Here is a 51,567-nt window from a genome sequence, read left to right as displayed (position 1 = left end):
CCGACTCTATCAGACTCTTTGGTGTCCGATTCCCGGTCGAAGCGGGTTCGCCTTCCAGGTCCCACGCTTTCGCGCTTTTCCCTTTCGGCGGTTCCGACTCTATCAGATCCTTTCGGGCCTGATTCCCAGTCAGCGGGATTCGTCTTCCCGGCCGTTGGGCCGTTCCGACACCGAAACTCTAGCGGACCTTCCCGGCGACTCATAATCGAGTCCTCGAAATTAATTTCGGCATGCCGAAATTTCCCCGAGTGGGAGATCGTGCTGAGTTTTGGTTGCCGCGTCCGCGGCGGGATCGGTTGTCACAGAACTGTTCTGGCCCCGTGACAACTCGAAGAACCTTACGGATCGGGGTGGGGCATGTCAACCCCACCAGGTCAAGCGGTTTCCGGGCGGGCGACCGCCCCGACGGCCGTCGGGGCGGTCAACATGTCGGCCGTCGGGCCGGCCGCCGGGTCAGTCCAGGTCGGTGAGGCGACCGCCGGCGTCCGGCTGGGTGTGCTCCACCCGGCGCAGGACGCGAATCAGCATGTCTCCGAGGGCCCCCCGCTCCTCCCCCGTGAAGTCCTGGAGCAGGTCCTCCTCGAAGGCGGTGGCCATGCGCATCGCCTCCAGCCATTTCGTACGGCCCTCGTCGGTCACCTCGACGATCACGCGCACCCGGTTGTTCTCGTCCCGGTCGCGGGTGACCAGGCCCTCGGCCGCCATGCGGTCGATCCGGTGGGTCATCGCGGCCGGGGTGAGGCCGAGGCGCTTCGCGAGCTCGCCCGGACCCAGACGGTAGGGGGAGCCGGCCAGCACCAGGGTCTTGAGGACCTCCCACTCGGCGTTGCTGATGCCGAGGGTGGCCAGCTGGCGTCCGTACGCCACGTTCATCCGGCGGTTCAGTCGGCCGAGGGCCGAGACGACCTGTTCGACCTGCGGGTCGAGGTCGCGAAACTCCCGCTGATACGCGGCGATCTGCTCGTCGAGGCTCGGCTCCTGCGGGCCGGGCTGCTCGGTGGTGTCAGACATGGCGGGCAGTATGGCACGCCCGCCAAGGCCATCGAAGTCCTTCGGCCTGAATTGTTGACCTTCTAACTTTAGTGCTAAAGTCTTCGGGTTCGAGTCGTTGATATGGCCCGGCATGTCGGCATGCCGGTTCGGGAGCTTGAGGCAGGTGAGTGTGACCAGGGAGATGGGGGCAGCGCTGCGGCGGGTCCAGCTGGGAAGCGCGTTGAGCGCGTTCGGGCTGGGGTTCACCGTTCCGTACCTGTACGTCTATGTGGCACAGGTGCGGGATCTGGGTGCGGGTACGGCGGGAGTCGTGCTGGCGGTCTTCGCCATGGCGGCGCTGGCCGTTCTGCCGTTCACAGGCCGTGCCATCGACCGGCGCGGGCCGTTGCCGGTACTGGTCGTCGCCTCGGCCGTCGCCTCCCTGGGCGCGGTGGCGCTCGGTCTGTCGTCCGGTGTGACCGCGTCCGTGCTGTCGGCCGCGGTCCTGGGCGCGGGTACGGCGGTCACACAGCCGGCGCTCGCCACGATGCTCGTGTGGTGCTCCAGCACCGCCTCCCGCACGCGTGCCTTCGCCATGCAGTTCTTCCTGCAAAACCTCGGGCTCGGCATCGGCGGGCTCGTCGGCGGGCAGATCGTGGACACGTCCCGGCCGGGCACCTTCACCCTGCTGTTCCTCATCGAGGCCGCGATGTTCGTGGTGCTGGGTGTCATGACCTCCACCATGCGGCTGTCCGGTACGCCGTCCTCCTCCGACGCCCGGCCCACCGACGGGTCCGGGGCGACGGGCGGGCTGCGGGCGCTGCTGTCGCACCGGGCCATGGTGCAGCTGTGCGTGCTGGGCTTCGTGCTGTTCTTCGCCTGCTACGGGCAGTTCGAGTCGGGTCTCGCGGCGTACGGCACCGAGGCCGCCGGGATCCAGCCCTCGACCCTCGGCATCGCACTGGCCGCCAACACCGCCGTCATCGTCGTGGCGCAGTTCGTCGTACTGCGGATGGTGGAACGTCACCGCCGCAGCCGGGTCATCGCGCTGGTCGGCCTGATCTGGGCGTTCGCCTGGGTCGTGGCGGGCTTCGCGGGCCTCGGGCACGGCAGCCAGACCATGGCGACGGCCGCGATGATCTCCACGTACGCCCTCTTCGGGCTCGGTGAGTCGATGCTGTCGCCGACTGTCGCGCCGCTGGTCGCCGACCTCGCGCCGGAGTCGATGGTCGGGCAGTACAACTCCGCGTTCGCCCTGTGCAAGCAGCTCGCGCTGGCGGTCGGTCCGGCCGTGGGCGGGCCGATGGGGGCCACGCTGCACGGTCCGTACATCGTGACGTTCGTACTGTTCTCACTGGGCATCACGGTGCTGGCACTGCGGCTGGGCCGACGGCTCACCCCGGCGCAGGACCAGCCGTCGGCCGAGGTCACGCCGTCCCGGGTGGTGGCCGTCTCGCGGCCGGAGGCCGAGCCCGCACCCGCGCCCAGCTGCCACTGATTCACCGGCCCGGCCCGAGCGGTAGCGGACCGGACGCGCCGGAACAAGGGGGCCCTGTGCACAACGGGGCCCCCTTGTCCGTGCTCACCGCTGCTGCACAGGTCTGTGCTCACCGCTCCTGCGGCAGGGCGAATTCGCACCAGACCGCCTTGCCTCCGCCCGGCCTGCGACGGCAACCCCAGGACGTGGCGATCGTCGCGACGATGGAGATGCCGCGCCCCGATTCGTCCGCCGGATCGGCGCGACGGCGGCGGGGCAGGTGGTCGTCGCCGTCGGTCACCTCGATGATCAGGCGACGGTCGGTGCGGCGCAGTCCCAGGCGCATCGGCGGCGTGCCGTGCTTGAGGGAGTTCGCGACGAGTTCGCCCGCGGCCAGGACGCCCAGGTCGCGGAGTTCGACCGGGAACCGCCACGACGTCAGGACGCCGGTCGCGAAGGCGCGGGCGCGCGGGGCGGCCTCGATGCCGCCGAGGAGATCGAGCGAGGCGTTGTGGAACAGCTCCGCGTCGGCCCCGGTCCGGGCGGGGTGCTGGACCACCAGCACCGCCACGTCGTCGTCGTGTTCCGCGGTGACGCCGAGGGAACGGATCAGCCGGTCGCAGACGACCTGGGGCGAGCCCTTGGCGCCCGAGAGGGCGCGCTCCAGCGCGGCGACACCCTCGTCGATGTCCTCGCTGCGGCGCTCGACCAGGCCGTCCGTGTAGAAGACCGCGGTGGAACCGGGCGGCAGCTCGATCGTGCCCGACGTGTGGATCCAGCCACCGGTGCCGAGTGGCGGTCCGGTCGGGTCCTCGGCGCGGTGGACCGTGCCGTCCTCGTGGCACACCAGGACCGGCAGGTGCCCGGCGGAGGCGTAGACGAGCCGGCCCTCGTTCGGATCGTGGACCGCGTAGGCGCAGGTGGCGATCTGGGTGGCGTCGATCTCGGCGGCGAGACCGTCGAGGAGCTGGAGCACCTCGTGCGGCGGGAGGTCGAGCCGGGCGTAGGCGCGTACGGCCGTTCGGAGCTGCCCCATGACGGCGGCGGCCCGCACCCCGCGGCCCATCACGTCGCCGATGACCAGGGCGGTGCGGCCGGCGCCGAGCGTGATGACGTCGTACCAGTCGCCGCCGACCGCCGCGTCCGTGCCGCCGGGCTGGTAGGTGGCGGCGATCCGCAGGTCGTCGGGCTGTTCCAGTTCCTGCGGGAGCAGCGAGCGCTGGAGGGTGACGGCCGTTTCGCGGTGGCGGCGCTCGCTGGCGCGGAGCCGTTCGGCCGCTTCGGCGTGGTCGGTGACGTCGGCGGCGTACACGAGCACTCCGCGCCCGGCATCGTCGCCCGCGCTCCCGTTCCCGTTCCTGCTTCCGGCCCTGCCGCGGTTCGTGCCCCTGTCCTTGTCCTTCCTCCGGTTCCTGCCCGGGGTCCTGCTCGCGTCGTCGGCCGTTCCGGCGTCGCCGTCCCGGTGCACGGGGGTGCAGGTCACGGTGTACGAATTGCCGTTGCGGACCTTGCGGGACTTGACCGTGCGGGGCGTGCCGCTGCGCAGGACCTGGTCCATGAGGGGCAGCAGGCTGAGTTCGGCGAGTTCGGGCATGGCCTCGGCGGCGGTGGCGCCGATCGGGCGCGGGCCGAAGGCGGCGACGTAGGCGTCGTTGACGTACTCGATCCGGTGGTCGGGGCCGTGCACCAGGGCCACGAGAGCGGGCAGCCTGCCCAGCAGGTCCCGCGCGGAGAGGTCCTCCAGGGCGGGGCCGCCGGTCCCGGCGGGACGGCCGTCGTGCGCGTCGTCCCGCGTCTCGTCGCTCACGCCGTCGCACGTCCCGTCCTGTCCGTCGTGGGGCAGGACGCCGGACAGGCCGTCGGGCGTGACCGTGCCCGGGTCGTCGTCCGGTGGGCGGGGTCCGGACTCGGGGCGCCCGTGCTCGGCGCGCGCCGGGGGTACGGAGCTGCGGTCGTCCCGAGCGGCGGCGCGGCGCTGCGTTCCGGGTAGGCGGGCGCTCCAACGCGTGAAGTTCACGGAATTTCTGGCCTCGTGTGTCGGTGTGGTCCGCTCGGGCGGGCTGATTCCTCTGCCGGTCCCGGTTCTCCCTGCCGGATCCGGCCGTCCCGGCCGGATCCGTCGGTTACGTGGGATCCGGTGGTTCTGGCGGATCCGGTGGTTCCGGCGGTTCTGTCGGGGGCCGGACCCGGGAGAGCGCAGCCGGGCCTCGTCGCGCTGATCGTGCCTTCGAGTCGTCAGAGGTGCCGGAGGCGTCAGAGGTGTCCGGTGCCCGTGACGCGCCCGGTTCCCCCGGCGCGTCACACGCGTGCGGTGCCTCTGGTGCTTCTGATACCTCTGACGTCTCTGATGCGTCTCGGACATCGGGGATGTCGCTGCTGTTCACTGTCTCGTCGCTGCCGGCCGGGGTCACTCTGCGCAGGTGTGGGCCCACCTATGGTCACACGTCCAGTGTGGCGGACCGTACTGACAGTTGTCGGTACGGCGATGCCGCGGTCGGGTGAGGCTGCGGGCCGAGGGCCGGTCAGCTTCCGTGCCCCGGTGGGCCGTCGGGTCCGGCGGGGCGGCGGGGGCCCGGTGGACCGCCCGGCCCCATGGGCCGACCGGGGCCCGGCGGGCCTCCGGTGGTCGGCCGGCCGCCCGGTCCGGGCCGTCCGCCTCCCGCGGCACGTTCGAATTCGGCCCGCGGATGTTCCAGTGAGCCGAGGGAGACGACCTCGCGCCTGAAGAGACCGGCGAGCGTCCACTCCGCCAGGACCCTGGCCTTCCGGTTGAGCGTCGGGACGCGGCTGAGGTGGTATGTGCGGTGCAGCAGCCAGGCCGGACACCCCTTGAGCGCGCGACCGCGGACCTGGGCCACGCCCTTGTGGAGGCCCAGCGAGGCGACGGAGCCCATGGAGGCGTGGCGGTACTCCTCGAGGGGGCCGCCGTCGAGCGACGCGAGGACGTTCCCGGCGAGGACCTTGGCCTGGCGCACGGCATGCTGGGCGTTGGGTGCGGTGCTGACGCCCTTCTCGGAGGCCGTCAGGTCGGGTACGGCCGCGGCGTCCCCGGCCGCCCAGGCGTGCTCGACGCCCTCGACGGCGAGTTCCGCCGTGCATCTGAGCCGGCCGCGCTCGTCGAGCGGCAGATCGGTGGCGGCGAGGACCGGTGCCGGTTTGACACCCGCGGTCCACACGAGGGTGCGGGTCGGGATGCGGGAACCGTCGCTCAGGACGGCGACGCGGTGCTCGCAGGACTCCAGCCGGGTGTCGAGGCGCACGTCGATGTTGCGGCCGCGCAGCTCGCGGATCACGTACAGCCCCAGCACCTCGCCGACCTCGGGAAGGATGCGGCCGGACGCCTCGACGAGGATCCACTTCATGTCCTCCGCCTTGATGTTGCGGTAGTACCGCGAGGCGTGGCGGGCCATGTCCTCCAGCTCGGCCAGCGCCTCGACGCCCGCGTAGCCGCCGCCGACGAAGACGAAGGTGAGGGCGGCGGCGCGAAGGGCCGGGTCGCGGGTCGTGGAGGCGATGTCCATCTGCTCGATGACGTGGTTGCGCAGCCCGATGGCCTCTTCGACGGTCCTGAAGCCGATGCCGTGGTCGGCGAGGCCGGGAACCGGGAGGGTGCGCGAGACGGAACCGGGCGCGAGGACGAGTTCGTCGTACGGGATCTCGACGGCGCCCGTGCCGTCCTCCGTGGTGGCGAGCGTAGCCACGGTGGCCGTGCGCCTGGAGTGGTCGATGTGCCGCGCCTCGCCGATCACGATCCGGCAGTGCGCCAGGGCCCGGCGCAGCGGCACGACGACATGGCGCGGCGAGACCGAGCCTGCGGCCGCCTCGGGCAGAAACGGCTGGTACGTCATATAGGGCTCGGGGGTGACGACGACGATCTCGGCCCGGCCTGCCCTGAGCCGCTGCTTCAGCTTCCGCTGGAGACGCAGCGACGTGTACATCCCGACGTAGCCGCCGCCGACGACGAGAATGCGTACGCACGCCGGGGGGCCGGGGGGTGTTCCCCCGGAATCTGAAGCCATCACCACCCCATGACGCAACGGGCTCAAGGGTTTGTCCACAGCCCCGGCAAATTGTGTGACCGGAGATCCCGGACGGGGCGGCGCCGTCGGCGGCCGCGGTGTCGCGTGAGCCGCGCAGGTCAGGGGCCGGGGTGGGGCGGCGGGCCGGGGTCGCCCGGCCGGCCGGCCGGTCCTCGCACCGATCGGAGACGCTCCGTGCGGAACTACCCTCTTCTGAATTGACGCAGGCTCAACTATGTTCGTATGTCGTCGGAGTGCCGGGTCGGGACCAAGATCCAATCTCTGGCTCAGACGGCGGGAAGTCTCCGGGGGGAGACGTCATTACCGGGGGAACATCATGCATATTCAGGATCCTCATTGGCAGACCGCTGCGGCGGTTTCGTCCCATTCGTCCGATGGAAACGGCCGAGGCGGCGCCGTCGGAACCGTGGGGACGGTCGACGAGGTGATGCCGGTCGGTACGACGGGGACGACCATGACGGCGACGACCACGACGGGCGCGGCGAACGGGGGGATCGGGGCGAGCGGGGTGAGCGGAACGAACGGCCGGTCGACCCCGCTCCGTGTGGACGCCCAGCGCAATCTGGAACACGTGCTGCGCGCCGCGCGCGAGGTGTTCGGCGAGCTGGGGTACGGGGCCCCGATGGAGGACGTGGCGCGTCGCGCCAGGGTCGGCGTCGGCACGGTGTACCGGCGGTTCCCGAGCAAGGACGTGCTGGTCCGGCGGATAGCCGAGGAGGAGACCGCCCGGCTGACGGACCAGGCGCGGACCGCTCTGGGGCAGGAGGAGGAGCCGTGGTCGGCGCTGTCGCGCTTCCTGCGCACGTCCGTCGCCTCGGGCGCGGGCCGGCTGCTGCCGCCGCAGGTGCTCCGGGTCGGCGTCGACGCGGACGCGGTCGTCGGCTCCGACGCCGGTTCGGGGGCCGAGTCCGCAGCTGCCGGGGCGGAGGCCGGGGCCGGGAACGCGGGCGCGGACGGCTCGGCGCCGATCGGGGACGCGGGGGCCATCGCGGCGATCCTGCCGGGCTCGGGCACCACGCTGGTGCCCCAGCAGCGGCAGGGCACGGGGCCGGGCGACCTCCGGCCGGCCGAGGCGCGTGCCGTTCGGGAGGCCGGGCACGGCGGCACGGACGACGCCGGGGCCGGTGAGCTGCTGGAGGTCGTCGGCCGGCTCGTGGACCGGGCGCGTGCGGCCGGTGAGCTGCGCCGTGACGTGACGGTGGCGGATGTGCTGCTGGTCATCGCGACGGCGGCGCCTTCGCTGCCCGACGCGGCTCAGCAGGCGGCGGCTTCGAGCCGACTGCTGGACATCCTGCTGGAGGGGCTGCGCTCCCGGCCTGCCGCCTGAGCCGGGGCCGCCCCCGGTCCGTCGGAGGGCGGGGGCGGCCCCGGAGTTCCGGGCAGCCGTCCGAGGTCGGCTCGCGCTTCGCAGATCGGGAGCGATGAGGCGCCGCCCTGCCGTTTCCAGTCCTGACGCAGCGGATCCACCGTCGGTCCGTGGCCCAACCGCGGCCGATCCACTACCGGTCCACTACGGATGCGCCACCTGTCCGCGGCCGTTCCACCGCCGTTCCACAGTGCTTCCGCAGCCGATCTGCGGTCGTCGCACGGCCGTTCCCGGCTCGTCGCGCGGCTTTTCCGAGTTCGTCGCACGGTCGGTCCACGGATGATGGCGGCTCGTCCGTGGCCGAATTCCGTTTGGTCCGCGACCATTTCACGGCCGAATCCCGACCGAATCCCGACCGAATCCCGGCCAAAACTCGCTTGAATCCCGATCGAATCCCGATCGAATGCCTGGCGTTCCCCGGTGGCCCCGCATCACCGGACGGGCCTGAACAGCCCTCGTCGACGGGGCCTTCGCCCGATGCCCGCCCTGCCCGCGTGAAAAGGCGCTCGGATACTCTTCCCCGAATGAGCGGCGCTCAGAGCTCATATTCGAGAGAACACCCCGGATGAGTGGTTGCCGGGGCTGAGGGTCCGGCGTGATTGCGCCATGTGGCACGCTTGCCCGATGTTCGGGTCCGACAGCGCATACGGGGGCTATCGCGATGAGCGGTGACGGGCAGCAGGAAGAGTCGTTCGACGACGTCGCCGCCGCGGGCGGTGTGGCGGAGGCCGATGGTCCGTTCTCCCGCCAGGTGCCGTATCAGGGCGGCCCGGGACGATCGGGGGGCGGCGCCGATGCCGGCACCGTCCTGCCGGGCCCGTGGCCGGGGGCACGTGACACCGGCGTCGACGCGGCTGCCGAGGCCGCGGTGCCGATGCAGCGGGAGGGCGGCAGCACCACCGACGGCGCCGGTTCCGACGCCGATCTGATCAGGCAGATGCGGAACGGCGACGACCACGCGTACGAGGAGCTGTTCCGGCGGCACTCGGACGCGGTGCGCCGCTACGCGCGCAGTTGCTGCCGGGACGCGCACACCGCCGACGACCTGACGGCCGAGGTCTTCGCGCGCACGCTGCAGGCAGTACGGAGGGGCAAGGGCCCCGAGGAAGCGGTGCGGGCCTACCTCATGACGGCCGTCCGGCATGTCGCGGCCGCCTGGGCCAAGACCGCGAAGCGGGAGCAACTGGTCGAGGACTTCGCCGTGTTCGCCACGCAGGCCGCCGGGTCCTCGCAGGTGTCGGACGTGGAGACGCTCGACCTCGGCGCGGATGTGCGCGCGATGCACGAGGCCGAGCGTTCGATGGCGATGCGGGCCTTCCGCAGCCTGCCGGAGCGCTGGCAGGCGGTGCTGTGGCACACCACCGTCGAGGAGGAGTCGCCCAGCGAGATCGCCCCGTTGTTCGGGCTGACCGCCAACGCCACCGCGGTCCTGGCCAGTCGGGCCCGCGAAGGGCTCAAGCAGGCGTACCTCCAGGCCCATGTGAGCCAGGCGCTCACCTCCGGCGGCGACTGCGCACGCTACGCCGACCGGCTCGGTGCGTATGCCCGGGGCGGGCTCCGGATGCGGGCCGAGCGCGGGCTGCGCGGACATCTCGACGAGTGCGCGAAGTGCAGGCTCGCGGCGGGCGAACTGGCCCATGTCAATGCCGGGATTCCGGCGCTGCTGCCCGTCGCGGTCATCGGCTGGATCGCTGCCGGGTACTCGCTCAAGGCCGCCGGGATCGCCGCTGGTGGCGCTGCCGGTGCGGCCGGCGCGGGAGCCGCCGCGGCGGCGACCGGCGGGGGCTCCTCCGGGGGCGCGGGCGGCGGTGGCGCGTTCTCGGAAGGGCTCGGCACGCCGGTGAAGGCCGGCATCGTGACGGCGGTCGTCGTGGCCGCGGCGGCCGGGCTGGCCTGGGCCGTGGTCGGCAGCGGCCAGCCGGGGCCCGACAGCGGGCACGCCACCCAGCCCGCCGCCGCGGCACCCGCGGTGCCGCCGCCCGCCCCGCCGAATCCGACAGCGTCCTCACGTTCCCAGCCGCCGGCGCCCCCCGCACCGGTGCCGCCCGCCGCCGCGTCGCCCGCCTCGGCCCCGTCGGCGGCGGCACCCTCGGCCCCGGCGCCGAATCCCCCACCGAAGACCACGTCCAAGCCCACGTCCAAGCCGACGTCCGAGCCGACCACGACGACGGCTCCGGACCCCACGCGTCCGCCGACCGCGCCGCCTCCCACGCCCGGACCGACGGCGACGACGACCGGGAAGCCCGAGCCGACCGACCCCGGGTCGCCCCCCGACCCGACCCCCACCCCTGCCCCGCCGCCCACCGTCTACCGGCTCAGCGAGCTGCGCTACTCGACGACCGGCGACCACACCGAACCCGAAGTGGTGGTGAACGAGAGCAACTGGCTCTGGCAGCGCTCCGGTCTCTGGATCGGCGGCAGGCAGTACGCCCACGGCGTGACCGTTCACAGCAAGTCCTCGGTCACGATCCGGTTGAACCGGCAGTGCTCGCGGTACGAGGCCGTGGTCGGGCTCGACGACATGTCGCTGGGGCTGGGCGCGGTGCGCTTCTCCGTCCTCGGCGGTGACGGGTCACTGCTGTGGCGGTCCCCGGTGCTGCACGGCGGCGACCCGGCCGTACCCGTCGATGTCGGCATCACCGGTCAGACCAGGATCCGGCTCGTCGTCGATCGGATGCAGCACGGCAGCGGCGCGGCACTCGCCGACTGGGCGGATTCGGGCCTCAACTGCCGCTGAGACGGTCGCCCCGGAGCTTCGTCGAGGTGTCCGGGAGTTCCGCGCAGATACGGGTCAGCAGGTCGATGACGTCGTCGACCGTCAGCGTCCGGCCGACGGCGCGCTCCGACTCGTATGCCTGAACCCCCAGTTCCGCGCGGGCCGACCGCTCGGCCTCGTCCGCCTCGGCCCGCTGCGTACCGGTCCGGGTATCGGCGGGCCGCCAGCCGTCGGCCGCCGCCCGTATCCGTACGGCTTCGCCGTGGCGGCCCAGCTTCGGCAGCACGGCCGCCACGCCGTCCACCAGGTGTCCGGTGACGAGTTCGGCGCACTGGGCGTCCCGCGCCCCGCGCAGTGCCTGCGTCAGGCCGCGTACCCCGGCCTCCGGACCGCGCCCCGGCCCGTCCTCGTGCACCGAGATCCGCGCGTCCAGTCCCTTGATCACCGCCGTGAAGTGCGACGGCGGGCTGCCCCGCCCGGCCGCCGCCTCCACCTCCGTGATCAGCCGTCGCGCCTCCGCGATCTCACCGCGGTCCAGGGCCAGGGTGGCGCGCAGGAAGCGGGCGTAGGCGCGGGCGTCGTGCACCTGAAGACGCTCCGCCCCGGTCTCGGCCTCGGCAAGCAGCCGTTCGAACCCGGCCATGTCACCGGTCCGGTGGGCGAGTTCGGCGAGTCGGGCGAGCAGGAACGGCACCTCGGCGTGCGCCCCGACCTCGCGGGCGAGCGTCAGGGCCTCCTCGTACGCCGCGGCCGCCTCCTCGTACCGACCGCGCATGACGCCCACCTCGGCGGTGGCGCTCGCGACCTGGGCGCGCAGCCAGCGGTCGCCGATCCGATGGGCCAGTTCGCGCAGTTCGGCGAGATCGTCGTCGACCCCGGGCATGCCGCCCGGCATGTCCACGATCATGTGGGTGCGGAACATCAGCATGACGCCGTACTCCCAGGCACCCCCATGGACCCGGGCGTTGGCGACCGCGGCTTCGACCCTGGCACGCGTTTCGGCGGTGGTACGGGTCACGAACGCGGTCATCGGCCAGAGCAGCCCCGGGAAGCGGGCGCTCTGCGGGCCGGAGGACCTGAAGGCGTCGGCCGCCCGCTCCATCAGCTCCCACCACCCGTCGGCATGGTCGAAGTCATCGGCCGGACCGTTCTCCACCGTGAGGAAGAACCTCAGCATCTGCAGCCGCATGCGCGGCCAGAAGCGGGAATCGCCGTCGTGCGGCGGCTCCGGCCCGAGCGTCATGGCCCGCTCGCACCAGCTCAGGCCCTCGGTGCGGTGGTTGCGCAGCCACCAGAACCAGCCCATGCCGAGGACCAGTCGCACCGCGTCCGCCTCCGACGGCTCGGTGACGACGGTGCGGGTCAGGGCGGCCCGGATGTTGTCCAGGTCGGTCTCCAGGCGTGCGATCCAGTGCAGTTGCTCGCCGGAACGCAGGCGGGGATCGGCCTCCTCGACGAGCGCGGCGAAGTAGACGGTGTGCGCGTTCGCCGCGGCGGCCCGCAGAGCGGGGGTCTCGGCCGCACGCTCGCCGGCGTACTCGTGGATGGTCTCCAGGAGGCGGTAGCGCATCCCACCGGTGGCGGTCGGCGCGGCGACGACGAGGGACTTGTCGACGAGCGAGCCGATCAACGAGGCGGTCGAACCGACCGCCGAACCGGTCGAACCGATCGGTTCGGCGGCGTCCTCCGCCCCGGCCGGGCTCCCGACGCCGCCCTCCGCCACGTCCGGACGCTCGACGACGCCCTCCGCCACGTCCGGACGCTCGACGACGGCTGCCGTCACGGCCGGGCTCTCGGCGACGGCTTCCGCCGCGGCCAGGTCCCAGCCGCCCGCGAAGACCGAGAACTGCCGCAGCAGGGTGCGTTCGTCCTCGTCGAGCAGGTCCCAGGACCAGTCGACGACGGCACGCAGCGTCTGCTGACGCGGCAGGGCTGTCCTGGCTCCGCCGGTGAGCAGACGGAACCGGTCGTCGAGCCGGTCCGCGATCTGGCGCGGGCCGAGCATCCTCAGCCGGGCGGCGGCGAGTTCGATGGCGAGCGGCTGGCCGTCGAGCCGCCGGCAGATCTCCGCCACCGCGTCGGGGTCGCGCGCGGACTCCTGTGCGAGGTCGAAGTCGGGGCGTACGGCGTGGGCGCGTTCGGCGAACAGCCGGTGCGCGGGTTGGGCCGGGAGCGGCCCGACCGGGCGTATCGATTCTCCGGGGACGCCGAGGGGTTCGCGGCTGGTGGCGAGGACACGTAGCCGCGGACAGCGGGTGAGCAGCGTTTCGGCGAGCGTGGCGGCCGCGTCCACGACGTGCTCGCAGTTGTCCAGGATCAGCAGGACGGGACCGACGCGGGAGCGGTGCGCCAGGTGGTCGACGAGGATCTCGACCGGGTCCCTGCGCGGTGGCTGCCCGTCGCGGGTGTTGTCCAGCAGAAGTGTCGTGCCGCGCAGCCCGAGGGCGGAGAGCACGGCTCCGGGGACATCGGCCGGGTCGTCCACGGGGGCCAGCTCGGCAATCCATGCCTCCAGGGGCGGGGGGCCCGGGAGCGGGAGGCCGGGGAGCCGCTGATCGGGCCCCGGCAGGCTCGACCGGATCGCGGCCTCCTCGGCGAGACGGGTCTTCCCGGAGCCTCCGGGCCCGGTCAGGGTCACCAGCCGGGACCGGTTCCACTCCTCGCGTATGGATCGCAGTTCCGGCTCACGGCCGACGAACGAGGTGAGCCGTGGGCGGATGTTGCCCGGGACCGGCGCGGAACCGGAAGCGGCGGGGGTTCGTACCGGGTCCGGTGAGATGTCCGGAGGCCGGAGCAATTCCTGGTGCAGGGCGCGGAGTTCCGGGCCGGGTTCGGCACCGAGCCCCTCGGCGAGAGCGCGGCGGGTCTCCTCGTACGCGGCCAGCGCGTCGGCCCGGCGGCCCTCGGCACGCAGGGCACGGATCAGCTGGCCCCGGAAGCGCTCGTCGTACGGGTGGGCGACGATCAGCTCCCTCAACTCCGGTACGAGAGCGCCCGGCCCCTGCCCCTGCCCCTGCCCGGATCCGGGACCCGGGCCGGGGTCCTGGCCCGGAGCTGGAGCTGGACCTGGAGCGAGCCCCTCGCCGAAAGCCGCGCCACCGTCCCCGGCCACGCCAACTGCCCCGGCCCCGGCCGCGCCACCTTCCCCGGTGGCGCACCGCAGGTCGGCCTCGATACGGCGTTCCAGCGCGGTCAGGCGGTGGGCCTCCGGGCGCAGTCCGTGCCCGTGGCCCCCGTCCGGCAGGTCGGCCAGGGCGGGGCCGCGCCACAGCGCGAGCGCGGTGCGCAGCGTCCGGGCGGCCGCGACGGGGTCCCCCGCGTCGAGCTCCTCGGCTCCCCGGCGGGACAGCCGCTCGAACCTGTGCAGATCGACCTCGTCGGACGTCGCCTCCAGGCGGTAGCCGCCCCAGGTACGGGTGATCGTGTCCCTGCCCAGCGCCCGGCGCAGCCGGCCCACGAGCGCCTGGAGCGCGGCGGGGGCGTCGTACGGGAGCTCACCGCCCCAGACGTCGTCGACGAGGACGTCCACGGGCACGGGCCGCCCGGCGCGCAGGGCGAGGGCGGCGAGGAGCGCGCGCAGCCGCGTACCGCCCACGGGCAGCACGTCGCCGTTCGTGTCTCGCGCTTCGGTGACGCCCAGGATCGAGTACCGCACCGGGCCATTCTGACCCCGGGCCGGCCGAGGACCGGTACAGAATGAGGCACCGGACACGCCGGACGACAGAAACCCCACCGCGCCCCGAGGCGAACCGGAATCCCGCCACCCCGGTCTTCGGGGCGGACCGGCCCCGGTCGCCCCGGGCTTCCCGGCGGACCGGAGCTCCCGCCGCCCCGCTACGGCTGCAGGCTCCGCCGTGCCGGGACGACACCGTGCGCGACCGCGCGACGGCGAGGCGCCTCCGTGCCCGTCCAGCAGGTGCCGCGCCGCGACACGAGGCGGCGCAGCCAGAGTTCCATGGACGCCAGGTGGGCCAGGCCGTCGAGCGGGAGCGGTTCGCCGTCGGCGGCGGCGCGCAGGGCCTTGCGCACGACGCGGGCCTCGACCAGACCGGCGTCGGCGAGCAGCGGGGCGTCGAAGAGGGCCATCAGTTCGGGGAGCGCGGCGCGCAGACCGGTGCGGGCGGTCGCCTGGGAGGTGGCGTGCGAGGGGGCGCCCCAGCCGGGCGGCAGGTCGTGGATGCCCGCGCCCGCGAGCACCCGGCGCAGGATCGCGCCACGGGCGCCCGGCTGCACCCGGAGCGATTCGGGGAGCGCGCGGGCGGCGCGTACGACCTGGTTGTCGAGGAAGGGCGCGTGCAGGCGCTGGCTGCGGTTCTCGGCGGCCTGCTCCAGGATCCGGTGGTCGGCGGCGTACCGGGCGAGCGCCGCCCGTGCCCGGGCCTCGCCCGGCCGCTGGACGGAGACCGGCCGGACCGCCGCCTCCTGGAGACGAACCGATACTTCGGCGAGCGCCTCCCCCGTCAGCCAGTGCGCGGCGGGGCCGGGCCGTGACCAGGCGAGGGCGGCGAGCGAGGCGTCGGCGGGGGTGTCGAGGTCGGGGGCGTGGCGGTTCGCGCCCGGCAGCCGGCCGGCCGCCGCTTCCAGTCCCGTGCGGTACGAGGTACGGGACAGGCGCCGGGCCGCGCGGTACACGGTGAACGGGACGAAGAAGGAGTGCGCGCTGGGGCCCTCGGCCTTGGCGAGTGCCGCGACCGGGCGCAGCAGGTGGCGCCTGCGCCGATCCATCAGCAGGTCGGCGAGGCGCGCGGGGTGGGCGTCGAGGACCTGCCGGGCCCCGCCGCCGACGAAGTGGTCGGCGCTGCCCGAGGCGAGGCGGCGGCGGTGGCGCTCGGCGGCGACGAGACAGGGCGCGGGTTCGTCGGTGAGCGGGCCGCCGCCGAGGTCGGCGTAGGGCAGGGCCTCCTCCCCTCCGGCCACGACGACGTGGTGCAGGCGCGGGTTGGCGGCGATGACGCGGGCGCGTTCGAGTTCGTCCTCGTGCCCGTGCGCGGTGAGGTCGTTGAAGGTGACGGCGAGCAGCCGTTCCCCCGCGCCCGCGCCGTGGCCGAGGATGCCTCCGGGCAGACCGGGCAGCCCCGGCAGTCCGGCGGCGAGCAGGGCGAGCGTTGCGGAGGCGCTGCCTCCGGAGAGGTCGGCGCCGATGCCGGGAACGGGCGCGCCCCGCGCGGCGCGTCGGTCGGCGGGCCCCATTCCGGGGACCGGCCCCGGATCGGACGGCAGGGTTCCGGGGGCGTGACGCGGTGCGGCGAGTCTGGCCCGCACGGCGTCGACCAGCGCGTCCCGCACCCCGTCGACGGCGCTCACCGGGTCGAGTTCGGGCGCGGCGACGGCCAGCGAGGCCACCGCCTCGTAGCCGGTGATCTCGCGCGAACCCTCGCGGAGGATGAGCGCGTGACCCGGCGGGATGCGCTTCACCCCCTCGTACGGGGTGCCGTCGCGCAGCGTCTCCGGAGTTTCGGGGCAGGCGAGCAGCGCGGCCAGGTGGCCGATGTCCAGCTGGGCCTCGACGAGGTCGGCGAGCGGGAGCGCGGCGGTGGCGTACGCGGTGCCGCCCACCCAGGGGGTGTGGAAGACCGGGCGGGCTCCCGCCAGGTCTCCGATGACACCGATCCTGCGTCCGACCTGGACGACGACCGTGTAACTGCCGGGCCAGGAGGTGAGATGGCGCAGGGCCCCGCCGCGCGCGGCGAGGAGGCCGACCCGCAGTTGTTCGTCCGTGGCGCCGCAGCAGCCTAGGACGGCGAGCCGCGCGGTGGGCGCGCCCTCGGCCGTCTCGGCCCTGCTGACGCGGATCTCGTCCGGGCGCCAGTCGCCGACGGCCCACAGAGGATCCGGGTCGCCCCACAGGAGTTGGGAGCCGACCGGCTGTACGGTGCGCCCCGCGTCGATGCCACCGACCGCACCGGCGGTACCGGCGGCACCGGAGCGCGCGGCGACACTGCTCCATCCCACCAACCAACGCATCGCCGCCTCCACGGACTGTGGACGAAACGGCGCAGCGGAAACACATCGGGAGAACTCCGCTGGTGCGCGCCGTCGTTGCGGACATGCTGCCACGGCGGACACGTGCCGGAGGGGCTGCGGAGGGCGCACGTCGTACGGGCATGCGCCCCGGCCGGGGGCCGGACCGGGGCGGGCGACGACCGGGTCCGGGTGGACATCCAGCGGCCGACGGCCCCGGACAGGGGGCTCGGCGGTACGGGCGACGCGCGGTCCGCGCGCGGCGTGCAGGGCGTCAACAGCCTTACGTGCCGGGCGTGTTGCCTACCACGTGCGAGCCGGGTCACGCGGCCGGTATCCGGCCACTTTCCGTGGCGTTCGCGGATCCGCGACGGGCGCTCACGGACGTGTCGGCGGGGATGTCCGCGAATCGATCGGGCCAACCTCGGCTGATCGATGATTTTCGGCCATTCTCAGGGCATGACGGAGCCTGGCAGCGGGGTACCCGCCGCCCTGGACGCCCTGTTTCACCCCGGTTCGCTCCCGGGCCCGCCCCGGGCTTCTCTCCCCGGCCTCTCTCCCGAAACACTCCTCCCGGCTTCTCCCGAAATCTCCCTTCGCGGCGGCATGCCGTCGGCACATGCCTCCGGAGAGGCCGCCGACGGCCCGACACCTGCTGGGGGCCCGTTTCCGGACCCGGCTCCACGCCCGTCGCCGGGCCCGTACCCACGCCCCGCGCCGCACGCGGCCGGCACCGGGCACGCACCGCCCCGGACCGCCGCCGCACCGCTCCCCGCACCGCTCCCGGCCGACGGCCGCGGACCGGCTTCCACGCACGGTCCGGGAGGCGTTTCCGACGCCTCCCGGACCGGTCCACCGCCTGCGGGGAATGAGGCGGCAGTGTCCCCCAGCCCACTGGTTCCACCGCAGCGGGCCGACCCACGCAGCACCCATGGAAGCCCGTCCGAAACAGCCGGACGAGAGCGCACGGCCGGGCGCACGGCCACACACCAGGAGCACGCGTGAAACCCGTCGGACACCGCCTCCACGCTGTGCGAACACCACGCCCACGCTGCGCGGACGCCGCTCGCGGGAGCGCACGGACGGGGCGTCGGCGGACACCGAACCGGCCTTCGCGCGGCGCCGCGCGAGCCCGGGAGCGCACATCCTCCACAGCCCACGTGCCCGCGTCGCGCGACGCTCTCGCACCGTCGCGCACGACGGCCCGGCATCCGTTCCGCGCGCCCCGGCCCGCCCTCCGCACCGGCTCCCGGGGCGCCCCCCGCGGGCACCCGCCGGGGCGGTCGGCGGCGCCTCCGTCCGCACGGACAACAATCCCGCCATACGGATGTCTGCCCCTTAACGGTAGGGATGCGGCGAACTACGCTGGGTTCACTGAGGTTCTCGGCAGGAGGCATATTCCTCGGGGCTCCGCCACATGCGTGTGCGGCCGGAGTGCCGGGGGTCGTCCCTGGGGAGGACACGGTACGAATGCCGCGCGCCGCAACGGTGACGCGGCGGCCGTCTGTGTGTCGAGGGGTGACGCATGTCCAGGGAGCAACGAGGACCGAACGAGAAGCTCGGAACCGTTCTCGCCCTCGCGGGAATCAGCAACGCCGGACTCGCCCGGCGGGTCAACGACCTGGGGGCGCAGCGCGGTCTGACACTCCGGTACGACAAGACCTCGGTGGCCCGGTGGGTCTCCAAGGGCATGGTGCCGCAGGGGGCCGCGCCCCATCTCATCGCGGCGGCGATCGGCGCCAAGCTCGGTCGTCCGGTCCCGCTGCACGAGATCGGACTCGCGGACGCCGATCCGGCGCCGGAGGTCGGGCTGGCCTTCCCTCGCGATGTGGCCGAAGCGGTCCGTTCCGCGACCGAGCTGTACCGGCTGGATCTGGCCGGGCGCCGGGCGGGCAGTGGCGGGATCTGGCAGTCGCTCGCCGGTTCGTTCTCGGTGAGCGCGTACGCGACCCCCGCGTCCCGCTGGCTGATATCCCCCGCCGACCCGTCGGTGGAGCGTGATGCGAACGCCGCCCGGGCAGCCGTTCTCGGCCCCCAGGGCGCAGAGGGCGCACACACCGGTGCGGGGGCGCACGGCGCTGCGGGCGCGGCGGCCGGGGGCACCGACGCGGAAGCGACCGCCGAGTCCGCCACCACGTCCGCCACCGGACCGGCCACCGACGCGGCTGGTCCGACCGATTCGGCGGGTTCGGCGGGTTCGGCAGGTTCGGCGGGGGCTTCCGGGGCGCGGGGGCGGCCGGGTGCACCGGCCGCGACCGGTACGCGTCCGGCAGCCGGGGCGCGGGCGGCGGGCCGCCCGGGTCTGGGAACCCTGGCTCCCGGAACCCCGCGCGCGACGTCCATCCCCGCCCAGCCCGGCCCGCAGAACGCGTCCGCGTCCAGGACCGCGCCCCCTGCCGCCTCCGCCAGGGCCGTCAGGAGCGACCGAGCGGCGAAGGGCGCTCCGGCGCCGTCGGCCGGGCCCCGGCACAACGGCGTCGGCACGAGCTCGACCACGGGCGCGACCCCGGTCGCGCCCCCCGTCACAGGTGACATATCCCCCCTGCGGGTCGGCCACAGCGATGTCGCCAAGCTGCGCGAGGCGGCCCAGGACGCCCGCCGGTGGGACTCCAAGTACGGGGGCGGGGACTGGCGTTCCTCCATGGTTCCCGAGTGCTTGCGGGTCGACGCGGCCCCCCTGCTCCTCGGTTCGTACAGCGACGAGGTGGGCCGGGCCCTCTTCGGCGCGGCGGCCGAGCTGACCCGGCTCGCCGGCTGGATGGCCTTCGACACCGGCCAGCAGGAGGCCGCGCAGCGGTACTACATCCAGGCGCTCAGACTCGCGCGGGCCGCGGCCGACGTCCCCCTCGGGGGATACGTCCTCGCGTCGATGTCGTTGCAGGCGACCTACCGTGGGTTCGCCGACGAGGGGGTCGATCTGGCCCAGGCGGCCGTCGAGCGCAACCGGGGGCTCGCCACGGCCCGCACCATGAGCTTCTTCCGCCTGGTGGAGGCCCGCGCCCACGCGAAGGCGAACGACGCGTCGGCCGCGGGGGCCGCGCTGAAGGCCGCCGAGGGCTGGCTGGAGCGCTCCCGGGACGGCGACGCGGACCCGTCGTGGCTGGGCTTCTACTCGTACGACAGGTTCGCGGCCGACGCCGCGGAGTGCCACCTCGACCTGAAGGCGCCCCGGCAGGTGCGGCGCTTCACCGAGCAGGCGCTGTCCCGGCCCACCGAGGAGTTCGTCCGCTCGCACGGGCTGCGGCTCGTGGTCTCGGCGGTGGCCGAGCTGGAGTCGGGGAACCTCGACGCGGCCTGCGCGGCCGGGACCCGCGCGGTGGAGGTGGCGGGCCGCATCTCCTCCGCCAGGACCACGGAGTACGTACGGGACCTGCTGCACCGGCTCGAACCGTACGGACACGAGCCACGCGTCGCCGAGCTGCGCGAACGGGCCCGGCCGCTGCTGGTGGCACCCGCCTGACCGGCCCGCCGTCCCGGCCGCCGCTCCGCCCGGCCCTCGCCCCGCGTGCTCCGCACGTTCCGCATGGCCGGGGCGGCGGCCGGACGCGCGTGAACGTCCGCGTATCGCGCCCCCGCGCCGATCTCCCGTATCCGGCGTTCCCGGCCGACGCTCCTGGTCGGCGTTGCCGGTCGGCACTGCCGGTCGGCTGCCCGAGCAGGTGCTCTACGAAAGAATGAGCGACGAAAGTACGCGCCACGCTGGTCCCACTGGTTTGAGTGCGGTGTCAGTGGGTCAGTGCACTATCGGGGTGGGAGGTGGCGTGGTGATGACGCACGCGGCGTACGACTGCGACGTGCTGGTGATCGGCGGCGGGATCGTCGGCCTGTCGACGGCGTACGCCCTCACGCGCACCGCTCCCGGCACCCGGGTGACGGTGCTGGAGAAGGAGTCCGGCCCCGCCCGTCACCAGACCGGGCGCAACAGCGGCGTGATCCACAGCGGCATCTACTACCCTCCCGGCTCGCTCAAGGCCCGCTACGCGGTGCGCGGTGCCGCCGAGATGGTCGAGTTCTGCGCCGAGCACGGCATCGCGCACGCGGTAACCGGCAAGCTGATCGTCGCGACCGAGCGGTCCGAGCTGCCCCGGCTGCACGCGCTGGTCCAGCGCGGACGGCAGCACGGGCTCCCGGTGCGCGAGCTGGGGCCGGCCCAGATCGCCGCGTACGAACCCGATGTGCGCGGGCTCGCCGCGATCCGCGTCGGGACGACCGGGGTGTGCGACTTCCCGGCGGTGGCGGCACGGTTCGCCACCGAGGTGGTCGCCGCGGGCGGCGTGATCCGTCACGGCTCGGAGGTCGTCTCGGTCGACCGGCGCTCCTGGGGCGTGGCGGCGCGCACGGCGGACGGCGCGGTGGTGCGGGCCCGGGTGCTGGTCAACTGCGCCGGGCTGCACTGCGACCGGGTGGCGCGGCTCGCGGGCGACGACCCGGGGATGCGGATCGTGCCGTTCCGGGGGGAGTACTACGAGCTGGCGCGGCCGGAGCTGGTGCGCGGTCTGGTCTACCCGGTGCCCGACCCGGCGTTCCCGTTCCTCGGCGTGCATCTGACCCGCGGCCACGACGGCGGTGTGCACGTCGGTCCGAACGCGGTGCCGGCGCTGGCCCGCGAGGGATACGCGTGGCCCGTCGTGCGCCCCCGCGAGCTGGCGGACACCCTGACCTGGCCGGGCACCTGGCGGATCGCGCGAGGACACTGGCGCTACGGGGCGGGCGAGGTGCGCCGCTCGTTGTCGAAGCGCGCGTTCACGGCGGCGGTGCGACGGCTGCTGCCCGATGTCACGGAGGCCGATCTGCGGCCCGCCCCGGCCGGGGTCAGGGCCCAGGCGGTGCTGCGCGACGGCACCCTGGTGGACGACTTCCTGATCCGCGAGGCCCCGCACACCGTCCACGTGCTGAACGCCCCGTCCCCCGCCGCGACGGCCTCCCTGCCCATCGGGCGGGAGGTGGCACGCAGGGCACTGCTCCGGGCACGGGAGACGGGGTGGAAGCCGCCCGCCGTAGAATCGGGTCATTGTGTCTGAGCCCTTGAACCCCTCCGCGAACCCTCCCGCAGACCTCACCGCGGGCCCCTCGGGGGCGCCCTCGTCCCCCGCAGCCGGGACCTCCGCGACCCGTGTTTCCAGGACGTCCGCCGGAACCTCCGCGGGGACCGTCCCGTCCGGGACCTCCTCCGGGACCGGCTCCGGGATTCCGGACGACCTGCGCGCCGCGTCCTTCGAGCGGCAGCGCAGGCTGCGCCAGGAGCCGCGCTTCCCCGGCGGGCCCGCCGTCGATCCGGCCGGATCGCACCACGAGCGCCGCATCCGCAGCTTCCAGCCGCGCCGGAGCCGGGTCACGCCCGGCCAGGAGGACGCCCTGATGCGGCTCTGGCCCACATGGGGCCTGGACATCGACGGGCAGCGGGTCCTCGATCTGCCCGAGCTGTTCGACGGGCTCCCGGTCGTGCTGGAGATCGGGTTCGGCATGGGCGAGGCCACCGCGCAGATGGCCGCGGACGACCCGGGGACGGGCATCCTCGCCGTCGACGTCCACACCCCCGGCCAGGGCAATCTGCTCGGCCTCGCGGAGCGGAACGGTCTGTCCAACATCCGTGTCGCCAACGGCGACGCGATCATCCTGCTGCGCGAGATGCTGAAACCGGACTCGCTGGACGGGCTGCGGGTGTACTTCCCCGACCCGTGGCCCAAGAAGCGTCATCACAAGCGTCGGCTGATCCAGCCGGAATTCCTCGACCTGGTGGCCCAGCGGCTGAAGCCGGGCGCCCTGGTCCACTGCGCGACCGACTGGGAGCCGTACGCGGAGCAGATGCTGGAGGTGCTGACCGCCCACCCCCTCTTCGAGAACACTCTGCCGGAGGGCGGCTACGCGCCACGGCCCGCGTTCCGGCCGCTGACCCGGTTCGAGGGCCAGGGAATCGACAAGGGCCACGTCGTGCACGACCTGCTCTTCACCCGCCGCTGATCCGTCGCCGGCCTCGCCCGGAGCCCGTCGCCGAGCCCGCCGCAGATGATGCCTCCCCGGCCACCGCCGACGTCCGGCGAAGGGCCACCACCGGCCATTCCCCGTGGCCGGTGTCGGTGCCGCTGGTTAGGGTCATGGGGTGGTATACGAAGGGTCTGTCCAGCAGCGGCAGCCGCATCCGGCCGTCCCGGTGCTCGAGGAGCAGCGGGTCGGCGAGATCCTGGCCGCCGTGCCGGAGCGACGGCACTGGAGGTACCGGCCGCGGCGCGTCGGCATGGTGTGGCGCAGCAGGACGTTCCGCGTCGCGGCCGTGTGCACGGTGCTCGCGGTGTGCGCTCTGGCGATCCTGGCCCTGGTCCGCGACCAGACGGGCACCGAGGGCTTCCTCGTAGGTCTCGGCCTCGCGGTGCTGCCCGTGCCGCTCCTGATGGCGGCGTTCCGCTGGCTGGACCGGGTCGACCCCGCGCCCTGGCGGAACCTGTTGTTCGCCCTGGCCTGGGGCGCTTTCGCGGCCGCCCTGATCGCGATCCTCGCGAACTCGTTCGCGACCCGTTGGATAGCCACGACCACCGCCGACCCGACGAACGCGGACAACCTCGGTGCGACGGTCATAGCACCGGTCGTCGAGGAGAGCGCCAAGGCCGCCGCGATCCTGCTGATCTTCCTGTTCCGAAGACGTGAGTTCAGCGGAATCGTCGACGGCGTCGTGATCGCCGGTTTCACCGCGAGCGGTTTCGCCTTCACCGAGAACATCCTCTATCTGGGCAACGCGTTCGGGGAGGACCAGCAGGCCGGGGCCTCGGGTGTCGCCTCGGTGACCGCCGCGACGTTCTTCGTGCGGGCGGTGATGTCCCCGTTCGCGCACCCGCTCTTCACGATCCTGACGGGAACGGGCTTCGGGCTCGCCGCCGCCAGTGCCCGCAACCGGCGGTTGCGCCGCGTCGCGCTGCCGCTGCTGGGGCTCGTCCTCGCCATGGGCATGCACGCGCTGTGGAACGGGTCGGCCTCCTTCTTCGGACCACTCGCCTTCTACGCCGTGTACGCGGTGTTCATGGTTCCGCTCTTCGGCGTGGTGACCTGGCTGGTGATCTGGGCACGCCGACGCGAGCTGCGCGCACTCGCCGCGGAGCTGCCCGGCTACGCGGCGGCCGGCTGGCTGACCCCCGTCGAACCGCTCGCCCTCGCCTCCATGCGGGCCCGCGGCCTGGCCCGCGACGCGGCCCGTCGGCACCACTCCTTCGACGCCGGGGCCGGCTGGGGCAACCCGTACGGTCCGGGCCACGCACCGGGCACCGGAGCGGTTCACGGTCCGGGCCACGGAGCGGTGGCCCCGGTCGGCGCGCCCGTCCAGGCGCCGGTCCAGGCCCCGCCCCCGGCGCAGGGCGGGGCGCCCCGCAAGGAGCGCCGCAAGGCGCAGGCGCAGGCCAAGGCCCGGGGCAAGGCCGCCGCCCGTACCGTCGCCGAGTACGAGTCGTTCGCGATGTCGCTGGCCTCGCTCCGCCGCCAGGCCCGCCTCGGGACGGTGGGCCCCGATTTCGCCGCACGTGAACTGGAGCTGTTGCACCACCTCTGGCAGCGCAGGGACGTGGCCGCTCCTGCCCTCGCCTACGCCGCGCAGGCGGCGGGCCTCCTGCGCCCCTACCCGTTCCCGCCCGCCCCGGCCGCGTACTGGCCGGCGCCGGCCCCGGCCGCGTTCCCGCCGCCGCACCAGGCGTACGGCGGCTACAACCCGTACCAGCTGCCGCCCCGGTAGCCCCGGGCGCGCGCCGCGGATGCGCGAACGCCCCGGGAGCGCGATGCTTCCGGGGCGTTCGTGGAGACGGGCAGTTCGGCGGAGCGACCGGAGCGCGGCCCCCCGAGCACGATCCGCCGCCGGAACCAGAACAGTGCGCCCTCGTTCCCTGGGCGGAGTAGGCGTCGAGCACGGTGAACGACTGCGCCCCGTCGGCCGTCCGGCCGAAGACATGGCCGCCGAGGGCGAGCGGGAACACGGGAACACGAGAACACCTGAGGATCGGAAGAGCCCAGTTCGCGAAGGGAAGTCATGAATCGATCAACGTGTTCGCGCCAGAACGGTGCTCCGTGCATTCGCCGTGCGGCGGACGGCTGATCGGTGTTGTCCGCGCTGTCCGCCCGCGCATCGCCGACGCGGGTGCCTCAGATGTTGAGGCCCTTGCTCCGCAGCCAGCCCATCGGGTCCACGCCCGTGCCGTCGGCGGTGTGGATCTCCAGGTGGAGGTGGGGGCCCGTCACGTTGCCGGTCGCGCCGACCCGGCCGATGGTGTCCCCGGTGGAGACCTTCTGGCCGACCCCGACGCCGATCGAGGACTGGTGGCAGTACCAGATCTCCGTGCCGTCCTCCAGCTCCAGCACCGTGCGGTAGCCGTACGAGCCGGACCAGCCCGCCGACTTGATGGTGCCGCCGTGAACGGCCTTGACGGGGGTGCCCGTCGGCGCCGCGAAGTCGAGGCCGGTGTGGTGACCGGAGGACCACATCGTGCCGGCCTGGCCGTACGTCGAGGTGATCGTGTACGAGGTGGTCGGGACGGCGTAGCTGGCGGCGAGCTTGGCGAGCCGCAGGGCCTCGGCCTTCTTCTTCGCCTCCTCCTCCGCCTTCTTCTTCTCGGCGGCGGCCTTGGCCTCGGCGGCGTCCTGCTGCTTCTTGGCCTCGGCCGCGGCCTTCTCCGCCGCGGCCTTCTCCTGGGCCTCCCTGGCCTCCGCGTCGGCGGCGGCCTGCTGCTGCTCGGCCTGCTGGAGGATGCGGGCGCGCAGCGCCTCGCCCGCGTCGGTCGTGCCCTGCTCGGCCTCGGCGGTGGTGATGCCTGCGGTGGTGAGCGGGGCGGTGACGGGCGCGGCCCCGTCGTCCTCGGACTTGTCGGAGAGGAGGGCGCCCACGCCGGGAAGGGACTTGGCGTCGGGCAGGTTGTCCGCGATGGAGTCGGGAAGGGAGATGGACACCGGCGGCTTGCCCTGCGCGGAGGCCATGCCGCCCGCGCCGACCGCCGCGATGACGCCGACCCCGAGCACCGCGGAACTGCGGGCGAGTCCGTTGCGCTGCTTGGCGACCCGGTGCCTGCCGCGTACGGGGCGGACGGTCTCCTCGGTGGGGTTCCACTCGTCCCAGCCGCGCTCGCCGTCGACACCGAGGCCGGCGCCGGGCAGGGTCGCGGTGGCGGCCATGTCCGGTCCGATTCCGTGGTCCATGCGATCCGCGGTGCCGGGCACCGTGGTCATCCCGGCCGTTCCGTAGTCGGATCCGTAGCCGGGGCCCGCGCCATAACCGGGGCCGAAGTCGGTGCCGAACTCGGAACCGTACGCGGAATCGAGCCGGGCGGGGGCCTCGGGGGCAGGCTTGTTGGACGCCACGGGGGCGCACTCCTTTCCTTCCTTCTCGCCTACCGGGTTAGCTGACGGGTTCGGAGCAGGAAGGTCTCCTACGGACACCGCATCTCTCACGAGACCCGGATGTCCGATTCACCCCAGGGTGGTGGTTCCCCGGTTCCCTTTCGGGATTCGGCGCTCGCGCACGGTGCCGCCTCTGGCGACGGCTGGGACGACCGCGCTGCGTTATCGAACGTTAATAGACACCGGGCCCTGATTCCAAGCCGTTCCCACTGATCGTTCACGTCTTTGGCCTGGACTTTAGTGGACATCTCGGGGCGTATTCAGACGACTTGATCGGGCCTCAGTCAATACCCCGCGACTGATGTTGCGTCAAATGTTATGCGGAGCGGCGCCTTTCGATTACGTACGGTGGCACCCCGGTCCGCTCAGGCGCGCCCGGCGGCCCGGACGAACGTCCGCGGTCTCACGGGCGCACCCGGCCGACCGAACCCCCGGCCCTCTTGCACACGCCAGGCCACCCCCCGGCGCCCTTGTACACGCCCAGACGCCCCGGACCGTCCGTCATGCCGGTTCCGGCCCCACGATCCGGACGGTCCTGCGCCGCTCCGGCTGCCCCTCCGCCGGGCGCACGACCGCGAGCAGGGCCATGTCGTCGGTCGACTCGCCCCCCGTGTGCAGCCGTACGTCGTCGGTCAGCGCGGACAGCAGTTCCTCCGGCCCGGGAAAGATCCGCCCGCGCAGCCGGGCCGCCGGATCGTAGAAGTCCCCCTCGGCGTTCCGCGCCTCGGAGAGGCCGTCGGTGTAGAGGAGCAGTGTCGCCCCCGGCCGCAGATCCCACTCGTCCGTCCGGTCGGGCCACGCGCCCAGGTCCATCCCGAGCGGCAGCGCGGGCATCGAGGGCGCCAGCACGTCCAGCGCCCCGTCCGGGTACAGCAGGATCGGCTCGGGGTGGCCACGGTTGACGATCCGGACCCGGGACAGGCCGGCCGGGATCTCGGCCAGCACGGCGGTGGTGAAGCCCTCGACGACGTCGGGCCCGCCCCGGCGCGCTCTCCTCTCCCGCACCAGCGCCCGCTCCAGCCGACGCGCCACGCCCTCCAGCGAGCGCTCCTGTTCGGCCGCCTCCCGGAACGCCCCGATGACCACGGCGACCGTCTCCACGGCGTCGAGCCCCTTCCCTCGCACGTCACCGACCACCAGCCGCACCCCGTACGGGGTGTCCGTCACCGCGAACAGGTCACCGCCGACGAACTCGTCGGCCTGCGCCGCCTCGTACCGCGCCGCCACATGGAGCCCACCGATCCGGTCGAACGGCTTCGGCAGCACCGCCCGCATGGCCCGCTCCGCGATGACCCGCGCGGAGGCCAGCTGCTCGTTGCTCCGCCGCACGACCCGGTTGATCACCACCGCGAGCACCGTGACGGTCGCCAGCGTGAGCAGCTCGATCAGCGGCACGGCCACCGGCAGTGAGTCGGTGGACAGCCGGAGCGCGGCGACGGCCAGCATCGAGGCGATGCCGGTGCGCACGGTGCTGGACAACGAGAAGAACGGCGCGGCGATCAGCGGCGCCGCCACGAACAACGGAATGGCCGTGAAGACCGGCGGGGTGAACAGATCGAACAGCAGCCCGCCGATGATCATCAGGGTCGGCAGCATGCGCACGAACCGACGGGCACCGGCGCCGCCGGCAGCCCCTCCGGCGTGCCCGCCCCCGGCATGTCCGCCGCGCCGCTTCAGCCGCTTCCACACCTGTGGTCTCCTGCCCGGTACACGCGCGGCTGCGGACGGTACCGCGCCCGCCCCCCAGGCTCACCGGAGCTCAGCCGCGCGGCGACTCCGCATCGCCCGCCAGAGGTACGGGCATGGCACACCTCACACACCACCCACGCGCCTCGCGCCATCCAGCGACGCCACGAAAAAACCCCGGGCCCGGCACGCTGCACGCGCCGGGCCCGGGTCTTCAGTAGCGGGGACAGGATTTGAACCTGCGACCTCTGGGTTATGAGCCCAGCGAGCTACCGAGCTGCTCCACCCCGCGTCGGTGAACACAACTCTACGCCATGTCCGGCGTGCTCGTGACCACCCGGAGACGACGGGCGGGATCGATGAGGCGATGATATGACTGATTTGCCCGTCAATAGACCGATGTGACGGGCAAGCGGCGACCGGGAGCGACCGTGGACAACTACCCCTTGCTCAATCTCTTCTGGACCATGCTGTGGTTCTTCCTCTGGATCATGTGGCTCTTCCTGCTGTTCAAGGTCGTCACGGACATCTTCCGCAGCGACGACCTGAGCGGCTGGGGCAAGGCGGGCTGGCTGGTCGTGGCGCTGGTGCTGCCGTACATCGGCGTGCTGCTGTACGTGATCGTGCGCGGCAGGTCCATGGGCGGACGGGACATCAAGGCGGTGCGGGAACGCGAGGCCGCCTTCAAGGCATACGTACGCGAAGCCGCCGGGGGCGAGCCGAAGCAGGGCAGCCACGTCGAGGACCTGGCGAAACTCGCCGAACTGAGGGACCGGGACGCCCTCACGGACGAGGAGTACCAGCGGGCGAAGACGAAACTCCTGGTCTGAACCGAGGCGCCCACCCCGAACCGGGCCGGCACGGAGTTCTGAAGCCGGGAAGTCCGGAGAACCTGGGAGGAGGCTCGCGGACCGCGAGGCCCGGTGGGCGGGAGGTCCGGAAACGGATTCAGCCCCGACCGGATGCACTCCGAACCGGGGCTGAGAGCGTAGGCCGTGTGGGACTCGAACCCACAACCAACGGATTAAAAGTCCGCTGCTCTGCCAATTGAGCTAACGGCCCTCGCCGAACCACCCCTGAGCATAGCCCGCCGCGGCCCGGCCGCCGATCGGGTATCGGCAGCCGGGCCCCGTCGTGGCGGGATCGACCCTGTCGTGGCGGGATCGAGGGGGTGGGACCGGGGCGGGAAGGGGGCGGGTCAGAAGACGCCCTTGTGCCCCTGCCGGCCCGTGGCGATCTCCGCGCGCGAGCCGAAGGTGCCCCTGCCGTCGGTGGAGTGGAGGGTGAGGGCGCCCGAGGAGTTGAGCGTGACCAGCTCGCCGAGGTCGTGGCCGCCCTGGTCGTGGCGGCCCTGGCGGCCACCGTCGACCGGGATCTACCCGCTGGTGGTGTACGTGCCGCCGCCATCGGTGGCCCTGGCGGTCAGCGTCCAGGTGTGGAGCTCGTTGAACGGTTAGCGGCCCTTGTCCGTCCTGCCGTCCCGACCGCCCTCGACCTCGGCGCCGGGTCCGACCGGGCTGCCCGTCAGGGTCCGCACCGTGCGGTGGAGCCGTCCGGGGCGCCCTGCCAGGCGTAGGCGGACCGTTCACTGCTCGCGGTGCGTTCCACCGTGTTCAGCGTGTCGCCCGCGAAATCGATGCCCCAGCCCCCGTCCGTCGGCACGAGGGCCGGCGCCTCCGCGGCCCTGGCCGCCGGCGTCGTGCCGAGGGCGACCGCGGCCACGACGAGTGCGGCCAGGGCGGCGCTCCCGCGCCCGGCGGACCGTCGCGGACAACTGCGTGCAGAAGCCAAGTCGCCGGATCCTCACAACGGTTGCGCTGGGGAGAGCGAAAAGAAGGGCGGGCCCGCTCGTGAAGAGCGGACCCGCCTTCCGGAGAACTCCGGTCGACGCGGCGGACCTTCAGCGGTCCGCCTCATCGTTCAGCGCGTTCAGCCGTTGCGCTTCCAGCGCGGCTTGTCGTCGCGGCGGCCGAAGGAACCGGCGCCGCGGTGGTCGTCACGTCGGCCGTACGGACGGTCGCCGCCGGACCGGAGGCCGCCCGAGGGACGGTCGTCGCGACGGTCGCGGTTGAACGGGCGGTCGCTGCCGCCCGAGCGGAAGCCGCCGGAGGGGCGGTCGTCGCGACGGTCCCGGCCGAACGACGGGCGGTCGTTGTCGCGGCGGTCGAAAGAAGGACGGTCGTTGTCACGACGCTCGAACGAGCGGCCACCGCGGTCATCGCGGCGGTCGTGGGAACGGTAGCCGCCCGACGGGCGGTCGTCGCGACGGTCGCGGCTGAAGGACGGACGGTCGTTGTCACGGCGGAAACCGCCCGACGAACGGTCGTCACGACGCTGGAAACCACGGTCACCGCCACGGTCGTCACGCCGGTCGTCGCGACGGTCGCGGCCGAAGGACGGACGGTCGTTGTCACGGCGGAAGCCACCCGACGAACGGTCGTCACGACGCTGGAAACCACGGTCACCGCCACGGTCGTCACGCCGGTCGCGGTACCCGCCGCGGTCGCCGCCCCGGTTGTCGCGGCGCTCGAAGTTGCCGCGCTCGTCGCGACGGTCGTCCCGTGCCGTGGGCTGCTCCGGTACGGAGACGGCGGCCTCCACCGCGGCCTCGGCCTCCGCGGCGGCCTCGGCGATCGCGGCCTCGGGGTCCTCGCCCCGCTCGCGCGCGGCCCGCGCCACCAGGCGGTCCGCCTCCTCGCGCAGCTCGCCGGCGCGGCGCTGGACGCGCTCCAGCTGCCTGGTCAGCTCGACGACTTCGCGCTCGGCCTGCTTGGCGGCGTTGGTCGCGGAGTCGGCCTGGACCTCGGTCAGCGAACGGGCACCGGTGATCTCGGCGACCTCCGGGTCGAAGGCGCCCGCGCCGCCCACGATGTGGCGCGAGGCCTCGACGCCCGCGTCCTCCATGAGCCGGAAGATCTGGCGGCGCTGGTGCGGCAGCGCCAGCGAGACGACGACACCGGACTTGCCGGCCCGGGCCGTACGGCCCGAACGGTGCAGGTAGTCCTTGTGGTCACCGGCCGGGTCCACGTTCAGCACCAGGTCGATGCCGTCGACGTGGATGCCGCGGGCGGCGACGTCGGTCGCGACGAGCGCGTTGACGTAACCGTCCTTGAAGTCGGCGAGCACGCGGGTACGGGCGCCCTGCGTCATGCCGCCGTGGAGGGCGTCCGCCTTGACGCCCGCCGCGACGAGCTGCTCGGCGATGCGGTCGGCGCCCAGCTGGGTGCGGACAAAGATGATGGTGCGGCCCTTGCGGGCGGCGATGGCGGAGGTGACCGGCGCCTTGTCCTTCGGCTTCACGACGAGGACGTGGTGCGTCATGGTCGTGACGTTGCCCTGGGCGCTGTCGACCTCGTGGCTCACCGGGTTGTCCAGGTAGCGCTTGACCAGGGTGCCGATCTCGTTCTCCATCGTCGCGGAGAAGAGCATGCGCTGACCGCCGGCCGGGATCTGGTCGAGCAGCTCGGTGACCTCGGGCAGGAAGCCCAGGTCGGACATCTGGTCGGCCTCGTCGAGGACGGCGACCTGGACGTTCTCCAGGGAGCAGGCACCCCGGTTGATGATGTCGCGCAGTCGGCCCGGGGTGGCGACGAGGATGTCGACGCCGCGCTCCAGGGCGTAGATCTGGTTGCCCATCGACGTACCGCCGCAGACGACCTTCATCCGCAGGCCGAGCACATCGCCGTACGGCTGGAGCGCGTCCGCGACCTGCATCGCGAGCTCACGGGTCGGGGTGAGGATGACCGCGCGGGGCTTCTTCTTCTCCGTGTGGCCGTCGGCCAGCGCGGCCAGCGTCGGCAGGCCGAAGGAGAGGGTCTTGCCGGAACCGGTACGGCCGCGGCCCAGGATGTCCTTGCCGGCCAGGGCGTCCGGGATGGTCGCGGCCTGGATCGGGAAGGGCGTGGTCACGCCGTTCTGCGCGAGCTTGCGGACGATGCCCTCGGGCAGGCCCAGGTCGGCGAAGGTGACGGTCGGCCCGGCCTCGTCGGCGGAGTCGTCGTCGGCCCGCTGCGCGCGGGAGTCGGCGGCTTCCTCGACGGACTCGCCGGCACCGACGAACTCCTCGTCACCGACGTTCTCGACGTCCTGGATGTTCTCGACGCTCTCGGGCATGACGGCGCGGTCAGAACTGGAAATTGACATGCGAAATGCGAAACCTTCCGGAGTCTCGGCACGCGCCCGTAACTCCGTGATTCGCAATTTCGACCGCCTCAATGCGGTCCAGCCACGGCAAGGGAGAGTACGCGCCACACGGCGCGCTTCTGTTTCGGCGCCGGGCAATGGGATCAAACGATCTACCACCATACGCACTCACCCCCACATCACGCAAACCGCCCTCTAGCTGCTGTGACCGGGAAGGTTTGCCGGGTGGCTCGCGGCGGCGTCGGGTGTGGTGCGTCGCAAGGCGGAGCATCGTCCGCGTACTGGACGTACGCGGGTGATGCGACAACGCCGCGAGGTGCCGTGCCGGGCGTCGCGAGCCACCCGGCAAACCTTCCCGGTCACAGCACTAGTGCCGCATCAGGCAACGTTTGCCCCGTCGCGACGTCGGGCACGCACTCTCGCTGCACCAGCCGAAAGCCCAAGTACGTCCAGTACAAGGACTTCCGGCCGGCACACCGAGAGCACGCACCCCACGCCGCTCCTTGACGGGCAAACGTTGCCTGCCGCGGCACTAGCCGCCCCCACCGCGCCTCCTCGCTCCCGGCCGCTCACTCCACCGGAACGCCGGCTTCTCCGGGACGTCCGTCCCGCCGGAACGCCCCGGCTACGCCGGTTCCTCCTGGGCCGCAGCCTCCGGCGTCCGCAGCTCCGCCGCCTCGCTCGGCAGGCTCATCGCGTAGGCGCGGAGCTCGACCGCCGAGGAGGCGGACGGCTGCGGCGCCGGCTCCGAGGGCTCCGGTCGGGGCGAGGCAGGCGGCTCGGGGGCGGGGGGCTCGGACGGCGACGGCATGGGCTCGGGCCGCTGCGGCACCTCGGAGCCCGGCTGCGAGGGCTCGGGCTCCGGCTGTCCACCGCCCCGCCCCGGCGCCGGAGCGCCCGGCTCGGCCGGTACGCCCGCCTCCTCGCTCCGCTCCGCACTTGGCCGGGCGCCCGGCGAACCCGAAGGAGCGGCGGAACCGCTCGGCCGCGCGGACTCGGCCGCCTCCCGCTCGGAGTGCGCCTCGGCGCGCCCGCCCCCGGCGCGGGAGCCACCCGTGCCGGACACCGTGTCGCCGTCCGGCTCGGCCGCACTCCCCTTCGAATCGGACGAGGGCTTCGACGACGGCTTGCCCCCGTCGTCGCCGATGCTCATGCAGCCGGTGGACGTGGCGACCGCCACCGCGATGACGGCCGCCCAGCGGGCGGAAGAGGACAACTGACGCACGGGCGGTACCTCCGGAGGTGCGGGAAGAGGCAAGAAGGAGGAAACACGGAAGAAGAAGCGGGACGGGGAGGGAAGAAGGACGAGGAGGAAGGGGAAGGAAGGGAGAAGGAGGCACGGGCGGAGCGGCACGGGCGGAGCCCCGGCCCCGCGCCCAACGTGCCCAACTCCCTTTGCCCCGCCGGGGACACGCCTCTCTCACCCCGCCCACGCGCCTCCCGCACGTCACCCGCACCGCACGCGTGTTTCACCGGCGCCCCGCGCGCGGACTCACCGCCTGCCCGCCGCACCGCGACCACTCGCAACGCGCACCCACCGCACGCAACGCACCCCCGGCCCACCTCGACGCGCACCCGCGCGCTCGTCCGTGCACACCGCGACACCGCGCATACGCCCGCATACGCGACGCGGTGCGCCTCGGCGCGCCCGGCGGACACTCTCCCGGCGGACACTCTCCCGGCGGAGACTCTCCCGGCGGACGCGTGCTCACCCGTAACCGAGCGCGTGCAGCCTCTCGTCGTCGATGCCGAAGTGATGAGCGATCTCGTGGACGACCGTGATCTCGGTCTCCGCGACCACGTCCTCGCGCGACTCGCACATCCGCAGCGTCGGCCCGCGATAGATCGTGATCCGGTCCGGCAGCACTCCCGCGTACCACTCGCCGCGCTCGGTGAGCGGCGTGCCCTCGTACAGTCCGAGCAGTTCCGGATCGGCCGGGTCCGGTTCGTCCTCGACGAACACCGCGACGTTGTCCATCAGCCGCGTCAGCTCCGGCGGGATCCGGTCCAGGGCCTCGGCGACCAGTTCCTCGAACTCCTCGCGCGTCATCTCCAGCACTCCGCCATTCTCCCGGTTCTCCCGTACGGCCGCCCACCGCGCCCCGGACGGACGACGGCACGCGGCGACGGCACGCGGCGGCACGCGGCGGCGGGCGACGGCGGCGGACGACGGGCGAGGTCAGCGGCCGTCCGCCGCCGGACCGCTGCCACACCCATTCGGTTTGGCCGACGCCGAAACGCCGTAGTACAGTCTGCGTCGTGCCCAAGGGCGCCGGTCAGGGCTTGACCGTTCTGAGATCCCGGAGATCATCTACCGAAGATCGAAGAAGAAGTGGAACCCCTTGGGGCGAAGCAGCAGTGCCGGTAGTTAGGCCCTCATCGTCTAGTGGCCCAGGACGCCGCCCTTTCAAGGCGGTAGCACGGGTTCGAATCCCGTTGGGGGCACGCACAACCTTGTGCGACACTTAGTCGCACAACAGCTTGGTCCTGTGGAGCAGTTTGGAGTGCTCGCCACCCTGTCAAGGTGGAGGCCGCGGGTTCAAATCCCGTCAGGACCGCTGCAGCTCCTGTGAGCTGCGTGGCTGGGTAGCTCAGTTGGTACGAGCGATCGCCTGAAAAGCGATAGGTCGCCGGTTCGATCCCGGCCCCAGCCACCTCCCGAAGGCCCCGTCCGATGGACGGGGCCTTCGCTGTGTCACGCCTCTTCGTGGTCGGCCGCGTTCATGCCGCCCGGTCCGGTCTCGCCTCCCCGTCCGGTCTCGTCGGCCGGTCCCTTCTCGTCGGCCGTACGTCGGCCGCGCCAGGCCCGTACCGCCAGGAACAGCAGCACCACCACGACCACGGCCACCAGGACCGACCCGTCCGACACCCGTTCCCCGACGCGCTGGGCCCACTGCTCGACGGCGAACGACTGGTCCACGCCCAGCAGCCCGGGCAGCGCGGTCGTTCCGTCGTACACCAGGAACAGCACGCCGAGACCGATGAAGAAGAGCCCGGACAGCAGCGTCGTGGTGTGCAGTTCGAAACGGCCGAGCCGGAAGGCGCGGCCACGCAGCCAGGCCCGGCGGCCCAGATCGAACCGCTCCCAGAGCAGGGCGAGCAGGAAGAGCGGGACCGCCATGCCGAGGGCGTAGACGGCGAGCAGCAGCCCGCCGTAGACCGGGCTGCCGCTGACCGCCGCCACGGTGAGGACGCTGCCGAGGATCGGTCCCGCGCAGAAACCGGCCAGTCCGTATACGGCGCCCAGCGCGTACACCGAGACGGCGGTGGTCGGACGGATCCGGCCGCTGAGCGCGGCGATCCGGCGCGAGGCGAAGCCCAGGCCGACGATCTGCGCGACGCCGAGCGCGATGATCAGCCATCCGGCGCCGAGGACGAGCGCGTCGCGGTGGCTGTAGAAGAGCCGTCCGGCGTACGAGCCGGCGGCACCGAGCGGGACCAGGGTGGTGGCCAGACCGGCGTAGAAGATGCCGGTGCGGGCCAGCAGCCGCGAGGCGGAGTCGATGGAGTACGCGAAGAAGGCCGGCAGCAGCAGAGCGCTGCACGGACTGACCAGGGCGAGCAGCCCGCCGAGAAAGGCCGCGAAGTAGCCGATGTCGGCCGTCATTCCGTGCCGCTTCCGGTGTCGTCGGTGCCGGTGCTCTGGGGCCGGGGCGCGGAGGCGCGGGCCTTCTCGGCCGCCGCCTCGATGACCTGGACGAAGGTCTCCATCGGCTGGGCCCCGGCGATCGGGCGGCCGTTGACCAGGAACGACGGGGTGGAGGCCGCGCCGATCCGGTAGCCCTGTTCCTGGTCCTTGCTCACCGCCGCGGAAGCGGCCGGGCTGTCCGCGTCGCGCGCGAACCGTTCGAGGTCGGCGACTCCCGCCTGCTGGGCGAGGGCCTTCAGCCGGGCCTTGCCGAACCCCTTCTCCATCGCCCCCTCGGCGTACGCGGCGCGGTGGAACTCCCAGAAGCGGCCCTGCTGCCCGGCGGCCCAGGCGGCGCGGGCGGCGGCCTCGGACCCGGCGCCGAAGATCGGGAAGTTGCGCCACTCGATGCGCAGGGTGCCGTTCTCGACGTACTTCTTCACCAGGGCGGGTTCGGTTTCGCGGGCGAACTTCCCGCAGTAGCTGCACTTGAAGTCGGCGTACTCGATGAGGACGACGGGCGCGTCCACCCGGCCCAGCGCGAGCCGGTCGTCGGCGTCGCGCCGGGCGAGCTTCTCCAGCTCCGAGTAGACCTCGGCGTCCGGGTCCGTGGTGACGTCGGCGACCGACGAGGAGGACTTGGAGTGGTCGGGGGCGGTGGCCCGGTAGGAGACGAAGCCGAGTGCCGCGGCGGCGATCACGACCGCGGCCCCGTAGAGCAGCGGCTTCCTGGACGACGGCGTGCGTGACGACTTGGCCCCGGGCCGGGGGGCGGACTTGGACCCGGGCGTGGGCTTGGAATTCGAATTGGACGTGGACATGCAGAACTCCGTATGGGTGGCGTGGAAGGAGAACGAGGACGGCGAGCGGGGCTGCCGTCTACACCCTCAGTACGGAGAGCTCCACGGGGGTGGGCCCGGCGGCCGCCGGGCCTCTCGGTCGTATCCGGATGCGCGGACCGACCGGCTCCGGGCCGGTGGCGGCGGGCAGGCCCCATTCGGCGAGGCCGGGCGCCTGGTCGGCCCCGGCGCGGGCCCGCCCCGGCACGGCGGGCGCGTCGTCCGCGTTCCTGCTCTTGCCGCATCCGGGGACAGGATCGGGATGCGAATCCGAATCCGGGGCCACGACCACGTCAGTGTCAGTGGCAGTCGGGGTGACAGTGGCAGTCGTGGGCGTGTCCACCGCCTCGGCGTCCGAGGAAGCCCTCGCGTCCGCGGAAGCCCCTGCGTCCGCGACGGTCTCCGCGCCCACGGCCGCCCACGCGACCGGGCGGCCGTCGCCCGCGGCAGTCCTTCCCTGGCCGCAGAACAGCGCCAGTACGACCGCGAGCACCGCCGTCAGGCAGCACCACTGCGCACGGGACACGGACACGGACACGGCGACCGGCCTTTCCGGACGGGGCGACGGGGGCGACGGGGGCGACGGGGAACGACGCGCGACAACAGGTGATCAGCTGCCGAAATGGTACGTGCTGCGGTCCCACGCCCCCGTGCCGTGCCGTACGGCTCCCGCGCCGCCGGGCCATACCGCTCCCGCTCCGCCGGACCGTCCGCTCGCGCCCCCGCCGCCCGGCTCGCACGCCGCCACCCGCGCCCGGCTCGCACGCCGCCACCCGCGCCCGGCTCGCGCGCCGCCGGCCTGCTCCGGCTCGCGCGCCGCCGCGCCACGCCGGTACCGATGCCGACACCGTGACCCGGACCGCACGAAATACGTTCGCCGTTCCTCGGGCCCGAATGAGATCCTGGGGTCCGTATGTCTACTTCCTTCGCCGATCTCCAGTCCCGGCTCGAAGAGCTCTCGCTCCGCGACGCCCACCGGCTCGGCCGCCGTCTCGAAGGGGCGCGCCGCATCCGCAAGCCCGAGGCCCGGCAGGCGGTGCTGGACGAGATCGCCACCGAGGCCGGAAGAGCGGCCGAACGGCTCGTGCTGCGCGCCGGGCGGGTCCCCGCCGTCTCGTACCCGGAACAGCTCCCGGTCAGCCAGAAGAAGGACGAGATCCTGGAGGCGATACGCGATCACCAGGTCGTGATCGTCGCCGGTGAGACGGGCTCCGGCAAGACCACGCAGATCCCGAAGATCTGCATGGAGCTGGGACGCGGCGTCCGGGGCATGATCGGGCACACGCAGCCGCGCCGGATCGCGGCCCGCACGGTCGCCGAGCGCGTCGCCGACGAACTGCGGACCCCGCTGGGCGAGGCGGTCGGCTGGAAGGTCCGTTTCACCGACCAGGTGAACCCCGACGCGACGTTCGTCAAGCTGATGACGGACGGCATCCTGCTCGCCGAGATCCAGACGGACCGCGAGCTGCGCGCGTACGACACGATCATCATCGACGAGGCCCACGAGCGCTCGCTGAACATCGACTTCCTGCTCGGCTACCTGGCCAGGCTGCTGCCCAGGCGTCCGGACCTGAAGGTCGTCATCACCTCGGCGACGATCGACCCCGAGCGGTTCGCGCGCCACTTCGGCGAGGCTCCGGTCATCGAGGTCAGCGGGCGTACGTACCCCGTCGAGGTGCGCTACCGCCCGCTGCTGGAGGAAGCCACCGAAGACTCTGCCGACGCCGACCGGGACCAGATCACCGCGATCTGCGACGCCGTCGACGAGCTCCAGTCCGAGGGCCCCGGCGACATCCTGGTCTTCCTCTCCGGCGAGCGCGAGATCCGCGACACCGCGGACGCCCTGAACAAGCGGAACCTCCGCCACACCGAGGTGCTGCCGCTCTACGCCCGCCTCTCGCACGCCGAGCAGCACCGCGTCTTCCAGCGCCACACCGGCCGGCGGATCGTGCTGGCGACGAACGTCGCCGAGACCTCGCTGACCGTCCCCGGCATCAAGTACGTGATCGACCCGGGCACCGCCCGGATCTCCCGCTACAGCCACCGCACCAAGGTCCAGCGCCTCCCGATCGAGCGGATCTCGCAGGCCAGCGCCAACCAGCGCAAGGGCCGCTGCGGCCGTACGTCGGACGGCATCTGCATCCGCCTGTACTCCGAGGACGACTTCCTCACCCGCCCGGAGTTCACCGATCCCGAGATCCTGCGCACGAACCTCGCCTCCGTCATCCTCCAGATGACCGCGGCCGGTCTCGGCGACATCGAGCGGTTCCCCTTCATCGACCCGCCGGACCACCGCAACATCCGCGACGGCATCCAGCTCCTCCAGGAGCTCGGCGCGCTGGAGCAGGGCGAGAAGCCGGCCCGGGAGGCCCGCGCGGGCGAGCGGGAGGGGCGGCCCGAGGGGAAGAAGGGGCAGCGGCTCACCCCGCTGGGCCGCAAGCTCTCGCAGCTGCCGGTCGACCCCCGTCTGGCGCGCATGGTCATCGAGGCCGAGCGCAACGGCTGCGTCCGCGAGGTCATGGTGATCGCCGCCGCGCTCTCCATCCAGGACCCGCGCGAGCGGCCCGCGGAGAAGCAGACGCAGGCCGATCAGCAGCACGCCCGTTTCAAGGACGAGACCTCCGACTTCCTCGCGTTCCTGAACCTGTGGCGGTACATCCGCGAGCAGCAGAAGGAGCGCGGCTCGTCCAGCTTCCGCCGGATGTGCAAGCAGGAGTACCTGAACTTCCTGCGCATTCGCGAATGGCAGGACATCTACGCGCAGCTGCGCACGGTCGTGAAGCAGATGGGCGTCCAGCCCAACACGGAGGACGCACCCGAGCAGTCGGTGCACGTCTCGCTGCTGGCCGGGCTGCTCTCGCACATCGGGCTCAAGGACACGGAGAAGAACGAGTACCTGGGCGCCCGCAACGCCAAGTTCGCGGTCTTCCCCGGCTCGGCGCTCTTCAAGAAGCAGCCGCGGTTCGTGATGTCGGCCGAGCTGGTCGAGACGTCCCGGCTGTGGGCGCGGGTCAACGCCAAGGTCGAGCCGGAATGGATCGAACCGCTGGCCCAGCACCTGCTGAAGCACACCTACAGCGAGCCGCACTGGGAGAAGGACCAGGCGGCGGTGATGGCGTACGAACGCGTCACGCTGTACGGAGTGCCGATCGTCGCGCAGCGCAAGATCAATTTCGGCCGGATCGACGCCGAGACCTCCCGCGATCTCTTCATCCGCCACGCCCTGGTCGAGGGCGACTGGCGGACGCACCACCAGTTCTTCCACGACAACCGCAAGCTGCTCGGCGAGGTCGAGGAGCTGGAGCACCGCGCCCGCCGCCGCGACATCCTCGTGGACGACGAGACGCTCTTCGACTTCTACGACCAGCGCATCCCCGAGCACGTGGTCTCCGGGGCGCACTTCGACTCCTGGTGGAAGCACAAGCGCCGCGACGAGCCGGACGCGCTGGACTTCGAGCGCTCGATGCTCATCAACGAGAAGGCCGGGGCCGTCACCAAGGACGACTACCCGGACTCCTGGCGGCAGGGGAAGCTCAAGTTCCGGGTGACGTACCAGTTCGAGCCCGGTGCCGACGCCGACGGCGTGACCGTCCACATCCCGCTCCAGGTGCTCAACCAGGTCACCGCCGAGGGCTTCGACTGGCAGATCCCGGGCCTGCGTGAGGAAGTGGTCACGGAGCTGATCCGCTCGCTGCCCAAGCCGATACGCCGGCACTACGTCCCCGCGCCGAACTACGCGGAGAAGTTCCTGGACCGGGCCGTTCCGTCCGCCTCCGGCAGCCCGATGTCACAGCAGGAGCCGCTGACGGTCACGCTCGCGCGCGAGCTCCAGCTGATGGTCGGCGTCCCGGTCACGGCGGACGACTTCGACCTGAGCCGCGTCCCGGACCACCTGAAGATCACGTTCCGGATCGTCGACGAGCGGCGCCGCAAGGTGGCCGAGGACAAGGACCTGGAGGCGCTGAGGCTCCGGCTGCGCCCCAAGGCCCGTCAGGCGCTCTCCAAGGCCGCGGCGGCCACCGCGGGCCCCTCGGGCGAGTCCGTCGAGCGTTCGGGCCTCACGGACTGGACGATCGGCACGCTGAACCGGGTCTTCGAGACCCGGAGGGCCGGCCAGCCGGTCAAGGCGTACCCGGCCCTGGTGGACCAGGGCGGGACCGTGGCCGTGCGTCTCTTCGACACCGAGGCCGAGCAGCAGCGCGCGATGTGGCTCGGCACCCGCAGGCTGATCATGCTGAACGTGCCGGTGAACCCGGCGAAGTTCGCCTCGGACAGGCTCTCGAACCAGCAGAAGCTGGCGCTGTCCGCCAATCCGCACGGTTCCGTGCAGGCCCTGTTCGAGGACTGCGCGACGGCCGCCGCCGACCGGCTGATCGGCGCGCACGGCGGCCCCGCCTGGGACGAGGAGTCGTACCGCAAGCTGTACGACAAGGTGCGCACCGACCTCGTCGCGCTGACCGAGCACACGGTCAAGCAGGTGCAGCAGGTGCTGGCCGCCTGGCAGGCGTGCGAACGGCGGCTGAAGGCCACGAACAGCCTGGTCCTCGCCGCCAATGTCGCCGACGTGCGCAAGCAGCTCGCGGAGCTCGTGCCCGCGGGCTTCGTCACCGCGACCGGGCTGCGCAGGCTGCCCGACCTGATGCGTTACCTGGTCGCCGCCGACCGCCGGCTCCAGCAGATGCCGACGGCCGTCCAGCGCGACACCACGCGCATGGAGAAGGTCCACGAGATGCAGGACGAGTACGCCTGGCTGCTCGAACAGCTCCCGCAGGGCAGGCCCGTTCCGCAGGAGGTCCTGGACATCCGCTGGATGATCGAGGAGCTCCGGGTCAGCTACTTCGCGCACGCCCTGGGGACGGCCTACCCCGTCTCCGACAAGCGGATCGTGAAGGCGATCGACGCCTCGGCCCCCTGAGCCGGACCGGAAGACCGGAGCAGCAACGAGGCGATCACCAGGAGTGAAGTCGACCGGACCCTTCGACCTGCTGTACAGTCTGTCTTCGCAGCCAGCCGCAAGGCAGCAGCGAAAACCTGGTCCTGTGGAGCAGTTTGGAGTGCTCGCCACCCTGTCAAGGTGGAGGCCGCGGGTTCAAATCCCGTCAGGACCGCAGTACGAAAGCCCGGATCCCTCGGATCCGGGCTTTCGCGCGTTCCGGCACGGTCGCCACCGGCCACCACCCGGCCGACGGATCCGCCCCACCGCCCCGTCGCCCGCTTTTTCCCGCCCCCACCGCATCGGCCGTGAGCCACTACGCCGACCGGTCACGGCCACAACAACAACCCCGGCCGCGGTCGCAGCAATAGCCGACGCACCGTCAGGACCGCCTGAAGCCCACCACGGGGCCCATGGCGGCCTTTGAGGGCGGGTCGGCAGAATTCCTCCACCCCGCCCTTACGGGGCGTCAGAACGACGATTCCTGGATCCAGGGCGAAAGTCCCCCGACCGAGTGACCAACAGCAGGGCAATCCACGCCCCGAAGGTGGCAGGCTCGAAGTGACGCGACTCATATGGTGTGACGGGAGTCACTAAATGAGTTTTGTGAAGAGGTGACCTTACGCCCTTCCTACAACTGCCGAATTTAATATGTGCAATTGCACCTGTCTGATGGCGGCGACGAAGGAGAGCGGCGGACGCGGCACGAAAGCCGCCGGGAGATGTCACCGAATACCCCCGGCCCCCCGGCCCGACTTCTCCGGAAAGCCCGGCAACAGCCCCGGAATCCCGTACGGAGGCACACGGGCCGATCCGCATTCCCTCCCTGTAGCCAACCGGCCGCCCGGTTTTCAACAGGTCGGAACGGGCCCCTGGCCCCCGGGCGACCTGGCACCAGCACACCGGCCGGCGCCTCAGGACTCACGGGACTCCAGAGCTCCGGGCCCGCGCAGTTCCGAGACCCGGGAACCCCGGGAGCGGCACGGGCAAAACGCGCGACGCCGCCCCGGAGGAGAAGCCCGAAGGGGCCTCCCCCGAGGCGGCGGAGCACAAAAAGAGATCGCGCCGGACCCGGCGGAGTCCAGCGCGATCGAACGACGTACCCGTGTTGCCCAGGTATGGCGCCCGTTGGGGCGGGCACCCGTCATGTGGAGCCATCAGGCGGGTCTGTACGGGCTGGGGGACCCGAACCCGGTTGTGACGCGACGGCAGGGGGCGTGTCAGGCCTCGCTGCGCTGCTGCGGAATACCCGCCAGCAGTGCGCGGACCTCTGCCTCGCGGTAGCGGCGATGTCCACCGAGCGTGCGGATGGACGTGAGCTTCCCCGCCTTCGCCCAGCGGGTAACCGTCTTCGGGTCCACGCGGAACATCGTGGCGACCTCAGCCGGGGTCAGCAGCGGCTCGGCATCAGGGGTGCGAGCGGTCATGAGCGGCCTCCTCGGGAGAACCGAACCAATCTCGGTTCTTTCTTCTAAATTCTGCACCTTGACCCGCGTTGCCCGAAATGGCAGACGCGGGTCGAGTCGGTTATAGGACGAACGGCTTGTCCTCGGCACTACAACTACACCATCCGTCCAGCCACGTCGGCCAAACCGATGGAATTGCCCTCCCAGGTGTTCATCAGCGACGGAAGCCGATGGACCATGCCATAGCGGACAGTCACACCACCGTGACGATCAGTCACAGAGCGATCAGGAGTCACCAGACCCCCCATAGCGTGCAATGCAGAGCAATCCACCCTCAGTTGGGCGGAAGGAGCCCTCCCCGGACCCCTTGTCCTATTTTGACACGAGGGGTAGGGAAGGACGCAAGGGCCCAGTTAGTGCAATCCATCACGCTTGAGAAAAAGGCCCGGTTCAGGACGTAGGTCCCACCAGCCTTTGAGGTATTGTCCCGCCTCTTCATCCCCACGTGTCACACGCCACAAAGGTTCAGACGCGGCAAGGTCGCATTCAGTTCGCGAATTGACGATCTCTTACGGCCCGCCAGCGTTCCGCCAGCCTCCCGTACGCCTCGCTCGCCCGATCGGTGTCACCGGCCCTCAGCGCCTCCACCCCTTCGGCCACGTCGGCGGCCGAGTGGTCCGCGGCGAGCCGTTCCGCCGGCAGGGCATGCACCAGCCCCGCGTAGTCCAGCTCCACCAGCGCCCGCGGATGGAACTCCTCCAGCCAGCGCCCCACCTCCACGAGCCCCTCGGTCAGCGGCCCCTCGTCCACGGTCTCGCGCAGGGTCCGCAGGGCCCTGGCCAGCCGGCGCCGGGCCTGGACCATCGGCGTCCGATAGCGCAGCACCGGCGGCTCGCCGCCCTTGCCCGCCGCCGCGTACTCCCGCTCCTCGTCGGAGAAGAGCACGAACCAGCGCACCGGCACATGCCACAGCGAAGTCAGGATCCAGGGCCTGGCGTCCGGGTTCCGCTCCGCCCACCGTTCGTGGTCCGCGACCGCCTGTCCGCGCACCACCGGCGGCAGCACCGCGTCCAGCACCGGATCCGGGAACAGGTCCGCCAGCTCCCCCAGGGCCAGCCAGCCGCGCAGCCTGGTCCGCCACGGGCAGACGCACACCACGCCGTCCGCCTCGGCGACGAACGCGTCCGCGCTCTCGTGCGCCGGCACCCCGACCGGCGGCGTGGCCACCAAGTCCGCGAGCGAACGGCGCAGTTCGTCCTGGGCCGTGGGGATGCGGGCGCGCCCGGCGTAGCGGGCCCAGTGGCTCCGCTCGGGCTCCGGGAAGGCGGCGAGCGGTTCGTACACCCGGAGGTAGGACGCGTACGGGACGAGCACCGAGGACACCACCGACATGCCGTAGATCGTGTCATGCCCGTACTCCTCCGGGGGGTGATCCTCGGCACCGGGCCTGATCTACCTACGCGTAGGACTTACGCTCTTGCCCAGTCGGACCCGCCTGCCGGCCGGTCCACGGCCCTCCCCACCTTCAGGAGGGTCCTCCGCCGCTTCGTACTTGGGAGTCACCACAGTGACCGATGTGACCGGCGCGCCTGTCGATGTGCTGCACACCCTGTTCCACTCGGACCAGGGGGGCCACGAGCAAGTCGTGCTCTGCCAGGACCGTGCCAGCGGCCTCAAGGCCGTGATCGCCATCCACTCCACCGCCCTGGGCCCGGCCCTCGGCGGTACCCGCTTCTATCCGTACGCCTCCGAGGAGGAGGCCGTCGCGGACGCGCTGAACCTGTCGCGCGGTATGTCCTACAAGAACGCCATGGCCGGTCTCGACCACGGCGGCGGCAAGGCCGTGATCATCGGCGATCCCGAACGGATCAAGTCCGAGGAACTGCTGCTGGCCTACGGCCGGTTCGTGGCCTCGCTCGGCGGCCGGTACGTGACCGCCTGCGACGTCGGCACCTACGTCTCCGACATGGACGTCGTCGCCCGCGAGTGCCGCTGGACCACCGGCCGCTCCCCCGAGAACGGCGGTGCCGGCGACTCCTCGGTGCTCACCGCGTTCGGTGTTTTCCAGGGCATGCGGGCCTCCGCGCAGCATCTCTGGGGCGACCCGACGCTCCGTGGCCGAAAAGTAGCGGTCGCCGGAGTCGGCAAGGTCGGTCACCACCTGGTCGAGCACCTGCTGTCGGACGGTGCCGAGGTCGTGATCACGGACGTGCGCGAGGAATCGGTGCGCCGCATCACCGACAAGCACCCCGAGGTGGCCGTCGCCGCGGACACCGAGGCGCTGATCCGCACCGAGGGTCTGGACATCTACGCCCCGTGCGCGCTCGGCGGCGCGCTGAACGACGACTCCGTGCCCGTGCTCACCGCCAAGGTGGTGTGCGGCGCGGCCAACAACCAGCTCGCGCACCCCGGCGTGGAGAAGGACCTCGCGGACCGGTCGATCCTGTACGCACCCGACTACGTGGTGAACGCGGGCGGTGTGATCCAGGTCGCGGACGAGCTGCACGGCTTCGACTTCGATCGGTGCAAGGCCAAGGCGTCGAAGATCTTCGACACCACGCTCGCCATATTCGCACGTGCGAAGGCGGACGGCATTCCGCCGGCCGCCGCGGCCGACCGGATCGCCGAGCAGCGGATGGCCGAGGCGCGCCGCGCCTGACGACCGGGAACGGCGTGGGGCGGCGGAGCCGACACGGGGTGACGGGGCGGCACGCGGCGTGACGAGGGCATGACCCGGCGTCCCGCGGCCTGCGATCCGTCGGCCGGCGTGAGACTTCTCTCGCCGGTCGGCGGGTCGCATGCCAGGAAGAGGTTAAAATCGCAGTTGACCAGCGAGGACAGGGCTTCTCGCAGGTCCTCTTCCGGGGCGCCCGATGCGGGCGGCGTACCGTATGGCCACGGAAGCAGGTACCGTTAAAGCCCTACGGGCACGGTCTCTCGGATGAGAGTCCGTCCTGAAACATGAACGCGTGTCAAGACTCTGGGGCCGTCGAGCCCCGTCACCGAGGGGGTCGAGCCATGGGGCGCGGCCGGGCAAAGGCCAAGCAGACAAAGGTCGCCCGCCAGCTGAAGTACAGCACCGGCGGGACTGACCTGTCGCGTCTGGCCAATGAGCTGGGCGCATCGTCTTCAAGTCAGCCACCGAACGCAGAGCCGTTCGAGGACGAGGAAGACGACCCGTACGCGCGGTACGCGGATCTGTACAACACCGACGACGAGGACGAGGACGAGGACGACAAGTCCGGTCCTGCGTCAAAGCGCCGCGGCGCTTGACCTCGCGCTGACACATCAACCCGGTCCGGGCCTCCCGGACCGGGTTCTGTGCTACCCCGGCTCGACGGCTGCGGGGGCCCAGTGGCCATGAGTGCGACGGCCGACCGGGTGACCAGGTCGCCCCGGTCACCGGCCCGCTCCCGCACTACGCTGCGTAGTCACCCACCAGCTCCGCACCGGAGGCGTGCTCACCGCGTTCGACGATCTCGCCCGCGATCCAGGAGTCGACCCCGCGGTCGGCCAGTGTGGTCAGGGCCACGTCGACGGATTCGGCGGGGACGACGGCGATCATGCCGACGCCCATGTTCAGCGTCTTCTCCAGCTCCAGCCGCTCGACCCGGCCGAGGGTGCCGACCAGATCGAAGACCGCACCGGGCGTCCAGGTGGAGCGGTCCACCCGGGCGTGCAGGTGGCCGGGGACGACCCGGGCCAGGTTGTTGGCCAGGCCGCCGCCGGTGACATGGCTGAAGCCGTGCACCTCGGTCGTGCGGGTGAGGGCCAGGCAGTCCAGCGAGTAGATCCGGGTGGGCTCCAGGAGCTCCTCGCCGAGGCTGCGGCCGAACTCCTCGACCTCGCGGTCCAGCGCCCAGCCGGCCCGGTCGAAGAACACGTGCCGGACGAGCGAGTACCCGTTGGAGTGAAGACCGGACGACGCCATGGCGATCACCACGTCACCCTTGCGGATGCGATCCGGGCCGAGCAGGCGGTCGGCCTCGACCACGCCCGTACCGGCGCCCGCGACGTCGAAGTCGTCCGGGCCCAGCAGTCCGGGGTGCTCGGCGGTCTCGCCGCCGACCAGGGTGCAGCCCGCGAGGACACAGCCCTCGGCGATGCCCTTCACGATCGCCGCGACCCGCTCGGGGTACACCTTGCCGACGCAGATGTAGTCGGTCATGAAGAGCGGCTCGGCCCCGCAGACGACCAGGTCGTCGACGACCATGCCGACGAGGTCGCGGCCGATGGTGTCGTAGACGCCCATCTTGCGGGCGAGGTCGACCTTGGTGCCGACGCCGTCCGTGGCGGAGGCGAGCAGCGGACGCTCGTAGCGCTTGAGGGCGGAGGCGTCGAAGAGGCCGGCGAATCCGCCGAGGCCGCCGAGGCCCTCGACCTCGGGACGGCGGGTCTTCTTCACCCACTCCTTCATCAGCTCGACGGCGCGGTCGCCGGCCTCGATGTCGACGCCCGCTGCCGCGTAGGAAGCACCTGTTGTCTCAGACATGGCCTGGGATCTTTCGTGTGGAGATACGGGGCTGGTGGGCCAGGGGGTACGACCGGCCGTCACGGACGACGCAGGGCGTCGGACGCGGCGGTCGCCGCAGGGCCTGCCGCCAGCTCGGTCTCCAGCAGTTGCTTGCCGAGCAGCTCCGGGTCCGGCAGCTCCATCGGGTACTCGCCGTCGAAGCAGGCGCGGCACAGGTTCGGCTTGGCGATCGTCGTCGCCTCCACCATCGCGTCGAGGGAGATGTACGCGAGCGAGTCGGCGCCCATCGACGCGCCGATCTCCTCGACCGTCATCCCGTTGGCGATCAGCTCGGCGCGGGTCGCGAAGTCGATGCCGAAGAAGCAGGGCCACTTGACCGGCGGGGACGAGATCCGGATGTGGATCTCGGCTGCGCCCGCCTCGCGGAGCATCCGGACCAGGGCGCGCTGGGTGTTGCCGCGGACGATCGAGTCGTCGACGACGACGAGGCGCTTGCCCTTGATGACTTCCTTGAGCGGATTCAGCTTGAGGCGGATGCCCAGCTGACGGATGGTCTGCGACGGCTGGATGAACGTCCGGCCGACGTAGGCGTTCTTCACAAGACCGGCGCCGAAGGGGATGCCGCTGGCCTCCGCGTAGCCGATGGCGGCGGGGGTGCCGGACTCCGGGGTCGCTATGACCAGATCGGCCTCGACCGGGGCCTCGGCGGCCAGCTTGCGGCCCATCTCCACGCGGGAGAGGTAGACGTTGCGCCCGGCGATGTCGGTGTCGGGGCGGGCGAGGTAGACGTACTCGAAGACGCAGCCCTTGGGCTTCGCTTCCGCGAAACGCGAGGTGCGCAGTCCGTTCTCGTCGATGGCGACGAGTTCGCCCGGCTCGATCTCGCGGACGAAGCTGGCGCCGCAGATGTCGAGGGCGGCGGTCTCGGAGGCCACCACCCAGCCGCGCTCCAGGCGGCCGAGGACCAGCGGGCGGATGCCTTGCGGGTCACGGGCGGCGTAGAGGGTGTGCTCGTCCATGAAGACGAGCGAGAACGCGCCCTTGACGTCCGGGAGCACCTTCGCGGCGGCCTGCTCGATGGTGAGCGGCTTGCCGTCGTCGTCGGTCTGGCCGGCGAGCAGCGCGGTCACCAGGTCGGTGTCGTTGGTCGCGGCGACCTGGGTGGCGCGGCCGTCCTTGCGGGGAAGGCCCGCGACCATCTCGGCGAGCTGGGCCGTGTTGACCAGGTTGCCGTTGTGTCCCAGGGCGATCGAGCCGTGCGCGGTGGCACGGAACGTCGGCTGCGCGTTCTCCCAGACCGAGGCTCCGGTCGTGGAGTAGCGGGCATGGCCGACGGCGATATGGCCCTGGAGGGATCCCAGGGATGTTTCGTCGAAGACCTGCGAGACCAGTCCCATGTCCTTGAAGACCAGGATCTGGGACCCGTTGCTCACTGCGATGCCCGCGGACTCCTGTCCACGGTGCTGCAGGGCATACAGTCCGAAATAGGTGAGCTTGGCGACCTCTTCGCCGGGAGCCCAGACACCGAAGACGCCGCATGCGTCCTGGGGGCCCTTCTCTCCGGGGAGCAGGTCGTGGCTGAGTCGTCCATCACCACGAGGCACGCCACCGAGTGTAGGCGAGGTCGACCACTGGTCCGAATTCGGGATACCGCGGCGGGCCACCGTGGAAACGCTTCCGGGCGTGGCCCGAAGCCCCTGCCGACCGATTACGCGGAGTGAACTCCCGGCCTCGTGAGGGGCGCGCGGGACGGGGTACGGATCGGCCACGGGGCGGCGGCAGCGCGGATCAGCGCGGCGATAGCGGCGATTTCCGGCCACCCGGGCCGGGCGTGCGCCGGAACAGGATGGTGGCGCTCGGTGAACGGGCCGACGGTCCGGCGCGGAATCCGGCCGAACGCGCGTTTCGTGGCGAGGCTCACACCACCAGGCGGTCGGACCTGTCGGATCCCGGCGCGTCCGGGACCGCTTCGCGGCCGTCGGCCCGCGCGGCGGCCGGTTTCGGGACGGGGTGTTCCGGGGCGGGGTGCTCCGGGGCGGGTGCATCCTGCGCCGACGGGTTTCGGGGCGGGTGCTTTCCGCGCCGAGGGGCCTCGGGTCCGGGCGCTCACCGCACCGGACGGTTCCGGGGCCGGCGCCCCCCCGGTCCGCCGGGTCGCGTGGATCACTCGCCGGGTTCCCGGGCCGTGGCACCGAGCGACGCGTCGTTCTCCGAGGCGAGGGTCAGGGTGCGCTCGTCGACCCGGTACGTCGTCCGCCCGTCCAGGATCGCCAGCAGTGCCTGTTCCGGCTTCGCCCGAGGAGCGGGGCACGACATCCTGGTCGTCTCGATGGCGTCGAACGTGATCGTGGAACCGGACACGGTGGCGCCGCCGCGGAACCGGTTGCAGCCGAGACTCCCCGTGGCGCCGCCCTTGGTGTCGATCGTGAAGTGGGCGCCGACCGGGACCTCGGCCCGTTTCCCCCCGACCGTCACCGAGTCCACGTTCCAGCGCACGCCCGTGACGGGCGGGCCGGTCCGTGCCGCACCGCCGCCCGTGCCGTCGCTGCCCTCGCCCGCCGCCCCGGGGCCGTCACGGTCGTCGGAGGGACTGCCCGTCTCCGTGCCGCAGGCGGCCAGGACGGCGAGGAGGACCAGGGTCACCGAGGCTGTACGTCGAGTACGCATGGCCCTGTGACGGGCGGGGCAGCGGGCCGGTTCCCGGCGAGGAGCGGACCCCGCGCGCCGGCGCGCGCGGGCCCGTCGCCCCGGTGAACGGGCTCCTCACCTCATCAGGGGCAGGAGGGCGGAGAGGTCGGCCCGCTCGCCGCTCGCGGCCACCCGCGCCTCGTCGAGGGCGTGCGCCCATTCCGTACGGCCGGTGGCGAGCCTGATCCAGGTGAGCGGATCGGTCTCGACGACGTTGGGCGGCGTACCGCGGGTGTGCTTGGGCCCCTGCACGCACTGGACCACGGCGAAGGGCGGGACACGCACCTCGACCGAGCCGCCCGGCGCCTTCTCCGCGAGGGCGTCGGCGAGCAGCCGCGTGCAGGCGGCGAGCGCCTGCCGGTCGTACGGGATGTCGAGGCCGGTCGCCGCGTTCAGGTCGTCGGTGTGCACGACGAGCTCGACGGCACGGGTGACGAGGAAATCCGTCAGCCGCATCGCCCCTGCCGGTGTGGGCAGCAGCCGTTCGTCGCCCGTGCGTGGCACTCGTTCCTCGAACCGCCGGGCGGCCTCGCCGAACAGGGCGTCCAGGTCGGGATGCTCGGCCGCGAGCGCCCTGGTACCGGCGGCGATCCGCTCGGCGTGATCGCCCGTGGTGAGCGGCCAGGCGAGGAGCGTCGGTGCGGGTTTCGGGGCGGCGGGTCCGGACCGCTCCGGCTCCCGGGCGGCCTGCGAGAACGCCAGGACCACATGGGCGGCGAGTTCGCGCACGGTCCAGTCGCCGAGCCGGGTCGGCAGCGCGAGCTGCTCGGGCGTCAGGGTACGGACGGCTTCCCGGACATGGCCGTACTGCGCCAGGACCGCGTCGCGGGTCCGGGCCGGGTCGTAGCGGCGGGCGCGTTTCTGGGACGGCGGCATGTCCGGGAGCCTACGGCCCTCGACCGGCGTACGAGGGACCACGGCCCGCGGGCCCGGGCGCCGACGGCGGAGGGACGGCAGGTGACGACGGGCCGGGCGGGGCGACCGACCGGAGCGGGGCCGTCTCAGCGGCGGGTCGCGAAGGCGCCCAGACCGTGCGCGAGCAGGTCGAAGCCCCGCTCCGCCAGCGCGACGGCATCCGCGGCGATCGCGTCCGCCCCTTCGCCCGCCAGCAGCCGCAGTTGGTTCGCGTGGATGAGGGAGTTGCGCGTGCCGATCAGCTGGGCCGCCGCGATCCGGGCGATGGGCGGCTCCTCCCCCTCCTCGGTCAGGACGTGGGCGAGCAGTTCGTGGGAGCGCAGGGAGAGCGCGTGCGCGCGGATCAGAAGGGCCGGCGTCTCCTGGATCAGCCGCCCCATGGCGAGCACCATCGGCACGTCGCTCATGCCGACCGAGGGATCGCGGCGCTCGATGGCGGCCAGGAACTGCGCGCGCACGGCGGACAGGGCGGATTCGCCGGGGGCCCGGTCCCGCACCACCCCCGCGACGTCGCCGGTGTGTTCCGCCATCGGCGCGAGGACCAGGTCCTCCTTGCCCGCGAAGTAGTTGAAGACCGTCATCTTCGACACCTCGGCCGCCTCGGCGATCTCGGCGACCGACACCTTGTCGAAGCCGCGCTCGGCGAAGAGCTCGGTGGCCGCGGCCAGCAGACGGTGGCGCGTCTGAAGCTTCTTGCGTTCCCGCAGGCTCATCCCCTCGGTCATGCCGTCACTGTACCAGGATAAATGTTAAACCGAGAGTAATTATTGCCCAGGTAAATCTCTGCATTGCCCGCACTGTCCGCACCCGCGCGTACGGGACTCGTCCGCACCCGCGTACGGACCAGGGCTGCGGCCCCGCCCCCGGTGGCGGGGCGGGGCCGCAGCCCTCGGAAACGGACCGCCGTCAGGCGAGCAGACCCGGAATGGTCTCCTCGTGCGCGGTGCGCAGCTCGCT

At 72.4% G+C, this 51,567-nt stretch carries 34 protein-coding genes, 6 tRNA genes and 1 riboswitch (1 of these 41 cut by a window edge); of the genes, 16 read left to right on the top strand and 24 right to left on the bottom strand.

Features of this window, described 5'->3' with window-relative positions; genetic code table 11:
* Positions 1–453: 453 nt before the first annotated feature.
* Positions 454–1,011, bottom strand: coding sequence for a MarR family winged helix-turn-helix transcriptional regulator (locus ACFYXM_RS26470; protein WP_389292926.1), 558 nt, complete (start codon positions 1,009–1,011; stop codon positions 454–456).
* Positions 1,012–1,174: 163 nt separating this feature from the next.
* Here ACFYXM_RS26470 and ACFYXM_RS26465 point away from each other — a divergent pair, with 163 nt between their 5' ends.
* Positions 1,175–2,470, top strand: a complete 1,296-nt coding sequence (locus tag ACFYXM_RS26465) for an MFS transporter (RefSeq protein ID WP_389292939.1) — start codon at positions 1,175–1,177, stop codon at positions 2,468–2,470.
* Positions 2,471–2,579: 109 nt separating this feature from the next.
* Here ACFYXM_RS26465 and ACFYXM_RS26460 read toward each other — a convergent pair whose 3' ends face one another.
* Positions 2,580–4,466, bottom strand: coding sequence for a SpoIIE family protein phosphatase (locus ACFYXM_RS26460; RefSeq protein ID WP_389292924.1), 1,887 nt, complete (start codon positions 4,464–4,466; stop codon positions 2,580–2,582).
* Positions 4,467–4,971: 505 nt separating this feature from the next.
* Entirely contained in the window at positions 4,972–6,468 is a 1,497-nt protein-coding gene (locus tag ACFYXM_RS26455; RefSeq protein ID WP_389292922.1) for an NAD(P)/FAD-dependent oxidoreductase, read from the bottom strand.
* Between the two features lie 337 nt (positions 6,469–6,805).
* Here ACFYXM_RS26455 and ACFYXM_RS26450 point away from each other — a divergent pair, with 337 nt between their 5' ends.
* On the top strand, positions 6,806–7,816 hold the full coding sequence (locus ACFYXM_RS26450) for a TetR/AcrR family transcriptional regulator (protein WP_389292920.1): 1,011 nt from the start codon (positions 6,806–6,808) through the stop codon (positions 7,814–7,816).
* 700 nt (positions 7,817–8,516) lie between these two features.
* Positions 8,517–10,592 (top strand): sigma-70 family RNA polymerase sigma factor, encoded by a 2,076-nt coding sequence (locus ACFYXM_RS26445; protein WP_389292919.1) that lies wholly within the window; start codon positions 8,517–8,519, stop codon positions 10,590–10,592.
* Here the strand turns inward: ACFYXM_RS26445 and ACFYXM_RS26440 are convergent.
* Together ACFYXM_RS26440 and ACFYXM_RS26435 are read right to left on the bottom strand one after the other, a co-directional pair.
* The gene (locus tag ACFYXM_RS26440; RefSeq protein WP_389292917.1) at positions 10,579–14,226 is read right to left on the bottom strand and encodes a BTAD domain-containing putative transcriptional regulator; all 3,648 of its coding nucleotides are present in this window, start codon (positions 14,224–14,226) and stop codon (positions 10,579–10,581) included. The two genes, ACFYXM_RS26445 and ACFYXM_RS26440, sit on opposite strands and share 14 nt — an antisense overlap.
* Before the next feature lie 179 nt (positions 14,227–14,405).
* Positions 14,406–16,535, bottom strand: a complete 2,130-nt coding sequence (locus ACFYXM_RS26435) for an asparagine synthase-related protein (protein ID WP_389292915.1) — start codon at positions 16,533–16,535, stop codon at positions 14,406–14,408.
* A 1,522-nt stretch (positions 16,536–18,057) separates the two neighbouring features.
* On the opposite strand from ACFYXM_RS26435, the gene ACFYXM_RS26430 reads away from it, so the two are divergent.
* The 4 genes from ACFYXM_RS26430 (at position 18,058) to ACFYXM_RS26415 (ending at position 24,246) form a co-directional block, all read left to right on the top strand.
* Positions 18,058–19,992 carry a sporulation protein gene (locus ACFYXM_RS26430; protein WP_389292914.1) on the top strand — a complete coding sequence of 645 codons (1,935 nt, stop codon included), beginning with the start codon at positions 18,058–18,060 and terminating at the stop codon, positions 19,990–19,992.
* Between the two features lie 304 nt (positions 19,993–20,296).
* Positions 20,297–21,553, top strand: a complete 1,257-nt coding sequence (gene lhgO / locus ACFYXM_RS26425; RefSeq protein WP_389292938.1) for an L-2-hydroxyglutarate oxidase — start codon at positions 20,297–20,299, stop codon at positions 21,551–21,553.
* Positions 21,546–22,493, top strand: a complete 948-nt coding sequence (gene trmB / locus ACFYXM_RS26420) for a tRNA (guanosine(46)-N7)-methyltransferase TrmB (RefSeq protein ID WP_389292912.1) — start codon at positions 21,546–21,548, stop codon at positions 22,491–22,493. Before lhgO ends, trmB begins: the two co-directional genes overlap by 8 nt.
* A gap of 190 nt (positions 22,494–22,683) precedes the next feature.
* Complete coding sequence (locus ACFYXM_RS26415) at positions 22,684–24,246, top strand: PrsW family glutamic-type intramembrane protease (protein ID WP_389292936.1); 1,563 nt, start codon at positions 22,684–22,686, stop codon at positions 24,244–24,246.
* Positions 24,247–24,650: 404 nt separating this feature from the next.
* Here ACFYXM_RS26415 and ACFYXM_RS26410 read toward each other — a convergent pair whose 3' ends face one another.
* The 3 genes from ACFYXM_RS26410 to ACFYXM_RS26400 all read right to left on the bottom strand — a co-directional run bounded on the left by ACFYXM_RS26410 (position 24,651) and on the right by ACFYXM_RS26400 (position 27,876).
* Positions 24,651–25,673, bottom strand: a complete 1,023-nt coding sequence (locus ACFYXM_RS26410; RefSeq protein ID WP_389292934.1) for a M23 family metallopeptidase — start codon at positions 25,671–25,673, stop codon at positions 24,651–24,653.
* Between the two features lie 197 nt (positions 25,674–25,870).
* Positions 25,871–26,022, bottom strand: a riboswitch (cyclic di-AMP (ydaO/yuaA leader).
* A gap of 377 nt (positions 26,023–26,399) precedes the next feature.
* Complete coding sequence (locus ACFYXM_RS26405) at positions 26,400–27,575, bottom strand: PP2C family protein-serine/threonine phosphatase (RefSeq protein ID WP_389292932.1); 1,176 nt, start codon at positions 27,573–27,575, stop codon at positions 26,400–26,402.
* 227 nt (positions 27,576–27,802) lie between these two features.
* A tRNA-Met gene (locus tag ACFYXM_RS26400) sits at positions 27,803–27,876 on the bottom strand.
* Between the two features lie 139 nt (positions 27,877–28,015).
* Here ACFYXM_RS26400 and ACFYXM_RS26395 point away from each other — a divergent pair.
* Positions 28,016–28,414, top strand: coding sequence for an SHOCT domain-containing protein (locus tag ACFYXM_RS26395; RefSeq protein ID WP_389292910.1), 399 nt, complete (start codon positions 28,016–28,018; stop codon positions 28,412–28,414).
* A 159-nt stretch (positions 28,415–28,573) separates the two neighbouring features.
* Here ACFYXM_RS26395 and ACFYXM_RS26390 read toward each other — a convergent pair.
* Positions 28,574–28,646, bottom strand: a tRNA-Lys gene (locus tag ACFYXM_RS26390).
* A 245-nt stretch (positions 28,647–28,891) separates the two neighbouring features.
* Between ACFYXM_RS26390 and ACFYXM_RS26385 the strand changes: the two genes are divergently transcribed.
* Positions 28,892–29,041 (top strand): hypothetical protein, encoded by a 150-nt coding sequence (locus ACFYXM_RS26385; protein ID WP_389292908.1) that lies wholly within the window; start codon positions 28,892–28,894, stop codon positions 29,039–29,041.
* A gap of 67 nt (positions 29,042–29,108) precedes the next feature.
* Here the strand turns inward: ACFYXM_RS26385 and ACFYXM_RS26380 are convergent, their stop codons facing one another.
* The 4 genes from ACFYXM_RS26380 to ACFYXM_RS26365 form a co-directional block, all read right to left on the bottom strand.
* On the bottom strand, positions 29,109–29,375 hold the full coding sequence (locus tag ACFYXM_RS26380) for a hypothetical protein (RefSeq protein WP_389292906.1): 267 nt from the start codon (positions 29,373–29,375) through the stop codon (positions 29,109–29,111).
* A gap of 138 nt (positions 29,376–29,513) precedes the next feature.
* On the bottom strand, positions 29,514–31,727 hold the full coding sequence (locus tag ACFYXM_RS26375; protein WP_389292904.1) for a DEAD/DEAH box helicase: 2,214 nt from the start codon (positions 31,725–31,727) through the stop codon (positions 29,514–29,516).
* A 625-nt stretch (positions 31,728–32,352) separates the two neighbouring features.
* Entirely contained in the window at positions 32,353–32,952 is a 600-nt protein-coding gene (locus tag ACFYXM_RS26370; protein WP_389292902.1) for a hypothetical protein, read from the bottom strand.
* A 483-nt stretch (positions 32,953–33,435) separates the two neighbouring features.
* Entirely contained in the window at positions 33,436–33,786 is a 351-nt protein-coding gene (locus ACFYXM_RS26365; RefSeq protein ID WP_351517974.1) for a metallopeptidase family protein, read from the bottom strand.
* 313 nt (positions 33,787–34,099) lie between these two features.
* Between ACFYXM_RS26365 and ACFYXM_RS26360 the strand changes: the two genes are divergently transcribed.
* The 3 genes from ACFYXM_RS26360 to ACFYXM_RS26350 all read left to right on the top strand — a co-directional run bounded on the left by ACFYXM_RS26360 (position 34,100) and on the right by ACFYXM_RS26350 (position 34,381).
* Positions 34,100–34,172: transfer RNA gene (locus ACFYXM_RS26360), tRNA-Glu, on the top strand.
* A gap of 38 nt (positions 34,173–34,210) precedes the next feature.
* Positions 34,211–34,285 (top strand) — tRNA-Asp (locus ACFYXM_RS26355).
* 22 nt (positions 34,286–34,307) lie between these two features.
* Positions 34,308–34,381, top strand: a tRNA-Phe gene (locus ACFYXM_RS26350).
* A gap of 41 nt (positions 34,382–34,422) precedes the next feature.
* On the opposite strand, the gene ACFYXM_RS26345 is transcribed toward ACFYXM_RS26350, so the two are convergent.
* The 3 genes from ACFYXM_RS26345 to ACFYXM_RS26335 are packed head-to-tail and all read right to left on the bottom strand — an operon-like array spanning position 34,423 to position 36,732.
* The gene (locus ACFYXM_RS26345; protein ID WP_389292900.1) at positions 34,423–35,334 is read right to left on the bottom strand and encodes a cytochrome c biogenesis CcdA family protein; all 912 of its coding nucleotides are present in this window, start codon (positions 35,332–35,334) and stop codon (positions 34,423–34,425) included.
* On the bottom strand, positions 35,331–36,176 hold the full coding sequence (locus ACFYXM_RS26340; RefSeq protein WP_389292898.1) for a DsbA family protein: 846 nt from the start codon (positions 36,174–36,176) through the stop codon (positions 35,331–35,333). Before ACFYXM_RS26340 ends, ACFYXM_RS26345 begins: the two co-directional genes overlap by 4 nt.
* A gap of 58 nt (positions 36,177–36,234) precedes the next feature.
* Positions 36,235–36,732: a hypothetical protein gene (locus tag ACFYXM_RS26335; RefSeq protein WP_389292896.1), complete on the bottom strand. Its 498-nt coding sequence runs from the start codon at positions 36,730–36,732 to the stop codon at positions 36,235–36,237.
* A 375-nt stretch (positions 36,733–37,107) separates the two neighbouring features.
* Between ACFYXM_RS26335 and hrpA the strand changes: the two genes are divergently transcribed.
* Positions 37,108–41,109, top strand: coding sequence for an ATP-dependent RNA helicase HrpA (hrpA, locus tag ACFYXM_RS26330; RefSeq protein WP_389292895.1), 4,002 nt, complete (start codon positions 37,108–37,110; stop codon positions 41,107–41,109).
* Positions 41,110–41,227: 118 nt separating this feature from the next.
* Positions 41,228–41,302 (top strand) — tRNA-Asp (locus ACFYXM_RS26325).
* Positions 41,303–42,347: 1,045 nt separating this feature from the next.
* On the opposite strand, the gene bldC is transcribed toward ACFYXM_RS26325, so the two are convergent.
* Positions 42,348–42,554 carry a developmental transcriptional regulator BldC gene (bldC, locus tag ACFYXM_RS26320; RefSeq protein WP_003949541.1) on the bottom strand — a complete coding sequence of 69 codons (207 nt, stop codon included), beginning with the start codon at positions 42,552–42,554 and terminating at the stop codon, positions 42,348–42,350.
* 525 nt (positions 42,555–43,079) lie between these two features.
* The gene (locus ACFYXM_RS26315; RefSeq protein WP_389292894.1) at positions 43,080–43,925 is read right to left on the bottom strand and encodes a hypothetical protein; all 846 of its coding nucleotides are present in this window, start codon (positions 43,923–43,925) and stop codon (positions 43,080–43,082) included.
* Positions 43,926–44,100: 175 nt separating this feature from the next.
* Between ACFYXM_RS26315 and ACFYXM_RS26310 the strand changes: the two genes are divergently transcribed.
* The gene (locus ACFYXM_RS26310) at positions 44,101–45,192 is read left to right on the top strand and encodes a Leu/Phe/Val dehydrogenase (protein WP_389292892.1); all 1,092 of its coding nucleotides are present in this window, start codon (positions 44,101–44,103) and stop codon (positions 45,190–45,192) included.
* 359 nt (positions 45,193–45,551) lie between these two features.
* Positions 45,552–45,806: a DUF3073 domain-containing protein gene (locus tag ACFYXM_RS26305; protein ID WP_073786650.1), complete on the top strand. Its 255-nt coding sequence runs from the start codon at positions 45,552–45,554 to the stop codon at positions 45,804–45,806.
* A 145-nt stretch (positions 45,807–45,951) separates the two neighbouring features.
* Here the strand turns inward: ACFYXM_RS26305 and purM are convergent, their stop codons facing one another.
* The 6 genes from purM to purL form a co-directional block, all read right to left on the bottom strand.
* Entirely contained in the window at positions 45,952–47,025 is a 1,074-nt protein-coding gene (purM, locus tag ACFYXM_RS26300; RefSeq protein WP_389292891.1) for a phosphoribosylformylglycinamidine cyclo-ligase, read from the bottom strand.
* A 59-nt stretch (positions 47,026–47,084) separates the two neighbouring features.
* Positions 47,085–48,611 (bottom strand): amidophosphoribosyltransferase, encoded by a 1,527-nt coding sequence (purF, locus tag ACFYXM_RS26295; RefSeq protein WP_389292889.1) that lies wholly within the window; start codon positions 48,609–48,611, stop codon positions 47,085–47,087.
* Between the two features lie 559 nt (positions 48,612–49,170).
* Positions 49,171–49,674 (bottom strand): META domain-containing protein, encoded by a 504-nt coding sequence (locus ACFYXM_RS26290; protein WP_389292887.1) that lies wholly within the window; start codon positions 49,672–49,674, stop codon positions 49,171–49,173.
* A 96-nt stretch (positions 49,675–49,770) separates the two neighbouring features.
* Positions 49,771–50,571, bottom strand: coding sequence for a sterol carrier family protein (locus tag ACFYXM_RS26285; protein WP_389292885.1), 801 nt, complete (start codon positions 50,569–50,571; stop codon positions 49,771–49,773).
* Positions 50,572–50,696: 125 nt separating this feature from the next.
* Positions 50,697–51,335: a TetR/AcrR family transcriptional regulator gene (locus tag ACFYXM_RS26280; protein WP_389292883.1), complete on the bottom strand. Its 639-nt coding sequence runs from the start codon at positions 51,333–51,335 to the stop codon at positions 50,697–50,699.
* Between the two features lie 181 nt (positions 51,336–51,516).
* On the bottom strand, positions 51,517–51,567 hold the end of the coding sequence (gene purL, locus ACFYXM_RS26275; protein ID WP_389292882.1) for a phosphoribosylformylglycinamidine synthase subunit PurL. It continues 2,199 nt past the right edge of the window; 51 of the gene's 2,250 nt are visible here — the last part of the coding sequence; its start codon lies beyond the right edge, outside the window — the gene reads right to left on this strand; the stop codon is at positions 51,517–51,519.

The organism is Streptomyces sp. NPDC002476 (genome assembly GCF_042889785.1).
Lineage (GTDB): Bacteria > Actinomycetota > Actinomycetes > Streptomycetales > Streptomycetaceae > Streptomyces.
This window is presented reverse-complemented; position numbering and strand designations above follow the sequence as displayed.

What these genes read in the sequence shown, in the direction of transcription:
- ACFYXM_RS26280 (WP_389292883.1), bottom strand. Translation starts at nt 51,335, where the DNA reads ATGACCGAGGGGATGAGCCTGCGGGAACGCAAGAAGCTTCAGACGCGC.
- ACFYXM_RS26455 (WP_389292922.1), bottom strand. Translation starts at nt 6,468, where the DNA reads ATGGCTTCAGATTCCGGGGGAACACCCCCCGGCCCCCCGGCGTGCGTA.
- ACFYXM_RS26305 (WP_073786650.1), top strand. Translation starts at nt 45,552, where the DNA reads ATGGGGCGCGGCCGGGCAAAGGCCAAGCAGACAAAGGTCGCCCGCCAG.
- bldC (WP_003949541.1), bottom strand. Translation starts at nt 42,554, where the DNA reads ATGACCGCTCGCACCCCTGATGCCGAGCCGCTGCTGACCCCGGCTGAG.
- ACFYXM_RS26345 (WP_389292900.1), bottom strand. Translation starts at nt 35,334, where the DNA reads ATGACGGCCGACATCGGCTACTTCGCGGCCTTTCTCGGCGGGCTGCTC.
- ACFYXM_RS26450 (WP_389292920.1), top strand. Translation starts at nt 6,806, where the DNA reads ATGCATATTCAGGATCCTCATTGGCAGACCGCTGCGGCGGTTTCGTCC.
- hrpA (WP_389292895.1), top strand. Translation starts at nt 37,108, where the DNA reads ATGTCTACTTCCTTCGCCGATCTCCAGTCCCGGCTCGAAGAGCTCTCG.
- ACFYXM_RS26315 (WP_389292894.1), bottom strand. Translation starts at nt 43,925, where the DNA reads ATGTCGGTGGTGTCCTCGGTGCTCGTCCCGTACGCGTCCTACCTCCGG.
- ACFYXM_RS26375 (WP_389292904.1), bottom strand. Translation starts at nt 31,727, where the DNA reads ATGTCAATTTCCAGTTCTGACCGCGCCGTCATGCCCGAGAGCGTCGAG.
- ACFYXM_RS26465 (WP_389292939.1), top strand. Translation starts at nt 1,175, where the DNA reads ATGGGGGCAGCGCTGCGGCGGGTCCAGCTGGGAAGCGCGTTGAGCGCG.
- ACFYXM_RS26285 (WP_389292885.1), bottom strand. Translation starts at nt 50,571, where the DNA reads ATGCCGCCGTCCCAGAAACGCGCCCGCCGCTACGACCCGGCCCGGACC.
- ACFYXM_RS26290 (WP_389292887.1), bottom strand. Translation starts at nt 49,674, where the DNA reads ATGCGTACTCGACGTACAGCCTCGGTGACCCTGGTCCTCCTCGCCGTC.
- ACFYXM_RS26430 (WP_389292914.1), top strand. Translation starts at nt 18,058, where the DNA reads ATGTCCAGGGAGCAACGAGGACCGAACGAGAAGCTCGGAACCGTTCTC.
- ACFYXM_RS26340 (WP_389292898.1), bottom strand. Translation starts at nt 36,176, where the DNA reads ATGTCCACGTCCAATTCGAATTCCAAGCCCACGCCCGGGTCCAAGTCC.
- ACFYXM_RS26470 (WP_389292926.1), bottom strand. Translation starts at nt 1,011, where the DNA reads ATGTCTGACACCACCGAGCAGCCCGGCCCGCAGGAGCCGAGCCTCGAC.
- ACFYXM_RS26445 (WP_389292919.1), top strand. Translation starts at nt 8,517, where the DNA reads ATGAGCGGTGACGGGCAGCAGGAAGAGTCGTTCGACGACGTCGCCGCC.
- purM (WP_389292891.1), bottom strand. Translation starts at nt 47,025, where the DNA reads ATGTCTGAGACAACAGGTGCTTCCTACGCGGCAGCGGGCGTCGACATC.
- ACFYXM_RS26435 (WP_389292915.1), bottom strand. Translation starts at nt 16,535, where the DNA reads ATGCGTTGGTTGGTGGGATGGAGCAGTGTCGCCGCGCGCTCCGGTGCC.
- ACFYXM_RS26410 (WP_389292934.1), bottom strand. Translation starts at nt 25,673, where the DNA reads ATGGCCGCCACCGCGACCCTGCCCGGCGCCGGCCTCGGTGTCGACGGC.